This window comes from Kitasatospora sp. NEAU-69, from assembly GCF_057158765.1.
In genome coordinates, this window is the sequence record NZ_JBWXUE010000004.1 from 285,308 (window position 1) to 340,135 (window position 54,828).

Genomic DNA, 54,828 nt, shown 5'->3' on the forward strand with positions numbered 1-54,828 from the left:
GCGCCCATGACAAGCGGGAGGGGACCAGCCCAGTGGAGGCGGTTCAGGCGGCGGAGGCCGCGAGAGGCAACAGGACAACCCGGACGGTCGCCCGCCGGGGCGCCGCCGCGCTGCTGGCGGGTGGTCTGTTGATGTTCGCCACCGCGTGCGGGCCGGACGACACCGCGAAGGCCGGCGGCTCGGCCGCGAGTGGCGCGGCGAGTGGCGCGGCGAGCGGCGCGGCCGCCAACGGTGGCGCGCCCGCCGCCGCCGCCTCGCCGAAGCTCTCGGCGGCGGTGCTGAGCGTCGACCCCAAGGACGGTGCGCAGGACGTCGCGCCCAGCGGCGGCGTCAAGGTCTCGGTGGCGAGCGGCAAGCTGACCCAGGTGGCGGTGGCCGACAAGGACGGCAACGCGGTGCAGGGGACCATAGCGGCCGACGGGTCGTCCTGGACGCCCTCGGGCACGCTGGCCGTCGGCATGCTCTACAAGGTCAACGCCCAGGCGGTGGACGCGGCCGGCCTGCAGGCCGCGCTGGACAGCAGCTTCACCACGCTGACGCCGGGCAAGACGGTCTCGTCGAACGACAACGTCTCGACCGGCTCGACGTACGGCGTCGGCATGATCGTCTCGGTGAACTTCAACAAGGACGTCACGAACAAGGACGCTGTCGTCAAGGGCATCACCTTCGAGGCCTCGGACGGCACCCAGGTCAAGGGTCACTGGTTCGGCAGCCGCCGGCTGGACTTCCGTCCGCAGCAGTACTGGAAGTCCGGCACCACGGTGAAGATCCACTACAAGCTGAAGAGCGTCGAGGTCTCGCCCGGCGTCTACGGCGGCTCGGACCGCGACGAGTCGTTCACCATCGGCCGTTCGCAGATCTCCACCGCCGACGCCAAGTCCGACAAGATGACCGTGGTGCGCGACGGCCAGACGCTGGAGACGCTCCCGATCACCACCGGCAACGACGACAACCCGTCGTGGAACGGCACCATGACGATCGAGGGCAAGGAGAAGGTCACCCGGATGAACTCGGCGACCGTCTCCAACGTCGTCGGCTCCGAGTACGACGTGCCGGACGTGCCGCACGCGATGCGGCTGACCGACTCGGGCACCTACGTGCACGGCAACTACTGGGGCAACGCGTTCGGCCAGTCCAACGCCAGCCACGGCTGCGTCAGCATGCAGGACGCCAAGGGCGGCGACGACAACTCGACGGCCGGCAAGTTCTACGCCTCCTCGCTGATCGGCGACGTGGTGATCATCAAGAACTCCATCGGCAAGACGGTCAGCCCGAGCAACGGCCTGAGTGGCTGGACCCTGGGCTGGAGCAACTGGTAGTCCGCCCGGTTGTACGCCTGGTAGTTCACCTGGGGGTTTGCCGGTTGCTGACAACTCTCTGAAAATTCGCCGGATCCTGCAACGGACGGCCCACCCCGACGCGTTTCCTGGGGTGGGCCGTTCGGCGCATGCGGGGAGCGGCGCCGGACCGGAGGGGGCGCGGGCCGGGACCGACTCGTTGATCGTGAACGATCCGATGCGAGAATCGGCCGATTGTCGCACCGGATGGAACCGATCGCCCGGCCCGGGCGTGTAGGGATTACGGGACTGAGCAGGGGAGTAGAGGAATGCGCTCGATACGCGTGGGAGCGGCACTCGCAATAGGTGGCGCGCTGCTGCTGACGACCGCGTGCGGCGGTAGCGGGGCGACCAAGACGGCCGCCGGTGCCGCGCCGGCCGGCCATGGGGGCAGCAGTGCCGGGGCGTCCGGCGCATCCGGTGCGTCCGGTTCGCCCGCGACCTCCGCACCGGCCACGCCGGCCTCGACGGCGGTGGTCGACATCGAGCCGAAGAGCGGCACCCAGGACGCGGCGCCGGACGCGCTCAAGGTCGCCGTCAGCAGCGGCAAGCTGACCCAGGTCGCGGTGACCGACAAGGGCGGCGCCCAGGTGCAGGGCACCATCGCGCCGGACGGGCTGAGCTGGATACCGGCGAACCCGCTGGCGGTCGCCTCCAGCTACCAGGTGAACGCCCAGGCCACCGACGCCAACGGCGTCGCGACGACGGCCACCAGCAGCTTCTCCACGCTGACCCCGAGCAAGACCTCACGCAGTCAGGACAATGTGACGACCGGCGCGACCTACGGGGTCGGCATGATCGTCTCGATCAATTTCGGCATGCCGATCCAGAACAAGGACGCGGTGCAGAAGGCGATCACCTTCGAGGCCTCGGACGGCACCCAGGTCAAGGGTCACTGGATGGGCAGCAACCGGCTGGATATCCGTCCGCAGAATTTCTGGAATCCCGGCACCACGGTGAAGATCCACTACCGGCTGAAGAACGTCGAGACCTCGCCGGGCGTCTACGGTGGTTCGGACCGCGACGAGTCGTTCACCATCGGCCGTTCGCAGATCAGCACGGTGGACGACGCCGCGCACACCATGACGGTGGTCAACGCCCAGGGCACCCAGGTGATCCCGATCAGCTCGGGCTCCGCGGAGCACCCGACGTACAACGGCGTCATGACGATCGAGGACAAGGAGGGCACCACCCGGATGACCTCCGCCTCCGTCCCGGGCCTCAAGCCGGGCGAGTATGACCTGCAGGTCCCGCACGCGATGCGGCTGACCGACTCCGGCACCTACGTGCACGGCAACAACTGGTCCTCGCACGACACCTTCGGCTCCGAGAACGTCAGCCACGGCTGCGTCGGCCTCGAGGACTCGGCCGGCGACGGCGGCGCGAACACCCCCGCGGGTAAGTTCTACGCCGCCTCGATGGTTGGAGATGTCGTGAAGGTCGTCAACTCGAAGGGCGCCCAGGTTACGCCCGACAACGGCCTGAGCGGCTGGAACATGACCTGGGCCACCTGGTAGAGGGACAAGCGGTTCCGCTGTCATATGCCAACTGAATAGTGATCGTTTCGTCATTGTCCGTACATGGCTGCTCGCCAAGCGCAATGATGGTCCGCATGGCGGGATGGGGCGAAGTCGATCAGTCATCAGATCTGGGCCAGGGCCTGGCCGCTGACGATCCCTCGGGCATCGTCGGGCGGTCGGCCCTGGCGGCGTTGGAACGGCTGTCCCCCTGGGAGCTGGAACGGGTGGTGCTGCCCCGGCTCAGCGATCCGGCCTCCGAAGAGGAGGCCAGGCTCCCGTCCCGCCCCGAGTCGGGGCCGGTCGCCCGCCGGCTCATCCTCAAGGTGCTGCAGTCCTGGGGACTGCCCCAGCTCCTGGAGGCCGGCGAGTTACTCACCTCCGAGCTGGTCGCCAACGCCCTGCACCACGCCGGCGGCCGCACCATCGGCCTCAGCCTGGCCCGCCGCCCCGGCTGGCTGCGCGTCGAGGTCCGCGACTCCTCCCGCTCGCTGCCCTGCCTGATCATGGCCGAGCCCGGCGGCGAGCACGGCTACGGCCTGCGCCTGGTCGAGAACCTCTCCGACCGCTGGGGCGCCGACCTGCTGCCGCGGGGCAAGGGCGTCTGGTTCGAGCTGAAGGTGCGCGAGCGGGGGGTCTGAGGCGGCTACCCGGTCAGCACTCGATGACGTTGACCGCGAGTCCTCCGCGGGAGGTCTCCTTGTATTTCACCTTCATATCCGCGCCGGTCTCCTTCATCGTCTTGATCGCCTTGTCCAGCGAGACGTGGTGCCGGCCGTCGCCGCGCAGGGCCATCCGGGCGGCCGTGACGGCCTTGACGGAGGCCATGCCGTTGCGCTCGATGCACGGGATCTGGACCAGGCCGCCGACCGGGTCGCAGGTGAGGCCGAGGTTGTGCTCGATGCCGATCTCGGCCGCGTTCTCGACCTGCTCGGGGGTGCCGCCGAGGACCTCGGCGAGGCCGCCGGCGGCCATCGAGCAGGCGGAGCCGACCTCGCCCTGGCAGCCGACCTCGGCGCCGGAGATCGAGGCGTTCTCCTTGAAGAGCATGCCGATCGCGCCGGCGGCGAGCAGGAAGCGGACGATGCCGTCGTCGTCGGCGCCCGGGATGAAGTTCTGGAAGTAGTGCAGCACGGCGGGGATGATGCCGGCCGCGCCGTTGGTGGGGGCGGTGACGACGCGCTGGCCGGAGGCGTTCTCCTCGTTGACGGCCATCGCGTAGAGGGTGACCCACTCCATCGCGTTGGCCGGGCCGATGCCCTCGGCGCGCAGCGCGCGGGCGCCGGAGGCGGCACGGCGGCGGACCTTCAGGCCGCCGGGCAGGATGCCCTCGCGGGACATGCCGGCGCTGACGCACTCCTTCATCACGCCCCAGATCTCCAGCAGACCGGTGCGGATCTCCTCCTCGGTGCGCCAGGCCTTCTCGTTCTCCAGCATCAGGCCGGAGATCGAGAGGCCGGTCTCGCGGGTGAGGCGCAGCAGCTCCTCGCCGGTGCGGAAGGGGTAGCGCAGCGCGGTGTCATCGGGCACCACGCGGTCCGCGCCGATCGCGTCCTCGTCGACCACGAAGCCGCCGCCGACCGAGTAGTACGTCTTCTCCAGCAGCACCTCGCCGGCGGCGTCGTGCGCGGCCAGGGTCATGCCGTTCGCGTGGTACGGCAGCGAGCGGCGGCGGTGCAGGATCAGCTGGAGGTCGGGGTCGAAGTCGATCTCGTGGGTGCCGAGCAGCGCTATCCGCTTGGACTGCTTGATCTGCTCGACCGAGAGGTCGGCCTTCGTGACGTCCACCGTGCGCGGCGAGTCGCCCTGGAGGCCGAGCAGGACGGCCTTCGGGGTGCCGTGGCCGTGGCCGGTGGCGCCGAGCGAGCCGAACAGCTCGGCCTTGACGGAGACGACGCGGTCCAGCAGCCCCTCCGAGCGCAGCCGGCGGGCGAACATCCGGGCCGCGCGCATCGGGCCGACCGTGTGGGAGCTGGAGGGGCCGATGCCGATGGAGAAGAGGTCGAAGACGCTGATGGCCACGGGGGTGACGTCCTTGTCTGGTCTCGTGGAGAGAACGGGCGGTGCGGGGCGGTGCGGGGTGACGCAGTGCGGTGCGGGCGGTGCATGGGCAGGGGCACCGGCTCACGTTCCAGTGTGCGCGGTGCCCCCGGTGAAGGCTCGGGTCGGCAGGGGTGACGCCGACCACGGCCCTACAGCAGAAATGCGGATTACAGCTCCGGGTAGAGCGGGTACTTCTCGGCGAGCGCGGTGACCCGGGCCTTGAGCGCGGTGGCCTTGCCCTCGTCGAAGCCCGGCTTCAGGGCCTCGGCGATGACGTCGGCGACCTCGCGGAAGTCCTCGGCCTGGAAGCCGCGGGTGGCCAGCGCGGGGGTGCCGATCCGCAGGCCGGAGGTGACCATCGGCGGGCGCGGGTCGTTCGGGATCGCGTTGCGGTTGACCGTGATGCCGACCTCGTGCAGGCGGTCCTCGGCCTGCTGGCCGTCCAGCTCGCTGTTGCGCAGGTCGACCAGGACCAGGTGCACGTCGGTGCCGCCGGACAGCACCGAGACGCCGGCCGCGGTCGCGTCGTCCTGCAGCAGGCGGGCTGCCAGGATCTTGGCGCCCTCCAGCGTGCGCTCCTGGCGCTCCTTGAACTCCGGCGAGGCGGCGACCTTGAAGGAGACGGCCTTGGCGGCGATCACGTGCTCCAGCGGACCACCCTGCTGGCCGGGGAAGACCGCGGAGTTGATCTTCTTGGCCCACTCGGCCTTGGAGAGGATGACGCCGCCGCGCGGGCCGCCCAGGGTCTTGTGCGTGGTGGTGGTGACCACGTCCGCGTACGGGACCGGGGACGGGTGCAGGCCCGCGGCCACCAGGCCGGCGAAGTGGGCCATGTCGACCATCAGCAGCGCGCCGACCTCGTCGGCGATCCGGCGGAACTCGGCGAAGTCGAGCTGGCGCGGGTAGGCGGACCAGCCGGCGATGATCAGCTTGGGCTGGTGCTCCTTGGCGAGGCGCTCGACCTCCTCCATGTCGACCAGGCTGGTCTGCTCGTCCACGTGGTACGCGACCACGTTGTAGAGCTTGCCGGAGAAGTTGATCTTCATGCCGTGGGTCAGGTGGCCGCCGTGGGCCAGGTTCAGACCCAGGATCGTGTCGCCCGGCTTGATCAGAGCGAACATCGCGGCGGCGTTCGCCTGCGCACCGGAGTGCGGCTGGACGTTCGCGTGCTCGGCGCCGAACAGCTCCTTGATCCGGTCGATCGCGATCTGCTCGACCACGTCGACGTGCTCGCACCCGCCGTAGTAGCGCTTGCCGGGGTAGCCCTCGGCGTACTTGTTGGTCAGCACCGAACCCTGGGCCTCCATGACCGCCACCGGGGCGAAGTTCTCGGAGGCGATCATTTCGAGGGTGGACTGCTGACGGTGCAGCTCGGCGTCGACCGCGGCGGCGATCTCGGGGTCGAGAGCGTGCAGGGACTGGTTGAGGACAGTCATGGTGGCGTCTTCCCAATCAGGGCAGTCGCGCGAAGCGCGCCGGTGGAGGGTGGTGGCGGGCGACGGGCGGGCAGGGCGGGTGGGACCGGCGGGGGCGGCCGCCGCGCTGGGGCCGCCCCGTCGAGCAGTGGTCAGCCGGCGGTGAAAGCGGTGTACTCGTCGGCGCTGAGCAGGTCCGCGGGGGCGTCGGAGATGCGCAGCTTGAACAGCCAGCCACCCTCGAAAGCGGCCGAGTTGACCAGCGCCGGGTCGGCGACGACCTCGTCGTTGATCTCGACGACCTCGCCGGTGGCGGGGGAGTACAGGTCGCTGACCGACTTGGTGGACTCCAGCTCGCCGCAGGTCTCGCCGGCGGTGACGGTGTCGCCGACGGCGGGCAGGTCCACGTAGACGATGTCGCCGAGGGCGGTGGCGGCGTGCTCGGTGATGCCGACTATCGAGACGCCGTCAGCGTCGGCGGTGGTCAGCCACTCGTGCTCCTTGCTGTACTGCAGGTGCTGCGGGTTGCTCATGGTGTTCATTCTCCAGGATGGGAAGCGGGAAGGGCGAAGCGGTCCGCGGTGCGGACTGCTTCGTGGGACGAGAGGGAGAGGGGTGGCTCGGCGGCCGGGCTTCAGCGGGCGCGCTTGTAGAACGGCAGCGCGACGACCGCGACCGGCTCGTGCTTGCCGCGCACGTCCACCGCGACCTCGCCGCCGGCAGCGGCGAAGGCCGCGTCCACGTAGGCGATCGCGATCGGCTTGCCGAGCGTGGGGGAGGGCGCGCCGGAGGTGATCCGGCCGATCACGGCGCCGTCGGCGGCGACCACCGCGTACTCGGCGCGCGGCACCCGGCGGCCCTCGGAGACCAGGCCGACCAGCACCCGCGGCGGGTTGGACTCGGCCTTGGCGGCCGCCTCCTCCAGCGCCTTGCGGCCGACGAAGTCGCCGCCGTTGGTGGTCTTGTCGAAGCGCACCACGCGGCCCAGGCCCGCGTCGAACGGGGTCAGCGAGGTGTCCAGCTCGTGCCCGTACAGCGGCATGCCGGCCTCCAGGCGCAGCGTGTCGCGGCAGGACAGGCCGCACGGGATCAGGCCGGCGGCGGAGCCGGCCTCGGTCAGCGCCTGCCACAGGTGCTCGGCGTCGCCGGGGGCGCAGAAGATCTCGAAGCCGTCCTCGCCGGTGTAACCGGTGCGGGCCAGCCAGACGTCCTTGCCGGCCACCGTGGTGGGCAGCAGTGCGTAGTACTTCAGGCCGGGCAGGTCGGCCTCGGTGAGCGAGGCGAGGATGCCGTTCGCCTCCGGGCCCTGGACGGCGAGCAGCGCGTAGGCGTCGCGGTCGTCGCGCACCGTCGCGTCGAAGCCGGCCGCGCGCTCGGTCAGCGCGTCCAGCACCACCTGGGCGTTGGAGGCGTTCGCGACGACCATGTACTCCTGCTCGCCGGTCCGGTAGACGATCAGGTCGTCCAGGATGCCGCCGTCCTCGCGGCAGATCATCGTGTACCGGGCGCGCAGCACGCCGAGGGCCGAGATGAAGCCGACCAGCGCGTGGTCGAGCAGCTCGCCGGCCTGCGGTCCCGAGACGGTGATCTCGCCCATGTGCGAGAGGTCGAAGAGGCCGGCCTTGGTACGGACGGCGAGGTGCTCCTCGCGCTCGCTGCCGTAGCGCAGCGGCATGTCCCAGCCGGCGAAGTCGGTCATGGTCGCGCCGAGGGAACGGTGCAGGGCGTCGAGCGCGGTCAGGCGGGGGGACATGGTGGGACTCCCGTGGCTGGTTGCGGACATGCGGGGGTGGAGTCTCCCCGTCTGTCGTCGCAACCTGAGAGCTTCACCGCACACCACCAAGGATGACGCGGCTTGCACCGTGGGTGGGCGCACGGCACGGCCGTGTTCCACTTTCCAGATTCGCCTCGCCCGTGCGGTAAGGGTGCCTGAGAGATTCCGGGGAGGACTTGCTCCTTCGGCGCCGGTCCGTGCCGTGGGCACCTCCGGACTCTCCCGCGCGGGTTCGAGCGGCCAGTATGAAGTTGGTCGGTCCGGTGGTCCGGTACAGCCGTTCGGTTGTCGGACACGGGGACAACGGGCACATCATGGCATGCCGGTGCGCCCGAGCGGGAGGGGAGGGCTCGGTACGCTTGCACTATGAGAACAGAGGGGTGGGCCGAGCCCGGGCAGGCACCGGCCGGCGGCGGCTGGCCGGCCAACGAGCTGGAGCAGGTGCTCACCGCCGCGCTCGGCGAGCCGGCGGCGACCGCCCGGGTGATCGAGGTGCTCGCGCGCAGCCAGGTGTGGATCCCGTTGCCGTCCGGCGCCGATCCGCAGGGCCACGCGCTGGACCTGCCGACCATCGAGCTGGCGGGCGGGCCGTACGTCCCGGTCTTCTCCTCCGAGGAGCAGTTCCTGCGGCACGCCCCCGGTCTGTCCTGCGCGGTCGCGCCGGCCTGGGAGTTCGCCCGCGGCCTGCCGCTGGGCATCGGCATCGCGGTCAACCCGGAGGCGCCGGTGGGGATCCCGGTGCCGCCGCAGGGCGTCGCCGAGCTGCGCCGGGGGCCGCAGGGGGATCGCTGGGGCGCTGAGCCGGGCGCGCAGCCGCCGCAGGGCGCCCGGGTCGCGCTGCGCGAGCCGGAGCCGGCCGAGGAGCCGGTGGCCTTCCTGACGGCGGTCCGCGCCGAGCTGGCCGCGCTGCCCGGGGTGCTGACGGCCCGGCGGGCGCTGGCCTCGGTGGAGGGCGAGCCGACGGTGCTGTTCGTGGGCGTCCAGCTCGATCCGGCCGCGCCCGCCGACCCGGCCGAGGCTAATGCCGCGCTCGGCCGCGCGCTCGGCCTGGCGCCGCTGCCCGGCGGTGTGCACATCGTGCTGCTCGACTTGGCGGCCGACCCGGTGGTGGACTGGATGCTGCACCAGGTCCGGCCGTTCTACGAGCGGTTCTGAGCCGTCCTGCGACACCAGGCCCGACCGGCATGACGCATGTCGGCCGGGCCCCGTATCGTGCTGCCCACAGCGCGGCCGCCAACCGGCCCCGCTGCCGGACCGGAGCACCGGCCGGACGCGGGACGGGTCGGGCCAGGACGGGCCGGGCCAGCAGGTCGGGCCAGGACAGGCCGGCCGGGCCGGGGGTGGGTCGGCTCGGGCCGGACCAGGACAGGGAAGAGGGCGCACCGTGACGACGGGAGCGGCAGGTGGCGGGCCGGGCCCCTGGGGTCAGGCCCCCGGCGCGGACCCGGGCGCCCTGGAGCGCGCGCTGCGCGAGGTCGCACCGGAGCGCTGGGACGCGTACGAGCGGCTGCTGCACGCCCTCGCCGAGGGCCGGGTCTGGATGCTGCTCTGGCAGGGCAGCGCGGGCAGTCCGGACGCACAGTACGGGAACATGGACCTCGCCGGCCACGGCTACGCGCCGGCCGCCACCTCGCCCGGCCAACTCGCCGCCAGCGGCTGGACCCGCGGCCACGAGGTGATCTCCGGACGGGAGATCGCCGCCGCGCTGTACCGCACCCGCTGGGGCCTGTGGCTCGATCCGCACGCGCCGGGCGGCGGCGTCGGCATCCCGTGGGCCGATCTGCGCCGGGTCGCGGCGGGTCTGGACCGGCTGCCGGCCGGGCCGCTGAAGCTCTCCGAGCCGCAGGTGCCGGCCGAGCAGTTCTACGCGCTGCTGGAGCGCCAGGCGCCGTCGGTCCGTCCGGTCCGCGCGCTGCGCCGGGCCTGGGTGCAACCGGTCGTCGGCGAAGCGTACTTGGCGATCGGGCTGGAGCTGTACGACACCTCGCCGCCGGCCGTCGAGGCGGTCCGGGCGCTGATGCAGCGGGCGATCGCGCAGGCGCCGCCCGGCCTCGCGGTCTCGACCGTGGCGATGAGCGACGAGTACGACCCGGTGGCGCTCTGGATGCACGCCCACGCCCGGCCGTTCTACCACCGCGAGGCCACCGCGTCGCCGTACCCCGCCGCGCCGGTCGTGCAGGCTGTGCCGGCTGTGCCGTATCCGCCGGGGGTGGCGCCGGGGCAGGCGCCGCACCAGGGTTCGTACGGCTATCCGGCCCCGGGTTCGCAGCCGCCGCCGGGCACCGGCCACGGGTGGCCGCAGCAGCCCTGGCCGCCCCGCCCCGCGCGCTGAGACGCCCCGCGCGTCGCGCGCTGAAACGACCCCGCATCCGGCTGGTACAGACCGGCGTGCGCGGGCCTTCCGTTCACTCTCCGTCAACTGATCGGGCAGCACCTCTTCCCTTTCGGGCATGACTGACGATCCGTCAGTCATGCTTCGGCATGCCCGCTGACCAGGCCGCATGTGTCCGGCGGGTGGCCGATATGCGACCCCGGGGTTTAGTGATCTTGAATCCCAATAGATCACAGTTGGGCATCCTTCGAGGGGGAGGGCTGGCGCAAGCCTGTTCGCAGCATGGAGAGTTCTGCGCACCGCACCAGCCGAGCAGCCAGGGGTGCATAGACCGCGGGTCCTGACCTGGACCTGACATGGTCGCGCCTGCCCCCTGACTGCCCATGGGCCGACAACCGTCGGCGAGGGGACCCGAACTGCCCATGACCACACCCACCGACACCACCGCCCCCGCACCGGGCGATCCCGCGGCCGAACCGGCCCAGGAAGCCAAGCGGATCGAGGGCCGCTCGCCCGGCAAGATCGCGTGGGCCCGCCTGAAGCAGGACAAGGTCGCGCTCACCGGCGGCGTCGTGGTGATCCTGCTGATCCTCGCCGCGATCTTCGCGCCGGTGCTGAGCTCGCTCCTCGGCCACCCGCCGGACCAGCCGCACCCGGACCAGATCGACCCCAACCTCGGGCTCCCCAAGGGCTCGTTCGGCGGCATCAACGGCCAGTTCCTGCTGGGCGTCGACCCGACCTTCGGCCGGGACGTCTTCAGCCGGATCCTCTACGGAGCGCAGATCTCGCTGCTGGTGGCCTTCCTGTCCGCCGCGGTCTCGGTGATCATCGGAGTCCTGCTCGGCATCGCCGCGGGCTACTTCGGCGGCTGGGTGGACGCCGTGATCAGCCGCGTGATGGACGTCCTGCTCGCCTTCCCCCAGCTGCTGTTCAGCATCGCGCTGGTCTCGGTGATGCCGGACTCGCTGCTCGGCCTCTCCGGCAGCGGCGTGCGGATGCTGATCCTGATCCTGGTCATCGGCTTCTTCGGCTGGCCGTACATCGGCCGCATCGTGCGAGGCCAGGCCCTCTCGCTGCGCGAGCGCGAGTTCGTGGACGCGGCCCGCAGCCTGGGCGCCGGCGGTGTGCACATTCTGCTGCGCGAGCTGCTGCCGAACCTGGTGGCGCCGATCCTCGTCTACACGACGCTGATCATCCCCACCAACATCCTGAGTGAGGCCGCGCTCAGCTTCCTCGGCGCCGGCGTGAAGCCGCCGACCCCGTCCTGGGGACAGATGCTCTCGGACGCCACGAAGATCTACCAGGTCGACCCGACCTACATGGTGGTCCCCGGCATGGCGATCTTCATCACCGTGCTCTCGTTCAACCTCTTCGGTGACGGTCTGCGCGACGCGCTCGACCCCAAGGGCAACTGACCCTTCCCGTACCGCGGTTCACCACTGGCCCAAGGCCCGGCTCCCCTCTGGGGACTCCCTGCCCGCGGCGGCCCACGCCGGCGCGCACTTCATCAGGAGGATCCACACCCATGACGCGCAACAGGACGCTCGCTGCCGCCGCCCTGGTGGCCACGCTGGCCCTCACCACCGCTGCCTGCGGCGGCTCCAAGGGCGGCGGTGGCGGCCCCAGCGCCAGCGGCTCGTCGGCGAGCGGCTTCAACGCCGCCGCCACCAGCGTGGTGAACGCCTCGGACAAGAAGGGCGGCACCATCAACATGTGGACGAGCACGGATGCCGACTCCTGGGATCCGGGCCGCGCCTACTACGCCTCGGTCTGGAACTTCGAGCGCTACTACGCCCGCACGCTGCTGGCCTACGACTCCAAGCCCGGTGCGGCCGGCCTGAAGCTGGTGCCGGACCTGGCCACCGAGCAGCCGACCGTCTCCGCGGACGGCAAGACCTACACCTTCAAGCTGAAGAGCGGTCTGAAGTTCGAGGACGGCACCCCGATCACGTCCAAGGACATCAAGTACGGCATCGAGCGCCCGTTCGCGCAGGACGTGATCAGCGGCGGCCCGACCTACCTGATCAACGACCTGGACGAGGGCCAGAACTACAAGGGCCCCTACACCGACACCGACCCCAACAAGCTGGGTCTGAAGTCGGTGCAGACGCCGGACGACAACACCATCATCTTCAGCCTGGCCAAGCCCGACTCGAACTTCCCGTACCTGCTCGCGATGGGCAGCGCCTCGCCCGTCCCGGCCAAGTCGGACACCGGCGCCAACTACGGCAGCCACCCGATCTCCTCGGGCCCGTACAAGTTCAAGTCGATCGACCCGGGCAAGTCGGTCTCGCTGGTCCGCAACGACCAGTGGGACCAGTCCACCGACACGATCCGCAAGGCACTCCCGGACGCGGTCAACCTGACCATCACGACCAACGCGGACGACATGGACTCCCGGCTGCTGGCCGGCACCGCCGACATCGACTTCAGCCAGACCGGCCTCTCCCAGGCCGCCCAGGTCAAGGTGCTCACCGACCCGTCGCAAAAGGCCAACACGGACGACCCGTACAGCGGCTTCATCCGCTACATCTCGCTGGTCCCCAAGGTCGCGCCGTTCGACAACATCCACTGCCGTAACGCGGTGATCTACGCGGCCGACACGACCGCGCTGCAGACCGCGCGCGGCGGCCCGGTGTCCGGTTCGACCTACGGCAACATGCTGCCGCCGAACATCCTCGGCTCGGACAACTACGACCCGTACGGCCTGACCCAGGGCAAGCCGAACATCGAGAAGGCGAAGTCGGAGCTGGCCGCCTGCGGCAAGCCGAGCGGCTTCACCACCACGATCGCCGTCCGCGGTAACAAGGACAAGGAGGTCAACACCGCCGTCGCGCTGCAGACCTCGCTCAAGGCGATCGGCGTCACCGCGAACATCGACCAGTACGACGGCAAGCTGATCTCCTCGGTGATCGGCGCGCCGGACGTCGTGCACAGCAAGGGCTACGGCCTGATCGTGATGGGCTGGGGCGCCGACTACCCGAACGGCTCCGGCTTCCTGCAGCCGCTGGTGGACGGCCGCTTCATCACCAGCAACGGCAACAACAACTACTCCGAGCTCAACGACCCGCAGATCAACTCGATGTTCGACCAGGCGAGCGCGGAGACCGACCCGGAGAAGGCCGCCCAGATCTACCAGCAGATCAACCACAAGGTCATCGACGGCGGCTACTACCTGCCGGTCGTCGCGGACAAGGCGCTGAACTACCGCAACCCGCGGCTGACCAACGTCTATGTCTCGCAGGCCTTCGGCGAGGTGGACTTCCAGGCCCTCGGCACCTCCGACGGCAAGTAACCCGCCAGTCCACCTCCGTAGTTCGCACAGCTAGACCGAAGGGCAGGTGAAGGCTCCGCCGTGGTCGGCCGGGGATCCCTACAGGGGAACCCGGCCGGCCCGGGGCGGTGCCGGCCGCAGTGCTGGTGTATTTCATCCGACGGCTCGTCAACGTGGTCGTCATGCTGCTGGTGGTCTCCGCGGTGACCTTCGGCATCTTCTTCATGGTGCCGAAACTCACGGGTAGCGACCCCGCACTGCTGTACGTCGGCAAGATCGCCGACAAGGTGGCGCTGGAAGGCATCCGGCACAAGATGGGCCTGGACAAGCCGATCATCGAGCAGTACGGCCTGTTCCTGAAGGGCCTGGTGGTCGGCCGCGACTACAACGCCGGGACCGACATCACCCACTGCGCCGCGCCGTGCTTCGGGTACTCGTTCAAGACCGAACAGGCCGTCTGGCCGCTGCTGCTGAACCGGCTCGGGGTCACCGCCTCGCTCGCCGCCGGCGCCTCGGTGCTCTGGCTCGGCTTCGGCACCGCGACCGGCGTGGTCTCGGCGCTGCGCCGCCGGACCCTGATGGACCGCTTCTCGATGACGGTCGCCCTGGCCGGTGTCTCGCTGCCGATCTACTTCACCGGCATGCTGGCCAGCGCGATCTTCGTCTACCAGCTCGGCTGGTTCCCGCACGACTACGTGGAGCTCACCCAGGACCCGATCGCCTGGGCGCAGAACCTGGCACTGCCGTGGATCACCCTCGCGTTCCTGTACGCGGCGACGTACGCCCGGCTCACCCGGGCCACGCTGCTGGACGTGCTCGGCGAGGACTACATCCGCACCGCGCGGGCCAAGGGCCTGAACGAGCGGACCGTCATCGGCAAGCACGCGATGCGCTCCACGCTGACCCCGATCCTGACCATCTTCGGCATGGACCTGGGCGGCCTGATCGGTGGCGCGGTGCTCACCGAGACCACCTTCAACCTGCGTGGTCTCGGCTACGAGGCGGTCAGTTCGATCGCCTCCAGCGACCTTCCGGTGATCATGGGTGTCACGCTCTTCGCCGGGTTCTTCATCATCATCGCCAACCTGCTGGTCGATGTGCTGTACGCCGTTGTCGATCCCCGGGTGAGGCTGGCATGAGCAAGACCGACAAGACCGCCGCCCAGACGCAGGTGGACAGCGCCGTCGGGGCGCCGGACAGCTTCCTGGCCGTGCGCGACCTGAAGGTGCACTTCCCGACCGACGACGGTCTGGTGAAGTCGGTGGACGGCCTGAGCTTCACGCTGGAGAAGGGCAAGACGCTCGGCATCGTCGGCGAGTCGGGGTCGGGCAAGTCCGTCACCTCGCTCTCGATCATGGGCCTGCATCGGATGGGCACCAAGCGTGGCGCCCCGCAGATCAGCGGCGAGATCTGGCTGAACGGCCAGGAGCTGGTCGGCGCCGAGCCGGAGCGGGTGCGCAAGCTGCGCGGCCGCGAGATGGCGATGATCTTCCAGGACCCGCTGACCGCGATGCACCCGTACTACACGGTGGGCGCGCAGATCATCGAGGCGTACCGGGCGCACAACCCGTCGGCCACCAAGAAGGAGGCCCGCACCCGGGCGATCGAGATGCTCGACCGGGTGGGCATCCCGCAGCCGGACCGGCGGGTGGACGACCACCCGCACCAGTTCTCCGGCGGCATGCGCCAGCGCGCGATGATCGCGATGGCGCTGGTCAACGACCCCTCGCTGCTGATCGCCGACGAGCCGACCACCGCGCTGGACGTCACCGTCCAGGCGCAGATCCTGGACCTGATCCGGGACCTGCAGAAGGAGTTCGGCTCGGCGGTCATCATCATCACCCACGACCTCGGCGTGGTGGCCGAGCTGGCCGACGACATCCTGGTGATGTACGGCGGCCGGTGCGTCGAGCGCGGGCCCGCCACCACGCTCTTCGACGCCCCGGAACACCCGTACACCTGGGGCCTGTTGGGCTCGATGCCGCGACTGGACCGGGACCTCCAGGAGCGCCTGATCCCGGTGAAGGGCACCCCGCCGAGCCTGATCAACGTGCCGAGCGGCTGCGCCTTCCACCCGCGCTGCCCGTACGCCGAACTGACCGGCGGCCGCTCGACGACGGAGCGGCCGGTGCTGGCCGAGGCCGGGCCCGCGCACTTCGCCGCGTGCCATCTGCCGGCCGCCGAGCGCCATCGGATCTTCGCCGACGAGATCGCGCCCCGACTGTGAACGGCCCGGCTGTGAACACCATGGAGATCTGAGCATCATGACGGACACACAGGCCAAGGCCGCACCCGCACCCGCACCCGCCGCCGACCGTGAACCGCTGCTGCGCGTCACCGACCTGGAGCGGCACTTCCCGATCACCAAGGGCCTGCTGCGACGCCAGTCGGGCGCCGTCCGGGCGGTGGACGGCCTCTCCTTCTCGGTGCGCCCGGGTGAGACGCTCGGCGTGGTGGGGGAGTCCGGCTGCGGCAAGTCCACGATGGGCCGGCTGATCACCCGGCTCGACGAACCGACCGGCGGCAAGGTCGAGTTCAACGGCACCGACATCACCCACCTGGGCACCGGGGCGATGCGGCCGCTGCGCAAGGACCTGCAGATCATCTTCCAGGACCCGTACTCCTCGCTGAACCCGCGGCACACGGTCGGCACGATCGTCGGTGCGCCGTTCCGGCTGCAGAAGGTGGCCACCGAGGGCGGCATCAAGAAGACGGTCCAGGAGCTGCTGGAGCTGTGCGGGCTCAGCCCCGAGCACTACAACCGCTACCCGCACGAGTTCTCCGGCGGTCAGCGCCAGCGGATCGGGATCGCCCGGGCGCTCGCGCTGCGGCCGAAGATGATCGTGGCGGACGAGCCGGTCTCCGCGCTCGACGTCTCGATCCAGGCCCAGGTCGTCAACCTGCTCGACGACCTGCAGAAGGAGCTCGGCCTGACCTACCTGATCATCGCGCACGACCTCTCGGTGGTCCGGCACGTCTCGGACCGGGTCGCGGTGATGTACCTGGGCAAGATCGTCGAGATCGCCGACCGGGACTCGCTCTACGCCCGGCCGGCGCACCCGTACACGACCGCGCTGATGTCGGCCGTGCCGGTGCCCGACCCGCGTCGCAAGGAGCGCCGGGAGCGGATCCTGCTGACCGGCGACGTGCCCTCGCCGATCAACCCGCCGAGCGGTTGCCGGTTCCGGACCCGCTGCTGGAAGGCGCAGGACATCTGCGCGGCGCAGGAGCCGCCGCTGCTGGAGCTGCGACCGGGGCACCAGGCGGCGTGCCACTTCCCCGAGGGCGACGGCGACGGCGCCGGTACGCCGGAGGGCCAGGTGCCCGCGCAGACCAAGCGGTCCTAGGCCAAGCGGTCCTAGGTCAAGCGGTCCTAGGTCAAGCGGCCCTAGGACTGCGGGACGGCTGCCGGCCTAGGTCGTTCGCCCGATCCGGGCCGACTGTCCCCTCGTTACGGTGAAGATCGACTGGTCGCATGATCAGTCGATCGCCCGACGAGGGGACAGTGCCATGCCCGCCAATGCCCAGGCCCACCTGCGGATCGCCCGTCCCAGCGCCGACCTCGCCGCCATCGAGCGGTTCTGGGTCGAGGGCCTGGGCCTCGACGTGCTCTGGCGCCACAGCGGCACCGGCGCGGTCGGCGACCACTCGCTCGTGATGGCCGGCTGGCCGGACGCCGCCTGGCACCTGGAGCTGGTGGACGACCCCGAGCAGGCCGCCGTCTCGCGGCCCGGCCCGGAGGACCTGGTGGTGGTCTACCTCGGCGAGCCGGTGCCGGCCGAGCTGGTCGCCCGGATCGAGCGGCACGGCGGCGAGCGGGTGGCGGCGCACAACCCGTACTGGGACGAGTGGGGCGTCACGCTGCGCGACCCGGACGGCTACCGGCTGGTGCTCTCCTCGCGCAGCTGGGGGAAATAGCACAGGCAACCCGGTGCGCGGGTGAGACGTGAGGCGGGGTGGCCTCGGTCGAAGGGCACACTAGTTCGGTGACCTCGCAGATTTTCTCGCCCGATGTACAGCAGACCCTCGACCTGGTCGGCATCTTCGTCTTCGCCGTCTCCGGTGGACTGCTCGCCGTCCGCAAGAACATGGACATCTTCGGCATCTGCGTCCTGGCCGAGGCCACCGCGCTCGGCGGCGGCATCGTGCGCGACCTGCTGATCGGGGCCACCCCGCCGGTCGCGTTCACCAACCTCGGGTACTTCCTGACGCCGCTGGTGGCCGGCATCGTGGTGTTCTTCCTGCACCCCGAGGTGGAGCGGATCAACCGCAGCATGCAGACGCTGGACGCGCTCGGGCTCGGGCTCTTCTGCGTGACCGGCACCGCGAAGGCGCACGACTACGGGCTCGGCTCGGTCGCCTCGGTCGCGCTCGGCATGCTGACCGCGGCCGGCGGTGGCGTGATCCGCGACGTGCTCGCGATGGAGACGCCCTCGCTGCTGCGCTGGGACCGCGAGATCTACGCCGTGCCGGCCCTGGTCGGCGCCACGCTGGTGGCCGTGCTGATCGCCATCGGCCACCTGACCACGATCACCGCGAGCAGCGCCGCGATGATCGCGTTCGCGCTGCGGATGCTGGCGCTCAAGTATGGCTGGCGCGCACCGCGTGCTTGGCACCGCAACGGTTCTCGCACCAGCGAGGAGTAGGCGAGCCGCCGTAGGCCAGCGAGATCGCCTCCACCGTGCAGAGCAGCTCCGGCAGCAGCCGGCTCAGCTCGCCCACCGCGGCCGTGGCGACCGGGGCGGAGATCGCGCAGGCGGCGATAGCCTTGCCCTCGCTGTCCTTGATCGGCGCGGCCAGGCAGTTCACCGCCTCCTCGTACTCGGCCTGGTCCAGCGCCCAGCCCTGCCGGCTCACCGCGGTCAGCTCGCCGCGCAGTTCGCCGGCCGAGCGCAGGCTGCGCGGCGTGCGGGCCGGGAACTCCATGTCGTCCAGCGCCGCGGTCAGCTGATCCTCGCTCAGGTCGGCCAGCAGCACCCGCCCGGTCGCGGTCGCCGCGGCGGGCGCCCGCCGGCCGATCCCGGAGGCCGGGCCGAGCCAGCAGCGCGAGTCGGTCGGATAGCGGGCCTCGACCTTGTCCACGTAGAGCACCTCGGGGCCCTCCAGCACCGCGAGGTGCACGGTGTGGCCGTAGCGCTCGTTGAGCGAGGCCAGGTAGGGCGCGGAGACCTGGCGGACGTCGATGCCCTCCAGCGCGGAGTGGGCGAGCGAGAGCAGCCGGCCGCCGAGCCGGTAGCGGTGGTCGGACTGGCGGTGCACGAAGCCGTGCTCCTCCAGCGTGCGCAGCAGCCGCAGGGCGGTGGACTTGTGGACGCCGATCCTCTTCGCGGCCTGCTCCAGCGAGGCCGGGCCGTCGCCCAGCGAGGCCAGGATCGTCAGCGCCCGGTCAACGGTCTGCGACATAGCCCGTACCTCCCCGATAGGTGAGACCGACCGGCAGATGGTGGGCGGCGTCGCGGCGCCCGTGCTGTCGGTCGGTCCAGTCGCCAGAGCGGCGAGGCTAGCTGTGCGTTGCACACCGTGCAATGGCCAAATCGTGACTATCGCCGGGCCGTAGCCGGGCCTGGGGCCGAAGCCGGTGATCGGGACGCCTACACTTAACAGCGCCATGCCATACCTCGACCATGCGGCCACCACCCCGATGCTCCCCGAGGCGATCGCCGCGATGACGGCGCACCTGGGTGCCACCGGCAACGCCTCCTCCCTGCACGCCGCCGGCCGCCGGGCCCGCCGCGTGATAGAGGAGTCCCGCGAGTCGCTCGCCGCCTCGCTGGGTGCCCGGCCGAGCGAGATCGTCTTCACCGCCGGCGGTACCGAGTCGGACAACCTCGCCGTCAAGGGCCTGTACTGGGCCCGGCGGGACGCCGATCCGGCGCGGGTGCGGGTGCTGTGCAGCCCGGTCGAGCACCATGCGGTGCTGGACGCGGTGCACTGGCTCGCCGAGCACGAGGGCGCCGCCGTCGAGTACCTGCCGGTGGACGGCTACGGCCGGGTGCACCCGCAGGCGCTGCGCGCGGCGATCGAGAGCGATCCGGCCTCGGTCGCGCTGATCACCGTGATGTGGGCCAACAACGAGATCGGCACGCTCCAGCCGATCACCGAACTGTCGGCCATCGCGCGCGAGTTCGGGATCCCGATGCACGCCGACGCGGTGCAGGCGCTGGGTCAGGTGCCGGTCTCCTTCGCGGACTCCGGGCTGGACGCGCTGACCGTCACCGGGCACAAGATCGGCGGCCCGTACGGCGTCGGCGCGCTGCTGCTCTCCCGCGGGGTCGCGCCGGTCCCCCTGCTGCACGGCGGCGGCCAGGAGCGCGACGTGCGCTCCGGGACGCTGGACGTGCCGGCCGCCGCCGGGTTCGCCGTCGCCGCCGAGCTCGCGGTGGCCCGCCGCGAGGAGCACGCCGTCGCGCTGAGCGCGCTGCGTGACGACCTGATCGCCCGGGTGCTGGCCGCCGTTCCGGACGCCGTGCTGAACGGCGACCCGAACGATCTCGGCCGACTCCCGGCCAACGCGCACTTCTCGTTCCCCGGCTGCGAGGGCGACGCGCTGCTGATGCTGCTCGACGCGGCCGGCATCGAGGTCTCCACCGGGTCGGCCTGCTCGGCGGGGGTGCCGCAGCCGAGCCACGTGCTGCTGGCGATCGGCGCGACGCCGCGCCTCGCCCGTTCCTCGCTGCGCTTCTCGCTCGGCCACCCGTCCAGCAAGGCGGACGTGGACGCGCTCGCGGAGGCGATCGGGCCGGTGGTGGACCGGGCCCGCAACGCCGGGCAGCGCTGATCCGACGCCGGGCAGCGCCGGCTCCACGGCCGGGCAGCGCTGACTCCGCGCGCGCCCGCGTACGCTGGGGGGACTATGACTGACTTCCCTGGTGCCCCGACCGGCCGGTCCACCGGCTCCCGTCTGCGCGTCCTCGCCGCGATGTCCGGCGGCGTCGACTCCGCCGTCGCCGCTGCCCGCGCGGCCGAAGCCGGGCACGAAGTCACCGGCGTGCACCTGGCGCTCTCGTCCAACCCGCAGTCGTTCCGCACCGGCGCCCGCGGCTGCTGCACGATCGAGGACTCCCGCGACGCCCGGCGCGCCGCCGACGTGATCGGCATCCCGTTCTACGTCTGGGACCTCGCCGAGCGGTTCCGCGAGGACGTGATCGACGACTTCGTCGCCGAGTACGCGGCCGGCCGCACGCCGAACCCGTGCCTGCGCTGCAACGAGAAGATCAAGTTCGCCGCGCTGCTGGACAAGGCGATCGCGCTGGGCTTCGACGCGGTGTGCACCGGGCACTATGCGCGGATCGTCGAACTGCCCGGCGGTGGCCGCGAGTTGCACCGGGCGGTGGATGCCGCCAAGGACCAGTCGTACGTACTCGGGGTGCTGGACGCCGAGCAGCTCGCGCACTCGCTCTTCCCGCTCGGCGACACCACGAAGGACGCGATCCGCGTCGAGGCCGAGCAGCGCGGCCTGGCGGTCGCGAAGAAGCCGGACAGCCACGACATCTGCTTCATCGCCGACGGCGACACCCAGGGCTTCCTGGCCAGGCACCTGGGCACCGCGACCGGCGACATCGTGGACACCGAGGGCGTCAAGGTCGGCGAGCACGACGGTGCGTACGGCTTCACCATCGGCCAGCGCAAGGGCCTGCGGATCGGCCGCCCGGCGGCGGACGGCAAGCCGCGCTACGTGCTGGACATCTCGCCGGTGAACAACACCGTGACGGTCGGCCCGGTGGAGGGGCTGGACGTGCTCGGGCTCACCGCGATCCGGCCGCGCTGGTGCGGCGCGGTGCCGGCGGCGGACGGGCGCTACACCGCGCAGCTGCGCGCGCACGGCGAGGAGATCCCGGTCAGCGCGTCGGTCGTGGACGGCGAGCTGCGGGTGCAGCTCGACCAGCCGGCGCGCGGCATTGCGCCGGGGCAGGCGGTGGTGCTGTACGACGGCACGCGCGTGGTCGGCTCGGCGACGATCGCGTCGACCGAGCGTCGGGCCGTCACCGAGGTCTGATTAGTCTCTTCAACTATGAACATCACGGTCTTCTGCTCCGCCTACTCGCTCGACGAGCGCTACACCGCCCCGGCCGCCGAGTTCGCCCGCCTGCTCGGCGCCGGCGGCCACACCCTGGTCTGGGGCGGCTCCAACGCCGGCCTGATGGGCCTGCTCGCCGACGAGGTCAAGGCGGCCGGCGGCAAGCTCGTCGGGATCCTGGTCGAGCTGCTCGCGCACAAGGGCTACCCGGGTGCCGACGAGCTGGTGATGACCCGCGACCTGGCCGAGCGCAAGGCCCAGCTGCTGGCCCGCGCGGACGCGGTCGTCGTGCTGGTCGGCGGCCTCGGCACGCTGGACGAGGTCACCGAGGTGCTGGAGCTCAAGAAGCACAACCTGCACGGCAAGCCGGTCGTCTTCCTGGACACCGAGGGCTTCTACGACGGGCTGCGCACCCAGCTCGCCCGGATGGACGCCGAGGGCTTCCTGCCGCGCCCGCTCGCCGAGCTGATCAGCTTCGCCGACACCCCCGCCGAGGTCTTCACCCACCTCGCCGCTGCCGCCCCCTCCTCGGCCTCCTCGGCCTCCTCCGCTTCCTCCTGACGGGACGTTCATCGATGGCTACCCACCTCCTCACCGGCGCCGGCTCCGGCATCGGCGCCGTCGTCGCCGAGCAGCTCGCGGCCCGTGGCGACGAGCTCTGGCTGCTGGCCCGCGACGCCCGGCGCGCCGCCCAGCTCCGTGAGCGCTTCCCGACCGCGCAGACCCTGATCGGCGACCTGGCCGAGCCGGCCAAGCTCTCCTGGGCCCTGGGCCACCAGAGCCCGCCGCTGCAGCTCGACTCGCTGCTGCACGTCGCCGGCATGGTCGAGCTCGGCCCGGTCGGCGAGACGCCGGTCAAGGTCTGGAACGAGACGCTGGCGGTCAACCTGGTCGCGCCCGCCGAGCTGACCCGCCTGATGCTGCCGCAGCTGCGGATGGCCCGCGGTCACGTGGTCTTCGTCAACTCCGGTGCGGGCCTGGCCGCGCACGCCGAGTGGGGCTCGTACGCCGCCAGCAAGTTCGGCCTGCGCGCGCTCGCCGACTCGCTGCGCCACGAGGAGCACGCGGCCGGCGTCCGGGTGACCACGGTCTACCCGGGCCGCACGGCGACCCCGATGCAGGAGAAGGTGCACCAGCAGGAGGGCAAGGCGTACGAGAACGAGCGCTGGATCGCGCCGTCCTCGGTCGCCACGGCGGTGCTGACCGCGCTGGATCTGCCGCGCGATGCGGAGATTACCGAGATCACGGTGCGCCCCGGACGCTAGGGTGATTCTGCGGCGGACCCGGTCCGCCGCAGAGTCGTTCGCAGTGTCGCTTGGGGGAGGGACATGTCCGTCGAGGCCAACGTCGAGTTCGAGCGGGTCAGGCCGGAGGGGCTGCGCGCCGTGCCGGTGGTCGCCCAGGCGCTGGACAACCAGTGGCTGGCCACCCGCGAGGTGCGCGGCATCTGGGACGGCAGCACCTCGCGCGGGGCCGCGCTGCGCAGCCAGGCGGGCCGGATCCGGGCGGAGTACATCCGGGCGCTGATCAACGCCGAGCAGGTCGTGGTCAACCGGGCCTACCTGTACAACAATTCGGCAGTCTCCACGGACTACCGGAGGAAGTCGCCCGGCCGCGACGCCTTCAAGAAGTTGCTCGCGGACGGCGTGCTGGTCCCTTTCCTGTGGAACGAGTCCTCGCCGGTCCAGGAGCCGGAGTTCGGGCGGCACGAGGCCGAACAGGTCTGGCCGGACTGGGTGCAGGTCGCCCAGGAGGTCCGGATGACCTGCCTGCGCCTCGACTGGGACGAGCAGGCGAACGCCACCGAGGCGCGGGCGCTGGGCGTCGAGTTCTCCCGCTACGCGCACAACCTGGGCCTGATCGACGTCCCCGCGCTCTCCCGGGCGCTGGACATCCCGGCATCCGGCGGCGAGGCACTGCGCGAACGGCTGCTCGACGTAGCGGACTTCTGCCAGGCCGAGATCCGGCGCAGCGGCCTGGTGCTGCGCGACGCGCTCTACCGGGAGTTCGTCGTGGCGGCCGGGACCAACCCCGCCGACCGCAGCTACGACCGGCAGCGGGCCTTCGGGGCTGAGATCAAGCAGGTCATCGACCTCGCCTACAACGTCAACCTGGCCGACCGGCTCGGCGCCTACGCGCTCACCCCGCAGGGCGCGGCGCCGCGCACCGCGCTGCAGGAGTGGCACCTGAAGCGGCAGGCGCCGGGCGCCGAGCTGTCGCCCGAGCAGCTGGTCGAGATCGTCCGGCGCACCGCGTTCGACGTCGTCCAGGAGGGCCTCTTCCTCGACTCCTTCGCCGAGTTGGAGCTGGCCGACGTGCTGGCGCTGCGCGACACCGAGCAGTGGCGGCGCTACCTGAGCACGCTCCAGGGCCTGTTGGCCGACCCCGAACTCGCCGACCCGCTGCACTTCGCCGACCCGGAACGCGGCGCACCGGCGGTGGTCGCCAGCTATGTCGCGATGCTCAGCGAGGCGAGTGCACGGGCGGCCCGGCGCAAGGTCGCCGCGAAGCTGGCCCGGTGGACGCCGAAGGTCGAGCTCTTCATCGACGTGGCCACCGCCTCGGTGCGCGTGCTGCTCGGCCCCAACCCGGTCTTCACGATCCTCGGTGACGTCGGCAGCTCGTTCGCCACCAAGGCCGCGCCGGTCGTGCTGCGCATGGTGATCAACCGTCAGGTCGGCCGCGCGGAACAGGCCCGCCTCGGCGCCGGCCTGCGCCTGCTCGAAGGCCGCTTCCCGGGCAACGGGCAGCGCCAGTGGGAGAAGCTGATCGCCGAACTCCGGTCGGCCGGTTGCCAGGAGCAGCCCGAACTCGCCCGCGCAGCCCGTACCGCCGAACTGACCGAGCCCGGCCGGCCCGCCTGATGGGCCCGGACCGCTACGCGCAACTGCGTCTCCACCGGCCCGAGTTGTTTCGTGGCGACCCGGACGGCATCGAGATCCTCACCGACCCCGCCGAGATCGCGGCCGCCGTGCGCGCCGTGCCGCCCGCGCCGGTGGCGGCGGCCCAACTCGGCGTCGTCTACGCCGATCCGTACGTCACCCTGGTCCGCGACCCGGTCCGCTTCCCCGGCGGCGGCCTCGGCCTGCACCTGCGGATCCTGCCGACAGCGGGAGTCCCGGGTGCTGTCGTACTGCCGATCCTCGCCGACGGCGACGTGATCCTCCTCGACCACTACCGCCACCCCACCCGCTCCTGGCACCTGGAGGCCCCCCGGGGCGGCGGCGAGGCCGACTGCTCCGACGAGCAGAACGCCCGCCGCGAGCTCGCCGAGGAACTCGACGCCGAGGCGGACGAGTTGATCCCGCTCGGCACCCTGTACCCCGACACCGGCCTGTCCGGCGGCAGCGTCCGGCTCTACGCGGCCCGAGTCTCCGGCTTCGGCGAGGTCGAGCGGGCCGAGGGCATCCGCCGCGCCGTCCGCCTCCCGTTCGCCGAGGCGGAACGCCGCGTCGCGGACGGCCGGATCACCTGCGGCTTCACCCTGGCCGTCCTCTACCGCGCCCGCCTGGCCGGGCTCTTTCAGAGCCAGGCGTGGAACGTCACCCCGGGTACGCCGTCCAGGTAGGACCTGATCGTGCTGTCCACCGTGGGCACCAGCTCCGCCGGGAGCGCACGGGCGGGCACCCACGCGACCTCGGCATGCTTCTCGGGCTCCCGGTTGACCAGTTCCCCCGACCATGCGTCGGCGGCGAAGACGACGGTCAGAAACCCGTTCGGCGCCTCGACCCCACGCGCCCCATGGATCACCTGAGCGAGCCGCAGCGCCTCGGGCGCCACGATCAACCCGGTCTCCTCCTCCAGCTCCCGGACAGCCGTCACGGTGATCGGCTCACCCGGCTCACTCTTCCCGACCGGCAGGTCCCACAGCCCCTGCCCGAACTTCGCCTTCGGCCCGCGTTGGATGAGCACCACGCGGTCGGTCTCCCGGTCGTGCACGATGACTGCGGCAACGAGGAGAGTCATCGGCTCCGTTGCTGACATCAAGATGTGCTGTCCTTCCTTCGGGCCCATAACTCTTCGGCCTTCACGAGGCGGGCGGCAGCGCGAGCCAGTCCTGCCAGCTGATGTCGCGGCCCAGGTAACGGGGCTGCCGGAACGGCCAGTCGGCGCTGATCCACTGCGGCACGAACACGTCGAGCGCGCGCTCCACCTCGCCGCCGGCGAGCTCGTCCACCACCCACCAGGAGATCTCCCCGTCGGCCCCGGCGCGCTCGGGCGGGTCGATGTAGACGCAGCCGAGGATCGCCGTCTCCTGCTCGTCCAGCAGCGCGTAGTTGAACGACTGGTGCGCGGCGATCTCCTTCTCGTGCCGCAGCAGGTCGATGCGGTCCGCCTCGTAGGTCATCGTCTCCGCGGGCCAGCCCCAGGCCGGGCCGAAGATCTCCCACAGGCGCTCCCGGGAGCCCATCACGGCCGGGTAGTCGATCGGGGTGTCCGCCTCCCGGATCGGCCGCAGGTGAAGCGCGGTGTCCGGTACGGGCACGTGGACGGGGTGGACGAAGTCGTCCGGCAGCCAACTCATAAGCGCCGAGGCTACAACTCTCCGGCCGCCCCGCCCACCGAAATTCGGCGCGCGCAGGCCGACTTCCCAGTCAGACCGTACGGCCGGCAGCCAACAGCCGCGCCCGTTCCTCCAGCTCCCGGACGTGCGGATTCCCAGCGTGCGGGCGGATCGCCGAGAGCATCGCCCGAAACCGGTCGTCGGCCCGCCCGGACTGCACATGCGGATAGTCGTCGAGCATCAACTGCCAGCTCTGACAGGCCTCTTCCAGTCGTCCGGCGGCCAGCTTCCATTCGCCGAGCATCGCCCGATGCCGCACTCGTGGGCATGGGCTGTCTGCTCGGTGGCTCAGACGGTGTACTTGTCGTGCGGGACGCCACGCTCCCAAACGGCGTCGAACGCCGATTCACAGAGCCGCACTGCGGCGGGGTCCTCGGTGAACGCGTGCCCGGCCCAGTCGCCATCGCCGGTGAAGAAGTGGAACAGCACCAGCCGGCTGTCGACGAGCCAGAAGTCGTTGCCGGGCAGCGCGATATCGGAGGCCTGCGAGCGGGGAAGCCAGCGGACCAGCTCCCCGGCCGCCACGTTCACGGCGGTTCCGGCGTGCTCGAATCGGATGTAGTCGGTCACCGGCTCGGAGACGATGCGGGCCCGGCGCATGACCACACCACGGGCAACGGTCTTCCGGACCAGCGGCACCCAGCCGCCCCAGTCGGCCGATACGGGATCCGCGTCGGGGTGGATGCCGGTCCGCTTGAACGTCTCGAAGTCCTCGGCCTCGTCGCCGACACCGTAGGAGTCACGCATCTCCAGATGCACCGCTGTGCGTTGGGCACCGTTCAGCAACTCATTGAAGTCCGGCACGTTCTGCGTCATCGCACGCCTTCCTCAAGATCGGCACCATCCGTGCCGGGATTCGGATCACGGTCTCGTGCTCGGGGATCCCCCGGTCGTGGCCGGCGACCCAGTCCGTGCCGTCGATTGTCGAGTCGGTTGCGCGTTCTTGCGTCACCGTTTCGCACGTGGCGGACCGTCAACGGCGCACGGGAGCGTTGCGGCGGAGCGTCGGGCTCCTGTCCGCCCCAGCGGCAGGCGGTAGGCAGTCCGGGGTGTTCACCCAGTCCCCGTGCGGTGCAGCCGCGCTTGCTCCACCCCAACTCGGCGCTGCGGAAAGATGGATGGATGGGCAACTGGCAGTTCGTCGGGGCAAGGGCAAGGGCAAGGGCTACACGATCACCCCGGAACAGCGCGCCGCCTACACCGCCGCACTCGACGAGACCGCCGCGTCCCTGACCGGGCAGCGGGTCAGCGAGCACCTGGGTGACTTCCTGCTGGTCAAGTGCTTCTTCTTCCTCGCCCTCATGCGGCCCACCGACCCCGCACGGCATGACAAACAGATCAAGTGGCAGTACCGGCGCGCCCTTTTCGCGATGGGACTCGATCAGTGCGAGTCGGGCAACACGATCGACACCGGTGCCTTCCCCACCCTGGAGCGGTTCACTGCTGAACAGCGGTAGGCCGGCCGGAGGCCCGCCACGAATTCCGTAGCGGGCCTCCGTGATCAACCAAGTCGAGCAGACCGCTACTCGCTCCGCAGGACCTCCGCGATCGTGAGGCGGGCTGCCGAGCGGGCCGGGAGCAGGGCGCCGAGGACCGCGATCGCGACGCCCGCCAGGGCCATCAGGGCCAGCAGCAGCGGGTGCCATACGTCCATCACGCTCGCCGGGAGCGCGTAGCCCACCGCGTCCGTCATCTGCGGGACGATCACCCGGTGCGCCGCCATCCCGAGCGGGACGCCGAGCAGTCCGCCGACCACGCCCAGGGCGGCCATCGAGGTCACCACCATCACCGTCACCTGGCGCGGCGTCATGCCGATCGACTTCAGCATGCCGAGGTCGCGGCGGCGCTCGCGGGCGTTGAGGACGGCCGTGTTGAAGACGCCGAGCGCCGCGACCGTGCCGAGCAGCAGGGTGAGGATGGTGGAGGTGCCGGCGATGGTCATGGTGATGCTGTTCGGGCTGGCCGAGTTCAAGGCCTGCGGCTCGAGTCCGTGGTCGGCGGCGACGACGGCGTCGTCATAGGCGTTGACGTCGGTGCCGTGCTTCAGCCGCACGTAGTACTGGTTCACGTCGTGACTGGCCGCGCCGTCCGGCGCGAGCGCGCTGAAGGTCCCCCAGCCGGCCTGCACCTGGTCCGAGTTGGCGGACAGGGTCTCGCCGACGATGGTCACCGTCGTCTGGTGGCCGTTCAGTTGCAGCGTGAGCCGGTCGCCGACCTGCACGCCGTGCTTGCGGACGAACGGCGCGCCGACCACGGCCTCGCCGGAGTCCTGGCACCAGCGGCCCTTGACCAGCGCGTCGCCGGAGAGTGTGGGATCGCCGCGCACGAACCAGCCGCGGATGTACTCCGGGTCCCCGACCAGGCTGAGCCGCATCGGTGCGATGGCGGAGACCTCGTCGGCGCCGGGGATGGCGCGCAGCTTCGCGTCGATCTGCGGGTCGGTCAGCTTCGGTGCGGTCATGCCGGGCAGGCCGTCCTCGCCCTCGTAGACGATGGTGCGCGGTCGGTGGTCGTCCGGCTTCCCGAAGGTCATCAGCGAGTTCACCGTGCTGGACAGCCCGGTCGCGAGCGTGACGGTGGTGACGCCGAGCACGATCGCGGCCAGCGTCATCGCGGTCCGGCCGGGGCGGGTGAACGGCTGGCCGAGCCCGAGGCTGACGGCGCGCGGCAGCCGGGTGCCGCCCAGGAAGCGCTGGACCCGCAGACCACGGCCGGCTGCCGGCGCGCTGCCGGCGCTGATCGCGCGGGCCGCCGAGAGCCGGTGGGCGCGCAGGGCCGGTGCGAGCGCGGCGAGCAGCACGATCGCGGGCATGCCGAGCAGCGTCAGCACGTCCACCCAGGGGCTGAGCGTGGCGGTGAAGTAGCCGTAGTCGAAGCCGCTGAACACCATGTGCAGCAGCGGGTGCGCCGCGAGGTCGCCGAGCACGGTGCCGAGCACCGCGCCGATGGTGCCGGGGGTCAGCACCATCACCAGGTAGACCGCGACCACCTGGTTCGGCGTGAAGCCGATGGCCTTGAGCACGCCGATGTGCCGGAAGCCGGAGATGACCGCGCCGCTGACCACGTTCGCCACGATCAGCACCGCGACGATCAGCCCGAGGATGCCGAAGCCCATCAGGAACGGGACGTAGGCGCTGGCCGTGCTCGTCATGTCCTGCTTGACGGTGAGGTAGGAGAGCGAGCCGAGCAGCGCGCCCGACGGCAGCCCGGCCGTCGCCGAGGAGAGGCCGGCCTGCACCTGGGCCGCCGAGCCGGCGTGCTGGAACCGGTAGAGCATCTGGGTGGTGGTCGGGTGCAGCGCGGATATCTGGTCGGGGGAGACCCAGGCGTTCGCGCTCTTGCTGATGCTGGAGGCGATGCCGACCACGGTGAGCGGCGGAGCACCGGGGACGTCGATGTGGTAGCCGAGCAGGAAGCCCGGTCCGGTGAGCGCGCCCGGCGGCTCCATCACGACGATCTCGCCCGGCCCGCGCACCCAGCGCCCGGCCCAGAGGTCGACGCGGTCGGCGGGCCCGCCCGGATCGGCCCGGCCGATCACGGTGAGCGAGCCGGAGAGGAAGCTCTGCGTGTGGTCGGTCCTGCTGGGCGGGACGGTGAGCACGGCCTGCTGGAACGGCCCGGCCGCGTCCGTGACGCCCGGCCGGTGGGCGGTCTGCGCGAGCTGCGCGTCGTCGACCTTGGCCGGATCGAAGGCGGCGACCACGTGGGCGCCGCGCTGCTGGTCGAAGGTGTTGTCGAACGGAGAGGACGCGGCGTCCAGCAGGCCGAGCGCCACCACCAGGGCGACCGTGGAGGTCAGCACGACCAGGCCGATCATGAACGTCTGCAACCGCCGTCGCTTCACCGCCGCGCGGGACGCCCGCCACACCGCGCCGGACAGCCCCGCGCCGCTCATCCGCCTGCGTCCTGATCTCTCGTCACTGGTCATGCTCGTCAAGGTAGGGGGAGCGCCGGGGCCGGGGCGTCAGACCGGGGAGGTAAGCCCGCGCGCAGGTCATCCTCGCGATGTACGGGCCGGCCGCGTACGCGCCGGTGCCCGCGTACGCTGCCCCTGTGACCAGCGACGTGACCAGCGAACACCGTTTCCCCGACCTGCTCGGCGCCGCCACCGGCGTCGGCTCGATGCCCGGCACCGACGCGCGGGAGGCCGCCAAGACCGCCGTCGGCGCGCTCGAACAGCTGCCGCACCTGCCCGAACTGCCCACCCGCGGTCCGGGGGCGGACATGATCGGGCGCTCGCTCGGGCTGCTGGTCGAGCTCTTCGCACAGGTCGAGCCGAGCGGCTGGCGGTTCGCCGACCGGCCCGGGCGGGACACCAAGCGGGCGCACTCCTGGCTGGGCGAGGACCTGGACGCGCTGGAGGAGTTCACCCAGGGGTACACCGGCGCGCTGAAGCTCCAGGCCGTCGGGCCGTGGACGCTCGCCGCCGCCGTCGAACTGCGGCACGGCGAGAAGGCGCTGGCCGACCCGGGCGCCTGCCGGGACGTCGCCGGATCGCTCACCGAGGGCCTGCGCCGGCACCTCGCGGAGGTCCGCCGGCGGGTGCCGGGGGCGCAGCTCGTCCTCCAGCTGGACGAGCCCTCGCTGCCCGCCGTGCTGGCCGGCGAGGTGAAGACCGCGAGCGGCTTCCAGCGGCTGCGGGTGGTGGACCGGCAGCGGGCCGAGCAGGCGCTGCGCGATCTGATCACCGAGCTGGACGTGCCGGTGGTCGTGCACTGCTGCGCACCGAACGTGCCAATCCCCTTGCTGCGCCGGGCCGGTGCGGTCGGAGTCTCGCTCGACTTCTCCTTGCTGACGGAGCGTGATGATGATGTGCTCGGCGAGGCGATCGAGGCAGGCACCGTCCTGCTCGCCGGAGTGGTGCCTTCCACGGACCAAGGATTGTCAGACCCGGCCGGTAATGTCACCGGTGTCAGGACGTTGTGGCGCAGGCTCGGACTCGATCCGGAACTGCTGGGCCGCCGCGTGCTGGTGACGCCGACCTGCGGGCTGGCGGGCGCGAGCCCGGCCTATGCGCGCAAGGCGCTGTCACTCAGCGTGAGGGGAGCCCAGAGCCTGGTCGACAACCCGGAGTAGCGGTGAGAGGGAGGCGTACGGTGGCGGCTGTCGAGGGCTGGGCGGAAGTCCCGGCGGAGGTGCGCAGGCGCCACACCGAGCTGGCGGCCGAGATCGAGGACCACCGCACCCGGTACTACGAGCAGGACGCGCCGGTCGTCAGCGACGCCGAGTTCGACCGGCTGATGCGCGAGCTGGAGGTGATCGAGGCCGAGCACCCGGTGCTGGTCACGCCGGACTCGCCGACCCAGAAGGTCGGCGGCGCGCCGACCGAGCTGTTCGCCAAGGTCGAGCACCGCGAGCGGCTGCTCAGCCTGGACAACGCGATGGACGACGGCGAGCTCGCCGAGTGGGCCGAGCGGGTCGCCCGCGAGCTGGACGGGCTGGAGTACCACTACCTCTGCGAGCTCAAGGTGGACGGCCTGGCCGTCAACCTCACGTACGAGCACGGCCGCCTGGTGCTCGCCGCCACCCGCGGCACCGGCCGGGTCGGTGAGGACATCACCGCCAACGTGCGCACCATCAAGGAGATCCCGCACCAGCTCAAGGGCGAGAACATCCCCGCCCTGGTGGAGATCCGCGGCGAGGTCTACCTGCCGAGCGAGGCCTTCGAGCAGCTGAACGCCTCGCTCGCGGCGGAGAACGAGCGCCGCAAGCAGGAGAACGAGCTGCGCGCCCAGGACGGCAAGCGCCCCCAGGCGCTGCTCAGGCTGTTCGCCAACCCGCGCAACGCGGCGGCCGGTTCGCTGCGCCAGAAGGACTCGCTGGTCACCGCGTCGCGCCCGCTGCACATGGTGGTGCACGGCATCGGCGCCCGCGAGGGCTTCGAGATCGACTGCCAGTCGCACGCGTACCAGCTGCTGCACGACTGGGGGCTGCCGACCGCCCGGCACAACAAGGTGGTCGGCACGCTCGACGAGGTGCGCGCGTTCATCAAGCGCTTCGGCGAGCAGCGCCACTCGGTCGAGCACGAGATCGACGGCGTGGTCGTCAAGGTGGACGAGATCGCCCTGCAGGGCCGGCTCGGCGCCACCTCCAAGTCGCCGCGCTGGGCGATCGCCTGGAAGTACCCGCCGGAGGAGGTCACCGCGAAGCTGGAGCGGATCCAGGTCGGCATCGGGCGCACCGGCCGGGCCACCCCGTTCGCGGTGCTCGCCGAGCCGGTCAAGGTGGCCGGTTCGATGGTCCAGTACGCGACGCTGCACAACCAGCAGGTGGTCAAGGCGAAGGGCGTGCTGCTCGGCGACACCGTCGTTCTGCGCAAGGCCGGTGACGTGATCCCCGAGATCCTCGGCCCGGTCGAGGACCTGCGGGACGGCACCGAGCGGGAGTTCGTGATGCCCGCGAACTGCCACGAGTGCGGTACCGAACTGCGCCCGATGTCCGAGGGGGACATCGATCTGCGCTGCCCGAACGCGCGGTTCTGCCCGGCCCAGGTCCGCGAGCGGGTCGCCTACCTGGGCGGACGCGAGTCGCTGGACATCGACGGCCTCGGCTACGTGGCGGCGACCGCGCTGACCCAGCCGCTGGAGCCCGCGGAGCCTCCCGTCAAGAACGAGGGGGACATCTTCGGCCTGACTCTGGAGCAGCTGCTGCCGATCAAGGTGCTGGTCCGTGACCAGAAGACCGGCATGCCCAAACTCGACGACCGGACGGGGAAGGAGAAGCAGGTCTCGTTCTTCGCCAATCTCAAGGGCGAGCCGAAGAAGACCGCCGGCCTGCTGCTGGAGAACCTGGCGGCGGCCAGGGAGCAGCCGCTCTGGCGCTACCTGAACGGTCTGTCGATCCGGCACGTCGGCCCGGTGGCGGCCCAGGCGCTGGCCCGGGAGTTCCGCGACCTGGACGCGATCTTCGCGGCGAGCGAGGAGGAGCTGGCCGCCACCGAGGGCGTCGGCTCGATCATCGCCCGCTCGATCATCGAGTGGCACCAGGAGGACTGGCACCGCGAGATCCTGGAGAAGTGGCGGGCCGCCGGCGTGCGCTTCGTCGAGGAGGCGCCCGAGGAGGAGAGCGAGCGCCCGCTGGAGGGGCTGGCGGTCGTCGTCACCGGCACGCTGGCCGGGCACACCCGGGACGGCGCGAAGGAGGCGCTGGTCAGCCGTGGTGCGAAGGTGACCGGATCGGTGTCGAAGAAGACCGCTTTCGTGGTGGTCGGCGACAACCCGGGGTCGAAGTACGACAAGGCGGTACAGCTCGGACTCGCCGTGCTCGACGACGAGGGCTTCGCGGTGCTGCTGGAGCAGGGCCCGGCCGCGGCCCGCGCCCACCTCGGCCTGCCCGAACCCGAGGCCGAGGCCGCGAAAGAGGCCGAATCCGCACCTGCCGAGGCGCCCGCCGAGGCGCTCTCTGAGACGCCCGCCGAGCAGCCCGGAACCGAACCCGCCGAGTAGGTAATCCCCGAGGGCGCCGACCGGAGCTGACGTGTCCCTCTTGTTACCGTGCTGATGTCCCGTCAGCGGGGTGCGGGGCGCGCAAACAGGGCATCGTGTCACTGTAAGGCGCCGGACCCCTGCTGCCGTGCTTCCGGATGACCGAAAGTCCGCCCCGCGTTTCCGGGCGGACTTACCCTGGAGCGCAACAGTGTGTCAGCAGGAGTGGGGGCACCGGCCAGTGGGATCCGCGGGGGGCCGGCGCCGACTGGGGCGCTTCCCGGCTGAGACCGACTGGCACTGATCAGTGCCAGGGCCGACCGTTCTTCGGGTCGGTTCCAGCCGCGACGCGGCCTGGCGGGGGCGGGCCTGACGGAGGACAGGGCGTATGGATCGTACGACCGGCGGTGCGCCGACGCGCCCGCCGCAGGGGGTGGCGGGCGCCGTCCTGCTGCTCGGTGTGCTGCTGGCCGGGGCCGCACCGCTGATCCCGCTGGCCGTCCTGGTCAGTCGGCACGAACCCGAACTGCTGCCGCTCTTCGCGGTCCCGCTGGCCGTCCTGGTGGCGGCCTGGCGGATCGCCCGGGACCGGGCCAGGGATCAGCTCACCGATCCGCTGACCGGTCTGCCCAACCGCCAGGCACTGCTGCTGGCGGTCCAGGAGGCGATCACCGAGCACCAGGACGACGAGAACTACAGCGTTGGTCTGATCCTGCTCGACCTCGACCGGTTCCGTTCGCTCAACGACACGCTCGGGCACGCCGCCGGCGACCGCTTACTCGTGCACATCGGGCGCCGGCTGCACCGGGTGCTGCGCGGCAGCCACCCCGAGGTGCCCGGCGGCCGGGCGGCGGGAGAGCCCGGTGCAGGCCACCGGACCACAGCCCACACCGCCACAGCCCACACCGCCGCAGTCCACACCGCCGCAGCCCACAGCGCCGCAGCCCACAGCGCCGCTGCCCACAGCGCCGCTGCCCGGCCGGGCGGCGACTCCGGCGCCGCCGACCGCCGCCGCGAGACCGAGGAGCTGCTGGCCGGCCTGCCGCCCGCCGCCGAGCTCGGCCGCCGCGCGGTGGTCGCCCGGCTCGGCGGTGACGAGTTCGCCGTCCTGCTCCCCGGCGTCGGCTGCGCCGACACGCTGGAGCGGCTCGCCAAGGCGCTGATCGCCGAGCTGGCCGCGCCGATCCGGCTGGACGGACTGCTGCTCGTGCTGGAGGCCACCGCCGGCGTCTGTGTCTACCCGCAGCACGCCGGAGACGCAGAATCGTTGCTGCGCCGCGCCGACGTCGCGATGGGTCACGCGCAGCGCGGCCGTACCGGGGTCGAGCAGTACGACCACTCGCAGGACGCCGACACGCCGTACCGGATCGGCCTGCTGGGCGACCTGCGGCGGGCCCTGGAGACCGGCGAGGTGCAGCTGCACTACCAGCCCAAGGTGGCCTTCGACGGCCGCGTGGTGGGCCTGGAGGCGTTGCTGCGCTGGGAGCGGCCCGGCCGCGGCAAGGTCTCGCCGGACGAGTTCGTCGGCCTCGCGGAGTCCAGCGGCCTGATGCCCCGGCTCACCGACTACGTCCTGGAGGCCGCGATCGGCCAGCTCGCCACCTGGCGGGCGCAGGGCCTCCAGGTGCAGGTCGCGGTCAACGTCTCGCCCCGCGACGTGCTCAACCCGGGCTTCGCGCAGCGGGTCGCCGAGCACCTGCTGCGCCACCAGGTCCCCGCTCACGCACTCCAGTTGGAGATCACCGAGCGGCTGCTGCTGGACGACTCGCAGCGCGCCGCGGACACCCTGGCCGAGCTGCGCGGGCACGGCGTCGGGATGTCCCTGGACGACTTCGGCACCGGCCACTCCTCGCTGGTGCGGCTGCGCAGCCTGCCGGTCGGCGAGCTGAAGATCGACCGCTCGTTCGTCTCCCGGATGGTCGCCGACGACCACGACGCGGCGGTGGTCCGCTGCTCGGTCGAGCTGGCCCACTCGCTCGGTCTGACCGTGGTCGCCGAGGGCGTCGAGGACGACGAGACCTGGGAGCGCCTGCACGGCCTGGGCGTGGACGCGGTCCAGGGCTGGCTGGTCTCCGCCGCGCTGCCCGCCGACCAGGCCACCGCCTGGCTCCAGGTGCACCGCACCGGCCCGCCCTCCGCCGAGCGGCTGATGACGCTGGAGCGCTGGACCGGGCAGGCCGAGCTGCCCCTGCCGAGCCTGCCCCGGCAGCCGCTCAGCCCGCCCACCGAGGCACCCACGACCCCTCAGTAACGCTGGTGACCTGTCGGGCCCCCTAGGATGGGCGGTAATGACAAGAGGACGGACGACCTGCGCGGCCCTGCCGCCGGTCCCCGTCCGGGCCGCTCGCCGTCGCGTGATCGGCCTCACCAGAACTCACCTTGAGGATCGCTGCATGCCTGGCATCACGCGCGAGGAGGTCGCCCACCTCGCCCGGCTGTCGCGTCTGGAGTTGCAGGCGGAGGAGCTGGACCACTTCGCCGAGCAGCTGGACGTGATCATCGGCGCGGTCGCCCGCGTTTCCGAGGTCGCCGGACAGGACGTCCCGCCGACCTCCCACCCGCTGCCGCTGACCAACGTCATGCGCGCGGACGAGGTGCGGCCCTCGCTCACCCCGGAGCAGGCACTGGCCGGTGCACCGGCCGCCGAGGAGCAGCGTTTCCGGGTCCCGCAGATCCTCGGGGAGGACTGACCACCGATGACCGACCTCATCAAGTACACCGCTGCCGAGACCGCAGCCGCCATCGCGGCCGGCACGGTCAGCGCCGTCGAGGTGGCCCAGGCACACCTGGACCGGATCGACGCCATCGACAAGAAGGTCAACGCCTTCCTGCACGTGGACACCGAGGGCGCGCTGGCCGCGGCCAAGGCGGTCGACGCCAAGCGCGCCAAGGGCGAGGAGCTCGGCCCGCTGGCCGGCGTCCCGCTCGCGCTCAAGGACGTCTTCACCACCAAGGGCGTGCCGACCACCTGCGGCTCCAAGATCCTCGAAGGCTGGATCCCGCCGTACGACGCCACCCTGACGTCGCGTCTGAAGGACGCGGGCGTGGTGATCCTCGGCAAGACCAACATGGACGAGTTCGCGATGGGCTCCTCCACCGAGAACTCCGCCTACGGTCCGACCGGCAACCCGTGGGACCTGTCGAGGATCCCCGGCGGCTCCGGCGGCGGCTCGGCGGCCGCGCTGGCCGCCTTCGAGGCGCCGCTGGCGATCGGCACCGACACCGGCGGCTCGATCCGCCAGCCCGGCGCGGTCACCGGCACGGTCGGCGTCAAGCCGACCTACGGCTCGGTCTCCCGCTACGGCCTGGTCGCGTTCTCCTCCTCGCTGGACCAGGGCGGCCCCTGCGCCCGCACCGTGCTGGACGCGGCGCTGCTGCACGAGGCGATCGCCGGCCACGACCCGCTCGACTCCACCTCGATCGACGCGCCGGTGCCGGCCGTCGTCGCGGCCGCCAAGCTGCGCGACGTGCGCGGCATGCGGATCGGCGTGGTCAAGGAGTTCGCCGGCGAGGGCTACCAGGCCGGCGTGATGCAGCGCTTCAACGAGTCGGTGGAGCTGTTGCGCGAGCTCGGTGCCGAGGTCGTCGAGGTCTCCTGCCCGTCCTTCACGCTGGCGCTGCCCGCGTACTACCTGATCGCGCCGAGCGAGGCCTCCTCCAACCTGGCCCGCTTCGACGCGATGCGCTACGGCCTGCGGGTCGGCGACGACGGCATCGCCTCGGCTGAGCAGGTCACCGCGCTGACCCGCGAGGCCGGTTTCGGCCCCGAGGTGAAGCGCCGGATCATCCTGGGCACGTACGCGCTCTCCTCGGGCTACTACGACGCGTACTACGGCTCGGCGCAGAAGGTCCGCACGCTGATCTCGCGCTCCTTCGATGAGGCTTTCGCCGCGGTTGATGTCCTGGTCTCGCCGACCACGCCGACCACCGCGTTCCCGATCGGCGAGCGCGCCGACGACCCGATGGCGATGTACCTGGCCGACCTGTGCACCATCCCGTCCAACCTGGCGGGCAACGCGGCCATGTCGCTGCCGGTCGGCCTGGCTCCGGAGGACAATCTCCCGGTCGGCCTGCAGATCATCGCACCCGCGATGGCGGACGACCGCCTGTACCGCGTGGGCGGCGCCGTCGAGGCCGCACTCAACGACAAGTGGGGGCACACCCTGCTGGAGGAGGCACCGGCACTGTGAGCAAGATCGAGAAGGCCAAGGGCTTCAAGCACACCAAGCCCGGGCTCTGGCTGTCCATCGGTACCACCGCGTTCGGCGCGCTGAGCATCGTCAAGGACGTCAGGAAGGCCCGCAGCGAGAGCGACAACCTGCTGCTCGCCAACGCCGTGGTCGGCGCTGCCGCGCTGGTCACCGGCACGCTGCTGCTGGTGCGCGAGCTGCGGCAGCTGGGCAGCGACGACGTCCTCGCGGGCTGACGCTCCCTCGGGTCCGGTCCCGGGCAACCGCCCCGGGGCCGGACCGGTACCTCCAAGACTTTTAGTGAAGGGGACGCTGTGAGCGTCATGAACCTGGTCTCCTACGAGGACGCTCTCGCGTCGTACGACCCGGTGATGGGCCTTGAGGTCCATGTCGAGCTGGGCACCAAGACGAAGATGTTCTGCGGCTGCTCCACCGAGCTGGGCGCCGAGCCGAACAGCCAGACCTGCCCGACCTGCCTGGGCCTGCCCGGCTCGCTGCCGGTGGTGAACGCGATCGGCGTCGAGTCGGCGATCAAGATCGGCCTCGCGCTGAACTGCGAGATCGCCGAGTGGTGCCGGTTCGCGCGGAAGAACTACTTCTACCCGGACATGCCGAAGAACTTCCAGACCTCGCAGTACGACGAGCCGATCGCCTTCAACGGCTACCTCGACGTGCGCCTGGAGGACGGCGAGACGTTCCGGGTCGAGATCGAGCGCGCGCACATGGAGGAGGACACCGGCAAGTCCAGCCACGTGGGTGGCGCGACCGGCCGGATCCACGGCGCGACGCACTCGCTGCTGGACTACAACCGGGCCGGCATCCCGCTGATCGAGATCGTCACCAAGCCGATCGAGGGCGCCGGCGAGCGCGCGCCCGAGGTGGCCAAGGCGTACGTCGCCGAGCTGCGCGAGCTGATCAAGGCGCTCGGCGTCTCCGAGGCCCGGATGGACAAGGGCCAGATGCGCTGCGACGTCAACCTGTCGCTGCGCCCGAACGGCACCGAGAAGTTCGGCACCCGCTCGGAGACCAAGAACGTCAACTCGCTGCGCAGCGTCGAGCGGGCCGCCCGGTTCGAGATCATGCGGCACGCCACCGTGCTGACCGACGGCGGCACGATCATCCAGGAGACCCGGCACTTCCACGAGGAGGACGGCAGCACCACCGCCGGCCGGATCAAGGACAACGCCGAGGACTACCGGTACTTCCCGGAGCCCGACCTGGTCCCGATCGCGCCGTCCCGCGAGTGGGTCGAGGAGCTGCGGGCCGGGCTGCCCGAGCTGCCGCGGGTCCGCCGGGCCCGGCTGCAGGGCGAGTGGGGCCTGTCCGACAAGGACATGCAGTCGGTGCTCAACGCGGGCGCGGTGGAGCCGATCCTGGAGACCATCGCGGCCGGTGCGCCGGCCGACCAGGCCCGCAAGTGGTGGCTGGGCGAGCTGGCCCGCCGCTCCAACGAGACCGGCACCGAGCTCTCCGAGCAGCCGATCACCCCGGTCCAGGTGGCCCGGGTCTGCGCGCTGGTCGCCGAGGGCAAGCTGAACGACAAGCTGGCCCGCCAGGTGATCGAGGGCGTGCTGGCCGGCGAGGGCGAGCCGGACGAGGTCGTCGCGCAGCGCGGCCTGGCCGTCGTCTCCGACGACTCCGCGCTCGGCGCGGCGGTCGACCAGGCCATCGCGGAGAACGCCGCCATCGCGGACAAGATCCGCGACGGCAAGGTGCAGGCGGTCGGCGCGCTGGTCGGCGCGGTGATGAAGGCGACCCGCGGCCAGGCCGACGCGGCCCGGGTCAAGGACCTGATCCTGGAGCGCCTGGGCGCCTGAGGACAGGCCCTAGGCCTAAGGACCCTCGAACGCCGGTGGCCACCCCTCCTTAGGGGTGGCCACCGGCGTTTTCGCGCCCTTTCTAAGGCGCCGGCGGCTCACCGGATGCGGCATGGTCCCGATGCCCGCCACCCCCCTGGGCGAGCATTATTTAGGAGTCGGGAAGAGCGAACGAGACAGCAGGACGAGACTCCAAGGGGACCGAAGATCATGATCGAGTACGAGCTCAGCCGAAGCCGCGTCACCGAGATGCTGCAGACCGCCGCCCACGACCGCCTGGTGGCGGAGGCCCGCCGGGGCCGCCGGGCCGGCCGCCCGAGCCCACTGACCCGGTTCGCCGCCGGCCTGCGCCGCCCGGCCAAGGTGGCGTCCGGCACCTGCGAACTCGCCGAGTGCTGACGGAACATCAGGAGCCCGGTGCCATGAGGGGAGCACCGGACTCCGAGCAGCAGCGGAAGGGGAGGGACGCCGACGGCGTCCCTCCCCTTCGAGGTTCCACCCGCTCAGCGGTACACCCGGGAGTTCGCCTGATGCTGCATCAGATGGGATAACCGCTCGAACGCCGTCCGACCGCTGTGGGATGCTCCTCGCCGTGGAGCAGATCTCGGTCAGTCCCGTCTTCGTCGGCCGCGGCAGCGAGAGCGCCGCGCTCGGCACCGCGCTGCGCCGGGTCTCGGCCGGGCAGCCGTGCGCGCTGCTGATCGGTGGCGAGGCGGGCGTCGGCAAGACGCGGCTACTGGAGGAGTTCCTCTGCGCCGCCGAGCGGACCGGCGACGGCACCGTCACGATGCTCGGCGGCTGCCTGGAGGTCGGCGCCGAGGGGCTGCCGTACGCGCCGCTGGTGACCGCGCTGCGCCGGCTGCACCGCCGGCTCGGCCCCGAGCTGGCTCGCGCCGCCGAGGGCATGGAGGGTCACCTCTCGCGGCTGCTGCCCGAGTTCGGCGAGGCCGACGGCGAACCCAACGACGAGTACAGCCGGGTCCGGCTCTTCGAGCACCTGGCCAGGCTCTTCGAACGGCTCAGCGCCGAGCGCACCGTGGTGCTCGCGATCGAGGACCTGCACTGGTCCGACCGCTCCACCCGCGAGCTGCTCGGCTACCTGATCAACACCCTGCACCGCTCCCGGGTGCTGATCGTGGCCACCTACCGCAGCGACGACCTGCACCGCCGCCACCCGCTGCGCCCGTTCCTGGCCGAACTGGAGCGCCAGCGCACCGTGCGGCGCCTGGAGCTGGCCCGCTTCGGCCGGCGTGAGGTGGCCGCGCAGCTGGCCGGCATCCTGGGCACCGCGGTGCCCGACCGGCAGCTCGTCGAGCGGATCCACCGCCGCTCCGAGGGCAACCCGTTCTTCGTCGAGGAGCTCGCCCGGTCGTTCCAGGAGGGCTGTTCGGTCGGCCTGAGCGACTCGCTGCGCGACATCCTGCTGGTCCGGGTCGAGGCGCTGCCCGAGTCGGTCCAGCGGGCGCTGCGGATCGCCGCCGAGGGCGGCTCCCGGGTCGAGCACGGGCTGCTCGCCGCCGTGCTGGACGGCCCGGAGGACGAGCAGCTGGACGCGTTGCGCACCGCCGTCGGCGCGAACATCCTGCAGCCCGACAAGGACGGCGAGGGCTACCGGTTCCGGCACGCGCTGGTCCGCGAGGCCGTCTCGGACGACCTGCTGCCCGGTGAGCGGCACCGGATCAACCGCCGCTACGCCGCCGCGCTGGAGGCCGATCCCGGCCTGGTCCCGAGCCAGGAGCAGGCGGTCCGGCTGGCCAACTACTGGTACCACGCGCACGATCCGGCCCGCGCGCTGCCCACCGCGCTGGACGCGGCCCGGGCGGCCCGGCGCCGCAACGCCTTCGCCGAGCAGCTCAGCCTGCTGGAGCGGGCGGTCGAGCTGTGGGACGAGGTCAGCGAGGAGAGCCAGCTGGCCACGCTGCGCCCGTACGACTGGGCCGAGACCTACCCGCCGTGCGACTGCGACCTGGTGGCGGAGGACGCCGGCTGCGAGCGGCTCCAGCTGGTCGATGTGCTCGCCGAGGCGGTGGTCGCGGCCCGCCGGGCCGGCGACCGGGACCGCGGGCTGAGCCTGGCCAAGCGCGGCATCAGGCTGGTGGACGAGACCAGGAACCCGATGCGGGCCGCCTGGTTCCGGATGAACCGGGCCCGGATGCTCGGTCACCTGGCCAGGAGCGGTGGCGAGGAGGAGCTCGCGCACGCCCGCCGGCTGGTCGAGGGTCGTCCGCCGTCCGCCGTGCAGGCCGACGTCTTCGCGCTCGCCGCCGGCCACGCGATGCTGCACCGGGCCGGCCCGCAGGACGTCGAACTGGCCGAGCGGGCGGTGGCGATCGCGCAGCAGGTCGGCGCGACCAGCGTCGAGCTGCACGCCCGGATGACGCTCGGTTCGCTCTACCTCGACTCCAGCGACCCGGACCGCGGCGTGGCCGAACTGCGCGCGGCGATCGACGGCGCCCGCCGGCTCGACGTCCCCGACCTGCTGACCCGCGGCCTGAACAACCTCTCCAGCGTGCTCGGCCACCTCGGCCGCACCGCGGAGGCGGCGGAGCTGGCCCGCGAGGGCCTGGCGGTGGCCGAGCGGCTCGGCCTGCTGCGCAACACCGGCACGATCCTGGCCGGCAACCTGGCCGAGGCGCTGCTGCTGGCCGGCCGCACCGCCGAGGCGTCCGACCTGCTCGCCGGCTGGGAGCGCGAGGGCAGGTTCGAGCTCTACGCCCCGTACCTGCAGCGGCTGCGCGGCGAGCTCGCGTTGATCGCCGACGATCCGGAGACGGCCGCCGAGTTCCTGCGGCTCGCCCAGGTCGGCGCCGACCGCGACCAGCCGCAGCACACGCTGCCGAACGCGCAGCTGGAGATCGAGCTGGCCGGCCGCGCCGGGCAGCCGCTGCGGGCCCGGGCGGCGCTGTTCCGAGTGCTGGACGACCAGAGCACCGTGCCGGACACGCGGCTGCTGCCGCTGCTGGCCCGCGCAGCCGGCGTGGAGGCCGACTCCCGCGGCCTGCCGGCGGCCGAGCCGGACCGCCCGGCGATCCTGCGCCGGATCGCCGAGGCGCTGGCCGGCCAGCGCCCGGTGGTGCCGGTGCAGCAGGGCTGGTGGCGGCTGACCGAGGCGGAACTGGCGCGGGCGGCGGGCACCGACACGCCTGCGCACTGGGCCGCCGCGCTGGAGCCGTTGCGCGGCGCCGAACTGCCGTATCCGCTGCTGCTGGCGCTGCTCGGCGCGGCCGGTGCGGCGGCCGCGGCCGGTCGTCGCGAGGAGGCCGGGCGACTGCTGCGCGAGGCGGCGGAGCTGGCCGAGCGGCGCGGTGACGGCCGGCTCCGGCGCGAGGTCGCACTGCTGGCCGAACGGGCGGGCGTGACCCGGGCGCTGGCGACGGAGCCGGCGAACGACCCGGCGTTGCAGGAGGATCCGGCGGCGGCCGTGGCCGGTCCGGCCGCCTTCCACCTGACCCCGCGGGAGACCGACGTGCTGCGGCTGCTCACGCTGGGCCGGACGAACCGTCAGATCGCCGAAGAGCTTTTCATATCGCCGAAGACCGCGAGCGTTCACGTCTCGAACATCCTGGCCAAGCTGGAGGTCTCCGGGCGCGGCGAGGCGGCGGCACTGGCGCACCGGCTGCGGTTCTTCCCCGCCGGGCGCTGATCCGACGCGGCTGGTCCGCCGCGACGTTGGCGAGACACACCCCGCTTCCCACCCGGGGCGGCGCGTAGTCCGGCGCATGGACGCACACGCCCCGGCGCGCGTGCTGCGTCATGTGCGCTACGGCCAACCGGGCCGATCTGGTGGAAGCGGGTGCATATCCCTACTCTCGGACCATTACTCTAAGTTGAGTGCGCGTGTCATTGAGTGACCGAAGTGGTGTAGGGTCCCGGCTGGGCTGCCTTGCGGCGTGCCCCGGGCCGGTGCAGCGGACCGCCGCCGGGGGCCGGGAGGCCCTGGCGCCCGCCCGGCCGGCCGGTCCGGGGGTGGTCGAGCGGACCGCCGCCGGGTGCGCCGTGGACCAGGCCCACGCAGGTCGCTCGACCAGGGCGGCCGACCGCGGCCGCCGGGGCCCGGACGGCTCCCCTCCCTGCCCCCCCCCCCTGGGGGGGGGCCAAAGTCCGGGGGCGGCCGTGCCCCGGACCGGAGGGGGAGATGCCGGGTGAGCGCCACCGAGACCAGCCTGCCGAGCGGTCCCGCGAACGGAGCCGGCGCGCCGCCGCCGGTCGATCCGCCGCCGCCCGCCGCCGCGCCGCCGGGCGCTGACGCCCCCGCCCCGGCCGCTACCCCCACCCCTGCCGGCCCCGGCGCGCGCCCCGGCACCGCCCGGCTGCCCGGCCTGCTGATCGCGCTGCTCTGCCTGATGTACGCACTGGGTTCCACCATCGGCTGGGGCTCGCACGGACTCGCGCTCTTCATGGGCGACTTCGGCCTGGCCGGCGCCGCACTCGCGGCCGCGCTCTCCTGCCTGGTGCACGGCTGCACGGTGCCGGGCCCGACCCGCCCGGCCTGGCTGCTCTTCGGCCTCTCCTCGGCCTCGGTCGCGCTCGGCAACGGCACCTGGGGCTGGTACGAGGTGGTACTGCGGACCGACCTGCCGGCCGCCTCGCTGGCCGACTACGCCTACCTGCCCTTCGCGCCGCTGGCGCTGATGGGCCTGCTGCTGCTGGCCCAGCGCCCGCGCGGCGCGGCCGGCTGGCTCTGCCTGCTGCTGGACGGCTGGATGGTGGCCGGCTCGCTCTTCACGCTGAGCTGGAGCCTGGCGCTCGGGCGCGCCGCCGAGGGCGAGAGCAGTGACCCGCTGCGGCTCGCGCTCTCGCTGGCCTATCCGGTGCTGGACATCCTGATGGTCTCCGTCGTGGTCGGCCTGCGGTTCCGCAACCGGGACGGCAACCGGGCCGCGGTGCACACCGCGATGATGGGCCTGGCCATCACGGTGGTCTGCGACGCGCTCTTCACCTCGCCGGTGCTGCGCGACAGCTACCACTCCGGCGGGCCGCTGGACGCCGGCTGGTTCGCCGGCAGCCTGCTGCTCGCCTCGGCGCCGTGGTCGGCCGGCTGGCGGCGCGGCCGTCCCAGCCGCGAGCACCCGTCGGCCGGCGGCACGCCGCGGCGCCGGGTGGCCTCCACGTTCAGCGCGCTGACGCCGTACGGCGCGGCCTCGGTGTGCACGGCCGGCATTCTCTACAACGCTCTCGGGGGGCACCCGATGGACCGCGTGGTGATCGTGGTCGCCTGCACCGTGGGGCTCGCGCTGATCGTCCGGCAGGGCATCATGCTGCTCGACAACCTGTCGCTGGCACAGGAGTTGGCGCAGAAGGAGGCGCACTTCCGGTCGCTGGTGCAGGGTTCGAGCGACGTCATCATGATCACCGGCGCGAACGGCGTGCTCTCCTACGTCTCCCCGGCCGCGCTCGGCGTCTACAAACGGGACCCGGAGCAGCTGGTCGGCGGCCGGCTGCTGGACCTGGTGCACCCGGAGGACGCCGACCGGGTGGTCGGCGAGGTCCGTCGGTTCCTGGCCCGCGGCCGGCGGCTGGCCCGCCAGCTGAACCGCGCGCCGGCCCGCACCGGCGAGCCGAGCGCCCGGGTGGAGTGCCGGATCAGGGCCGGCGGCGGCGAGTGGCTGCACGTCGAGTCCACCGTCAACCGGTACCGCGACGGGCTGATCCTCAACAGCCGGGACGTCACGGAGCGGGTCCGGCTCCAGGCGCAGCTCCAGCACAACGCGTTCCACGACCCGCTCACCGACCTGCCGAACCGGGCGCTCTTCGCCGAGCGTCTGCGGGCCGCGCTGGGCAGCAGGGGTGCCGAGCCGGCCGGCCGCGGCGCCGACGGACCGCGCGAGCACGCGTACGCCGAGAGCGGCACGGTCGCGGTGCTCTTCCTCGATCTGGACGGCTTCAAGGCGGTCAACGACAGCGCCGGTCACCAGGTCGGCGACGAGCTGCTGGTGCAGGCCGCCCGCCGGCTCCAGGGCACGGTGCGCTCCGGCGACACGGTGGCCCGGTTCGGCGGCGACGAGTTCGCCGTGCTGGTCTGCGGACCGCTCGGCCGGCTGCCGGTGCAGGAGCTCGCCGAGCGGCTGCGCCACGCGCTCTCCGAGCCGTACTGGATCGGCGGCGCCGAGCTCGGCGTGGCCGCCAGCATCGGCATCGCGTTCGGCCCGCGCGCCGGGGACTCCTACCGCGCGGGCCCGGAGGACCCGGCCGTGCTGGCCGACGAGCTGATGCGCGACGCCGACCTCGCGATGTACCGGGCGAAGTCCCAGGGCAAGGGCCGGGTGGTGCTCTACAGCCCCGCCATGCGGGCCGACCTGGACCACCGCCGGGAGGTGGACGACCGGCTGCGGCTCGCGGTCCGCGAGGGCGGCTTCACGCTGCTCCACCAGCCCGTGGTGGACCTGCGCAGCGGCGCGGTCACCGGCGTCGAGGCGCTGGCCCGCTGGCGCTCGGCGCACGGCCTGCTGCTCACCCCGGCCGAGTTCCTGCGCAGCGCCGAGCAGAACGACGCGGCCGGCCGGTTCGTCCGCTGGCTGCTGCAACAGGCGATCGGCGAGGCGGCGCAGCGCGGCGCGGCCGGCCGTCCGTCCGGTTCGTCCGGCTCGCGCGCCGGTGGAGTGCCGGTCTCGGTCCGGCTGACCGCCGAGCGGCTCTGCGCGCCCGGCGTCTACGAGACGATCGCCGCCGGGCTGCGCGACACCGGGCTGCGGCCGGACCGGCTGGTCATCGAGCTGGCCAGAACAGGGCCGGACGCGCTCGCGGACGAGCTGGGCCGCCGGCTGGCCGCGCTGCGCCGGCTCGGCGTCGGCACCGCGGTGGCCGGCTTCGGCTCCGGCGGCGGCTCGCTGCGCGCGCTCTCCCGGCTGCCGTTCGACATGCTCAAGCTGGACCGCTCGCTGGTCCAGGAGGTGGCCGAGTCGCCGCGCAGCCGGGCGCTGGCCGGGCACGCGCTGCGGCTGGCCCGGGACCTCGGGCTGACCACGGCGGCCGAGGGGGTGGACCAGGCGCGCCAGGTGACCGTGCTCCAGGAGCTGGGCTGCCGGCACGGCCAGGGGCTGGCCTTCGCGCAGCCGCTGGACGAGTTCCGGCTGCGCCGGGCGCTGGCCCGTCGGCTCTACCCGCTGCCGCGGGCGGTCGGGGCGGTCTCCGCCCGGCGGGCCTACCTCGCGGCGGCGCCGGACGGCATGCCCGGGGCGCAGCCGGGTCTGCACCCGGGCGGGCATCCCGCGGCCCATCCCGGGGGCTATGCCGGCGGCCACCAAGCAGGCCACACTGGTGGGCAGATTGGTGGACTTGCCGGCGGACACACCGGCGGACACACCGGCGGTCACCCGGGCGCCCATCCGGGTGGCCGGGTCGAGCCGGGGCCCGGGCGGCTCGCGCACCAGCACGGATCGTTCGAAGGGCCGGAACGGCGGGCCGTGACCGGCCCGGGCGTGGGAACCGGCGCCGGACCAGGTCAGGGTCCGCATGGCGAGACCGGCATCCCACCTGCTTGACATCCGGCAGCGCACAGGAGGAAGGTCGGAGCCATGCGCACCCGGATTCTCGTACTTGGCGGGCGCGTCGGCTGAGCGGGCAGAACGCCCCACTCGAAACAGCCCGACGCGCCACCCCTCGCATGCCCTTGGCACGAGGGGTTTTTTGTTGCACTGGCACTGCTGGAACACCGCTGGAACACCGATGTACCGCCCGCACGGTTCCTCCCACACCTCTTCCACAATGGGAAGAAAATGGAACGAAGCGGACAGCCGATCCTGAGAAGAGACAGGCAGATGACTGAGCACACGGCATCCCCCCGCCGCGGGGACCACTCGGCCGCCCCGTCCCAAGGCACCCCCGCGGTTGTCGAGACGATGACCGGAGCGCAGTCGCTCATCCGTTCCCTTGAGGCGGTGGGTGCGGACACCATCTTCGGCATCCCCGGTGGCGCGATCCTGCCGGCGTACGACCCGCTGATGGACTCGGTCAAGGTCCGCCACATCCTGGTGCGGCACGAGCAGGGCGCGGGCCATGCGGCCACCGGCTACGCGCAGGCGACCGGCAAGGTCGGCGTCTGCATGGCGACGTCCGGTCCGGGTGCCACCAACCTGGTGACGCCGATCGCGGACGCGTACATGGACTCGGTGCCGATGGTCGCCATCACCGGTCAGGTCGCCTCCAAGGCGATCGGGACGGACGCCTTCCAGGAGGCGGACATCTGCGGCATCACGATGCCGATCACCAAGCACAACTTCCTGGTCACCGACCCGGCGGAGATCCCGCGGGTGATCGCCGAGGCGTTCCACATCGCGGCCACCGGCCGCCCGGGCCCGGTCCTGGTGGACATCGCGAAGGACGCCCTGCAGGCCACCACCACGTTCCGCTGGCCGGTCGAGACCTCGCTGCCCGGCTACCGCCCGGTCACCAAGCCGCACGCCAAGCAGATCCGCGAGGCCGCGAAGCTGCTGGTCAACGCGAAGAAGCCGGTGCTCTACGTCGGCGGCGGCGTGCTCAAGGCGAACGCGACCACGGAGCTGCGGATCCTGGCCGAGCTGACCGGCGCGCCGGTGGTCACCACGCTGATGGCGCTCGGCGCGTTCCCGGACAGCCACCCGCAGCACCTGGGCATGCCCGGCATGCACGGCAGCGTCCCCGCGGTGACCGCGCTGCAGAAGTCCGACCTGCTCTTCACCCTCGGCGCCCGGTTCGACGACCGGGTCACCGGCCGCCTGGACAGCTTCGCGCCGTTCGCCAAGGTCGTGCACGCGGACATCGACCCGGCCGAGATCGGCAAGAACCGCCCGGCCGACGTGCCGATCGTGGGCGACGCCCGCGAGGTGCTGGCGGACCTGATCGTCGCGGTCCAGGCCGAGCACGAGGCCGGCCGCAAGGGCGACTACGCCGACTGGTGGGTCAAGCTCAACGAGTGGAAGAAGACCTACCCGCTGGGCTACGAGCCCGCGCCGGCCGGTGAGTTGTCGCCGCAGCAGGTGATCGAGCGGATCGGTCAGCTGGTCGGCCCGGACGCGATCTACGCGGCGGGCGTCGGCCAGCACCAGATGTGGGCCTCGCAGTTCATCAACTACGAGAAGCCGGCCACCTGGCTGAACTCCGGCGGCGCGGGCACCATGGGCTACGCGGTCCCGGCCGCGATGGGCGCCAAGGCCGGCCGGCCGGAGAGCGCGGTCTGGGCGATCGACGGCGACGGCTGCTTCCAGATGACCAATCAGGAACTCGTCACCTGCGCGCTGAACAACATCCCGATCAAGGTCGCCGTCATCAACAACGGCTCGCTCGGCATGGTCCGCCAGTGGCAGACGCTCTTCTACAACCAGCGCTACTCCAACACCGTGCTGCACGCGGGCCCCGAGCACGACGGCGTGGCGCCGCCGCCGCAGGGCACCCGGATCCCCGACTTCGTGCTGCTCTCCGAGGCGATGGGCTGCGTCGGCCTGCGCTGCGAGCGCCCGGAGGACCTGGACGCGGTGATCAAGCAGGCGATGGAGATCAACGACCGCCCGGTGGTCATCGACTTCATCGTCCACCAGGACGCGATGGTCTGGCCGATGGTCGCGGCCGGCACCAGCAACGACGAGATCCTCTTCGCCCGGGACATCCGCCCCGACTTCGGCGACGACCTCGACTGACAGCCCCTCAGGAACTGGGAAACAGAGACATGTCCAAGCACACCCTGTCCGTCCTGGTCGAGAACAAGCCCGGCGTGCTCGCCCGCATCGCCGCGCTCTTCTCCCGTCGGGGCTTCAACATCGACTCCCTCGCCGTCGGCCCGACCGAGCACCCGGACATCTCCCGGATGACCATCGTGGTCAACGTCGAGGACCTGCCGCTCGAGCAGGTCACCAAGCAGCTCAACAAGCTCGTCAACGTGATAAAGATCGTCGAGCTCGACCAGTCCGCTGCGATCCAGCGGGAACTGGTCCTGGTCAAGGTCCGGGCCGACAACGAGACCCGGTCCCAGATCGTCGAGATCGTGCAGCTCTTCCGCGCCAAGACCGTGGACGTGTCGCCGGACGCCGTGACCATCGAGGCGACCGGCAGCTCCGACAAGCTGGAGGCGATGCTGCGGATGCTGGAGCCCTACGGCATCAAGGAACTGGTGCAGTCGGGCCTGGTGGCGATCGGCCGCGGAGCGCGGTCGATCACCGACCGCTCGCTGCGGGCGCTCGACCGCTCAGCCTGAGTCCCATCGCCGTACCCGGCGTCTCACTCCCTGGGCGCATCGCACCCACCCCCTACCCCGTCCGCGTACGGTAGCCAGAGCACCGACGCGAAATCACGCAAGGAGAAGTCCCACCGTGGCCGAGCTGTTCTACGAAGACGATGCCGACCTGTCCATCATCCAGGGCCGCAAGGTCGCGGTGATCGGCTACGGCAGCCAGGGCCACGCCCACGCGCTGTCGCTGCGTGACTCGGGCGTGGACGTCCGAGTCGGCCTGAAGGAGGGCTCGAAGTCCCGCGCCGCGGCCGAGGAGGCCGGCCTGCGCGTGGTCACGGCCGCCGAGGCCGCCGCCGAGGCCGACGTCATCATGATCCTGGTCCCGGACCCGATCCAGGCCGACGTGTACGAGGCGGACATCGCGCCGCACCTGAAGGCGGGCGACGCGCTCTTCTTCGGCCACGGCCTGAACATCCGCTTCGGCTTCATCAAGCCCCCGCAGGACGTCGACGTCTGCATGGTCGCCCCGAAGGGCCCGGGCCACCTGGTCCGCCGCCAGTACGAGGAGGGCCGCGGCGTCCCGTGCATCGTGGCGGTCGAGCAGGACGCCACCGGCAAGGGCTTCGACCTGGCGCTCTCGTACGCCAAGGGCATCGGCGGCACCAAGGCCGGCGTCATCAAGACCACCTTCACCGAGGAGACCGAGACCGACCTGTTCGGTGAGCAGGCCGTGCTCTGCGGTGGCACCGCGGCGCTGGTCAAGGCCGGTTTCGAGACCCTGGTCGAGGCCGGCTACCAGCCGGAGATCGCCTACTTCGAGTGCCTGCACGAGCTGAAGCTGATCGTCGACCTGATGTACGAGGGCGGCCTGGAGAAGATGCGCTGGTCGGTCTCCGAGACCGCCGAGTGGGGCGACTACATCACCGGCCCGCGGATCATCACCGCCGACACCAAGGCCGAGATGAAGAAGGTCCTGGCCGAGATCCAGGACGGCACCTTCGCCAACACCTGGATCGCCGAGTACAAGGCCGGTCTGCCGAAGTACAACGAGTACAAGACCGCGGACTCCGAGCACCTGCTCGAGACCACCGGCAAGGAGCTGCGCAAGCTGATGAGCTGGGTCAAGGACGCCTGAGTCGGTAGATCGCAGTCCGGTTGATCGCAGCCAGTGCGGTGTGGGGGCGGGTCCCGACCAGGGCCCGCCCCCGCGCTGTACACACCGTCTGGTCCCGTGCGGGTGATTTCGCCGCGCGGGCACAGGCAAACCCCCTGCACGTCGATACACTTCCGAGTGCGCGTCAGGCCCACAGCGTCGTGCGTCTACCTACGCGGCATGCCACCATCCCCCCACGCCCGCCGGTGAATTAGAGACCGGCCACGCCACCCACGTGTCGGTGGAGCGGGGGAGTCCCGGACAGTAAGGACAAACTGTCGTGAGCACTGTGACATCCAAGGCTGTGGCCTCCAAGAGCGCTGTGGTACTGATCGCCGAGGAGCTGTCGCCGGCCACCGTCGACGCCCTGGGCCCCGACTTCGAGATCCGCCACTGCGACGGCGGTGACCGCGACCAGCTGCTGACCGCGATCGCCGACGTGGACGCGATCCTGATCCGGTCGGCCACCAAGGTGGACGCCGAGGCGCTGGCCGTGGCCAAGCGGCTCAAGGTGGTCGCCCGCGCCGGCGTCGGCCTGGACAACGTGGACGTCGCCGCCGCCACCAAGGCCGGCGTGATGGTCGTCAACGCCCCCACCTCCAACATCGTCACCGCCGCCGAGCTGGCCTGCGGCCTGCTGATCTCGGTCGCCCGCAACATCGCGCCCGCCAACTCCGCGCTCAAGCAGGGCGAGTGGAAGCGCAACAAGTACACCGGCGTGGAGCTCTCCGAGAAGACGCTCGGCGTGGTGGGCCTGGGCCGGATCGGCGTGCTGGTCGCCCAGCGGATGTCCGCCTTCGGCATGAAGATCGTGGCCTACGACCCCTACATCCAGGCCGCCCGCGCGGCCCAGATGGGCGTCAAGCTGCTCTCGCTGGACGAGCTGCTGGAGGTCTCCGACTTCATCACCGTCCACCTGCCCAAGACCCCCGAGACGATCGGCCTGATCGGCGACGAGGCGCTGCACAAGGTGAAGCCGAGCGTGCGGATCGTCAACGCGGCCCGCGGCGGCATCGTGGACGAGGCGGCGCTGGCGAGCGCGCTCAAGGAGGGCCGGGTGGCCGGCGCCGGCCTGGACGTGTACGCGAAGGAGCCGTGCACCGACTCGCCGCTCTTCACCTTCGACAACGTGGTCGCCACCCCGCACCTGGGCGCCTCCACCGACGAGGCGCAGGAGAAGGCCGGCATCGCGGTGGCCAGGTCGGTGCGCCTGGCGCTGGCCGGCGAGCTGGTACCGGACGCGGTCAACGTGCAGGGCGGCGTGATCGCCGAGGACGTCCGGCCGGGTCTGCCGCTGGCCGAGAAGCTCGGCCGGATCTTCACCGCGCTGGCCGGCGAGGTCGCGGTGCGACTCGACGTCGAGGTCCGTGGCGAGATCACCCAGCACGACGTCAAGGTGCTCGAACTCTCCGCGCTCAAGGGCGTGTTCGAGGACGTGGTGGCCGAGACGGTGTCCTACGTCAACGCCCCGCTGTTCGCGCAGGAGCGCGGCGTCGAGGTCCGGCTGACCACCAGCAGCGAGAGCCCCGAGCACCGCAACGTGATCACCGTGCGCGGCACGCTGGCGGCCGGCTCGGAGATCGCCATCTCCGGCACGCTCTCCGGTCCGAAGCAGCAGCAGAAGATCGTCGGCGTGGACGCCTTCGACGTGGACGTCGCGCTCACCGACCACATGGCGTTCTTCAAGTACCAGGACCGCCCCGGCGTGGTCGGCACGCTCGGCCGGATCCTCGGCGACGCCGGCATCAACATCGCCGGCATGCAGGTCGCCCGGGACGGTGAGACGAACGACGCGCTCGCCTCGATCACCGTGGACTCGGAGATCCCGCAGGAGGTGCTGGCCGAGATCGCGGTCGAGATCGGCGCGAAGTTCGCCCGTTCGGTGGACCTCGGCTGACCCCTGGTCAGCTAACGCAGTAGAGCGCTGGTCAGCCCGCTGACCAGCGACGGAAGCCCGGGCCGCGGTGGGCCCGGGCTTTTGTCGTTGCGCGGTTCGAGTGAGGCTCGTCTCAGATACTAGGAAATCCAACTACTTGTGCAGACAGCCGACCGGCCCGGGCGTACCGTGAAAGTGCCACACGATCAGCCAGGCGCCAGCGGCCCCCACATCCGGCCCAGCGCTCGGCCCGTGCGTGCCGTACGCACCGTGGCGGGCGACCCCCGCCAGGCGTACCCCCTCCTCCCTCAGCCTCCTTCGACGTGCGCCGACGCGCCGTCTTCCTGGATCAAAGGAGCCCGGTATGCCCCCCACCGCAGACCTGCTCGCCCACCCGTCCCACGCCCCCGCCGCCGGTGCCCAGCCCGCCCGCCGCCGGCGCCGCCGCACCGAGTCGCACGTCCCGCTCGCCGCCGCCGCACTCCAGCGCGCGCTGGACCGGCGCGACAACGGCGGCGAGACCGGTCACTGACATCTCGTCGGACCAGTCGTACGTGTCTGACGAATCGAATAATTAAGCCATCCGCCTGACGTGGCACCGGTTTTCGGGGCGGGGGCCCGGCGGAGCCGTGATTCTGGGGTAGTGCGTACCCGACTGCTCCGCCCCCGCCCCGACCGTCACCCGACCGGCCTGGCTCGCCCCGCCCCGGCCGGTCCCGGCCTCACCCGTGTCGGCCTCACCCGGCTGGGCCTGGCCATAGCGCTGCTGGCCGGCCCGGTCTCGCTGGTCGCCCTGCCCACCCCCGGCCGGGCCCTGGAGCCCGGACCGGCCACCGCCCGCCGTTCGGTGCTGCTCGAACTGGACACCGAGGCCGCGGCGCCCGCCTGGCGGCGCGCCGCGGACGGTGCCCGGCGTGAGCTGCGCTCGGCGGCGGACGTCCGCCGGGCCGCCGCGCAAGCCGGTCGCGCCCAGCGCGACCGGGCCGGCGCGGCGCTGGACCGGCTGGCCGGTGCGCTCGGCCCCGGCGTCCGGCAGCTCTACCGCACCCAGGCGCTCTTCACCGGCCTGGCCGTCAGCGCCCCCGCCGACCGGCTGCCGGCGCTGGCCGCGCTCCCCGGCGTGCGCGCGGTGCACCCGATCTCGCTCAAGCAGCGCGCCAACGCGCACTCCGTCCCGCTCACCGGCGCGCCCGAGCTCTGGTCCGCGCCGACCGGCGACACCGGCGCGGGCGTCACCATCGGCATCATCGACAGCGGCATCGACTACACCCACGCCGACTTCGGCGGCCCGGGCACCGAGGCGGCCTACCGGGCCATCGACCCGGCCAAGCCGGCGCCGCCGGGGCTCTTCCCGAACCCGAAGGTGGTCGGCGGCCGGGACCTGGTCGGCGACGACTACGACGCCGACCCGACCGCGCCCGACTACCAGCCCGTCCCGCACCCCGACCCGAACCCGCTGGACTGCGCGCGCAACGGCCACGGCACGCACGTGGCCGGCACCGCGGCCGGCTACGGCGTCGCCGCCGACGGCAGCACCTACCGCGGCCCGTACCGCGCGGGCCTCGCGCCGGCCGGCTTCCGGATCGGCCCGGGCGCCGCGCCCGGCGCGAAGCTGTACGCGATCAAGATCTTCGGCTGCCAGGGCTCCACCGACCAGCTCGCGCACGCCCTCGACCTGGCCGCCGACCCGAACCAGGACGGCGACCTCTCCCACCACCTCGACGTGGTCAACCTCTCGCTCGGCAGCGGGTTCGGCGACCCGCAGGACGCCGACGCGCTCGCCGTCGACCGGCTCGCCGAGGCCGGCACCGTGGTGGTCGCCTCGGCCGGCAACGACGGCGACGTCTACGGCATCGGCGGCAGCCCCGGCATCGCGGCCCGGGCACTCGCGGTGGGCGCCCCCGTCGGCTGCCCCCCCCACGAAGACGGCTCGCGTGTTCTCGCTCCTCCCCCT

General features: G+C 71.9%; 45 protein-coding genes and 1 riboswitch. Of the genes, 35 read left to right on the plus strand and 10 right to left on the minus strand.

Translation table 11 applies throughout. The features are described from left to right. The first annotated feature begins 32 nt into the window (after positions 1-32). The 3 genes from AC060L_RS07180 (at position 33) to AC060L_RS07190 (ending at position 3,495) form a co-directional block, all read left to right on the plus strand. Positions 33-1,319: a L,D-transpeptidase gene (locus tag AC060L_RS07180; RefSeq protein ID WP_483797687.1), complete on the plus strand. Its 1,287-nt coding sequence runs from the start codon at positions 33-35 to the stop codon at positions 1,317-1,319. 287 nt (positions 1,320-1,606) lie between these two features. After that, positions 1,607-2,854, plus strand: coding sequence for a L,D-transpeptidase (locus tag AC060L_RS07185; RefSeq protein WP_483797688.1), 1,248 nt, complete (start codon positions 1,607-1,609; stop codon positions 2,852-2,854). A gap of 95 nt (positions 2,855-2,949) precedes the next feature. Then, a complete protein-coding gene (locus AC060L_RS07190; protein ID WP_483797689.1) occupies positions 2,950-3,495 on the plus strand; it encodes an ATP-binding protein in 546 nt (181 codons plus the stop codon). 13 nt (positions 3,496-3,508) lie between these two features. On the opposite strand, the gene AC060L_RS07195 is transcribed toward AC060L_RS07190, so the two are convergent. From AC060L_RS07195 to gcvT, 4 genes are all read right to left on the minus strand, one after another. Beyond that, complete coding sequence (locus AC060L_RS07195) at positions 3,509-4,876, minus strand: L-serine ammonia-lyase (RefSeq protein WP_483797690.1); 1,368 nt, start codon at positions 4,874-4,876, stop codon at positions 3,509-3,511. A gap of 188 nt (positions 4,877-5,064) precedes the next feature. After that, positions 5,065-6,333 (minus strand): serine hydroxymethyltransferase, encoded by a 1,269-nt coding sequence (locus AC060L_RS07200; RefSeq protein WP_483797691.1) that lies wholly within the window; start codon positions 6,331-6,333, stop codon positions 5,065-5,067. Between the two features lie 131 nt (positions 6,334-6,464). Next, positions 6,465-6,845 (minus strand): glycine cleavage system protein GcvH, encoded by a 381-nt coding sequence (gene gcvH, locus AC060L_RS07205; protein WP_483797692.1) that lies wholly within the window; start codon positions 6,843-6,845, stop codon positions 6,465-6,467. A gap of 101 nt (positions 6,846-6,946) precedes the next feature. After that, complete coding sequence (gene gcvT / locus AC060L_RS07210; RefSeq protein WP_483797693.1) at positions 6,947-8,065, minus strand: glycine cleavage system aminomethyltransferase GcvT; 1,119 nt, start codon at positions 8,063-8,065, stop codon at positions 6,947-6,949. Between the two features lie 154 nt (positions 8,066-8,219). After that, positions 8,220-8,321, minus strand: a riboswitch (glycine riboswitch). Positions 8,322-8,452: 131 nt separating this feature from the next. Between gcvT and AC060L_RS07215 the strand changes: the two genes are divergently transcribed. From AC060L_RS07215 to AC060L_RS07255, 9 genes are all read left to right on the plus strand, one after another. Next, complete coding sequence (locus AC060L_RS07215) at positions 8,453-9,241, plus strand: enhanced serine sensitivity protein SseB (protein ID WP_483797694.1); 789 nt, start codon at positions 8,453-8,455, stop codon at positions 9,239-9,241. 229 nt (positions 9,242-9,470) lie between these two features. After that, on the plus strand, positions 9,471-10,418 hold the full coding sequence (locus tag AC060L_RS07220; protein ID WP_483797695.1) for an enhanced serine sensitivity protein SseB C-terminal domain-containing protein: 948 nt from the start codon (positions 9,471-9,473) through the stop codon (positions 10,416-10,418). A gap of 422 nt (positions 10,419-10,840) precedes the next feature. After that, on the plus strand, positions 10,841-11,833 hold the full coding sequence (locus tag AC060L_RS07225) for an ABC transporter permease (protein WP_483797696.1): 993 nt from the start codon (positions 10,841-10,843) through the stop codon (positions 11,831-11,833). A 110-nt stretch (positions 11,834-11,943) separates the two neighbouring features. Next, positions 11,944-13,713, plus strand: coding sequence for an ABC transporter substrate-binding protein (locus tag AC060L_RS07230; protein ID WP_483797697.1), 1,770 nt, complete (start codon positions 11,944-11,946; stop codon positions 13,711-13,713). A 119-nt stretch (positions 13,714-13,832) separates the two neighbouring features. Continuing rightward, complete coding sequence (locus AC060L_RS07235) at positions 13,833-14,831, plus strand: ABC transporter permease (RefSeq protein WP_483797698.1); 999 nt, start codon at positions 13,833-13,835, stop codon at positions 14,829-14,831. Continuing rightward, positions 14,828-15,919: an ABC transporter ATP-binding protein gene (locus tag AC060L_RS07240; protein WP_483797699.1), complete on the plus strand. Its 1,092-nt coding sequence runs from the start codon at positions 14,828-14,830 to the stop codon at positions 15,917-15,919. Before AC060L_RS07235 ends, AC060L_RS07240 begins: the two co-directional genes overlap by 4 nt. Positions 15,920-15,956: 37 nt before the next feature. Further along, a complete protein-coding gene (locus AC060L_RS07245; protein WP_483797700.1) occupies positions 15,957-17,039 on the plus strand; it encodes an ABC transporter ATP-binding protein in 1,083 nt (360 codons plus the stop codon). Between the two features lie 163 nt (positions 17,040-17,202). Further along, complete coding sequence (locus AC060L_RS07250) at positions 17,203-17,610, plus strand: VOC family protein (RefSeq protein ID WP_483797701.1); 408 nt, start codon at positions 17,203-17,205, stop codon at positions 17,608-17,610. Between the two features lie 68 nt (positions 17,611-17,678). Further along, positions 17,679-18,338, plus strand: coding sequence for a trimeric intracellular cation channel family protein (locus AC060L_RS07255; protein ID WP_483797702.1), 660 nt, complete (start codon positions 17,679-17,681; stop codon positions 18,336-18,338). Here the strand turns inward: AC060L_RS07255 and AC060L_RS07260 are convergent. Beyond that, on the minus strand, positions 18,274-19,095 hold the full coding sequence (locus AC060L_RS07260) for an IclR family transcriptional regulator (protein WP_483797703.1): 822 nt from the start codon (positions 19,093-19,095) through the stop codon (positions 18,274-18,276). The genes AC060L_RS07255 and AC060L_RS07260 overlap by 65 nt on opposite strands. 205 nt (positions 19,096-19,300) lie before the next feature. Between AC060L_RS07260 and AC060L_RS07265 the strand changes: the two genes are divergently transcribed. From AC060L_RS07265 to AC060L_RS07290, 6 genes are all read left to right on the plus strand, one after another. Further along, positions 19,301-20,470: a cysteine desulfurase family protein gene (locus tag AC060L_RS07265; protein ID WP_483797704.1), complete on the plus strand. Its 1,170-nt coding sequence runs from the start codon at positions 19,301-19,303 to the stop codon at positions 20,468-20,470. A 75-nt stretch (positions 20,471-20,545) separates the two neighbouring features. Further along, positions 20,546-21,688 (plus strand): tRNA 2-thiouridine(34) synthase MnmA, encoded by a 1,143-nt coding sequence (gene mnmA, locus AC060L_RS07270; protein ID WP_483797705.1) that lies wholly within the window; start codon positions 20,546-20,548, stop codon positions 21,686-21,688. Positions 21,689-21,703: 15 nt separating this feature from the next. Continuing rightward, a complete protein-coding gene (locus AC060L_RS07275) occupies positions 21,704-22,270 on the plus strand; it encodes an LOG family protein (protein WP_483797706.1) in 567 nt (188 codons plus the stop codon). Between the two features lie 14 nt (positions 22,271-22,284). After that, the gene (locus AC060L_RS07280; RefSeq protein WP_483797707.1) at positions 22,285-22,974 is read left to right on the plus strand and encodes an SDR family oxidoreductase; all 690 of its coding nucleotides are present in this window, start codon (positions 22,285-22,287) and stop codon (positions 22,972-22,974) included. 63 nt (positions 22,975-23,037) lie between these two features. Then, a complete protein-coding gene (locus tag AC060L_RS07285) occupies positions 23,038-24,573 on the plus strand; it encodes a hypothetical protein (RefSeq protein ID WP_483797708.1) in 1,536 nt (511 codons plus the stop codon). After that, a complete protein-coding gene (locus AC060L_RS07290) occupies positions 24,573-25,277 on the plus strand; it encodes an NUDIX domain-containing protein (protein WP_483797709.1) in 705 nt (234 codons plus the stop codon). The genes AC060L_RS07285 and AC060L_RS07290 overlap by 1 nt, the downstream gene beginning before the upstream one ends. Here AC060L_RS07290 and AC060L_RS07295 read toward each other — a convergent pair. The 4 genes from AC060L_RS07295 to AC060L_RS07310 form a co-directional block, all read right to left on the minus strand. Beyond that, positions 25,232-25,723, minus strand: a complete 492-nt coding sequence (locus AC060L_RS07295) for an NUDIX domain-containing protein (protein ID WP_483797710.1) — start codon at positions 25,721-25,723, stop codon at positions 25,232-25,234. The two genes, AC060L_RS07290 and AC060L_RS07295, sit on opposite strands and share 46 nt — an antisense overlap. Before the next feature lie 13 nt (positions 25,724-25,736). Further along, positions 25,737-26,234, minus strand: coding sequence for a GNAT family N-acetyltransferase (locus tag AC060L_RS07300; protein WP_483797711.1), 498 nt, complete (start codon positions 26,232-26,234; stop codon positions 25,737-25,739). Positions 26,235-26,304: 70 nt separating this feature from the next. Beyond that, positions 26,305-26,517: a hypothetical protein gene (locus AC060L_RS07305; RefSeq protein ID WP_483797712.1), complete on the minus strand. Its 213-nt coding sequence runs from the start codon at positions 26,515-26,517 to the stop codon at positions 26,305-26,307. A 44-nt stretch (positions 26,518-26,561) separates the two neighbouring features. Next, a complete protein-coding gene (locus tag AC060L_RS07310; RefSeq protein ID WP_483797713.1) occupies positions 26,562-27,089 on the minus strand; it encodes a DUF6879 family protein in 528 nt (175 codons plus the stop codon). Positions 27,090-27,391: 302 nt separating this feature from the next. On the opposite strand from AC060L_RS07310, the gene AC060L_RS07315 reads away from it, so the two are divergent. Then, complete coding sequence (locus tag AC060L_RS07315) at positions 27,392-27,730, plus strand: hypothetical protein (RefSeq protein WP_483797714.1); 339 nt, start codon at positions 27,392-27,394, stop codon at positions 27,728-27,730. Between the two features lie 65 nt (positions 27,731-27,795). On the opposite strand, the gene AC060L_RS07320 is transcribed toward AC060L_RS07315, so the two are convergent. Further along, positions 27,796-30,201 (minus strand): ABC transporter permease, encoded by a 2,406-nt coding sequence (locus tag AC060L_RS07320; RefSeq protein ID WP_483797715.1) that lies wholly within the window; start codon positions 30,199-30,201, stop codon positions 27,796-27,798. Between the two features lie 194 nt (positions 30,202-30,395). Here AC060L_RS07320 and AC060L_RS07325 point away from each other — a divergent pair, with 194 nt between their 5' ends. From AC060L_RS07325 to AC060L_RS07400, 16 genes are all read left to right on the plus strand, one after another. After that, complete coding sequence (locus AC060L_RS07325; RefSeq protein ID WP_483797760.1) at positions 30,396-31,349, plus strand: methionine synthase; 954 nt, start codon at positions 30,396-30,398, stop codon at positions 31,347-31,349. A gap of 20 nt (positions 31,350-31,369) precedes the next feature. After that, positions 31,370-33,718, plus strand: a complete 2,349-nt coding sequence (gene ligA / locus AC060L_RS07330; RefSeq protein ID WP_483797716.1) for an NAD-dependent DNA ligase LigA — start codon at positions 31,370-31,372, stop codon at positions 33,716-33,718. A 367-nt stretch (positions 33,719-34,085) separates the two neighbouring features. Beyond that, positions 34,086-35,948: a putative bifunctional diguanylate cyclase/phosphodiesterase gene (locus tag AC060L_RS07335; RefSeq protein WP_483797717.1), complete on the plus strand. Its 1,863-nt coding sequence runs from the start codon at positions 34,086-34,088 to the stop codon at positions 35,946-35,948. Between the two features lie 142 nt (positions 35,949-36,090). After that, positions 36,091-36,387, plus strand: coding sequence for an Asp-tRNA(Asn)/Glu-tRNA(Gln) amidotransferase subunit GatC (gene gatC, locus AC060L_RS07340; protein WP_035845952.1), 297 nt, complete (start codon positions 36,091-36,093; stop codon positions 36,385-36,387). Positions 36,388-36,393: 6 nt separating this feature from the next. After that, on the plus strand, positions 36,394-37,887 hold the full coding sequence (gatA, locus tag AC060L_RS07345) for an Asp-tRNA(Asn)/Glu-tRNA(Gln) amidotransferase subunit GatA (RefSeq protein WP_483797718.1): 1,494 nt from the start codon (positions 36,394-36,396) through the stop codon (positions 37,885-37,887). Continuing rightward, positions 37,884-38,123 carry a hypothetical protein gene (locus AC060L_RS07350; protein ID WP_483797719.1) on the plus strand — a complete coding sequence of 80 codons (240 nt, stop codon included), beginning with the start codon at positions 37,884-37,886 and terminating at the stop codon, positions 38,121-38,123. Before gatA ends, AC060L_RS07350 begins: the two co-directional genes overlap by 4 nt. Positions 38,124-38,201: 78 nt before the next feature. Beyond that, complete coding sequence (gatB, locus tag AC060L_RS07355) at positions 38,202-39,704, plus strand: Asp-tRNA(Asn)/Glu-tRNA(Gln) amidotransferase subunit GatB (RefSeq protein ID WP_483797720.1); 1,503 nt, start codon at positions 38,202-38,204, stop codon at positions 39,702-39,704. 210 nt (positions 39,705-39,914) lie between these two features. Further along, positions 39,915-40,103 (plus strand): hypothetical protein, encoded by a 189-nt coding sequence (locus tag AC060L_RS07360; protein WP_483797721.1) that lies wholly within the window; start codon positions 39,915-39,917, stop codon positions 40,101-40,103. Positions 40,104-40,284: 181 nt separating this feature from the next. Further along, the gene (locus AC060L_RS07365; protein ID WP_483797722.1) at positions 40,285-43,347 is read left to right on the plus strand and encodes a helix-turn-helix transcriptional regulator; all 3,063 of its coding nucleotides are present in this window, start codon (positions 40,285-40,287) and stop codon (positions 43,345-43,347) included. Between the two features lie 499 nt (positions 43,348-43,846). Then, on the plus strand, positions 43,847-47,185 hold the full coding sequence (locus AC060L_RS07370; RefSeq protein ID WP_483797723.1) for a putative bifunctional diguanylate cyclase/phosphodiesterase: 3,339 nt from the start codon (positions 43,847-43,849) through the stop codon (positions 47,183-47,185). A gap of 276 nt (positions 47,186-47,461) precedes the next feature. After that, positions 47,462-49,315 (plus strand): acetolactate synthase large subunit, encoded by a 1,854-nt coding sequence (locus tag AC060L_RS07375; RefSeq protein WP_483797724.1) that lies wholly within the window; start codon positions 47,462-47,464, stop codon positions 49,313-49,315. A 29-nt stretch (positions 49,316-49,344) separates the two neighbouring features. Beyond that, complete coding sequence (ilvN, locus tag AC060L_RS07380; protein ID WP_344442053.1) at positions 49,345-49,869, plus strand: acetolactate synthase small subunit; 525 nt, start codon at positions 49,345-49,347, stop codon at positions 49,867-49,869. A 115-nt stretch (positions 49,870-49,984) separates the two neighbouring features. Further along, positions 49,985-50,980, plus strand: coding sequence for a ketol-acid reductoisomerase (gene ilvC, locus AC060L_RS07385; RefSeq protein WP_483797725.1), 996 nt, complete (start codon positions 49,985-49,987; stop codon positions 50,978-50,980). Between the two features lie 322 nt (positions 50,981-51,302). Next, positions 51,303-52,895 (plus strand): phosphoglycerate dehydrogenase, encoded by a 1,593-nt coding sequence (gene serA, locus AC060L_RS07390; RefSeq protein ID WP_483797761.1) that lies wholly within the window; start codon positions 51,303-51,305, stop codon positions 52,893-52,895. Positions 52,896-53,238: 343 nt separating this feature from the next. Beyond that, positions 53,239-53,406, plus strand: coding sequence for a hypothetical protein (locus tag AC060L_RS07395; protein WP_483797726.1), 168 nt, complete (start codon positions 53,239-53,241; stop codon positions 53,404-53,406). Positions 53,407-53,517: 111 nt separating this feature from the next. Continuing rightward, positions 53,518-54,828, plus strand: a 1,311-nt coding sequence (locus AC060L_RS07400; protein ID WP_483797727.1) for a S8 family peptidase, incomplete at its 3' end; no start/stop codon positions are given.

Excerpts from the sequence above, each read along its gene's own strand:
- AC060L_RS07245 (WP_483797700.1), top strand. The coding sequence starts at position 15,957 with ATGACGGACACACAGGCCAAGGCCGCACCCGCACCCGCACCCGCCGCC.
- gatC (WP_035845952.1), top strand. The coding sequence starts at position 36,091 with ATGCCTGGCATCACGCGCGAGGAGGTCGCCCACCTCGCCCGGCTGTCG.
- AC060L_RS07290 (WP_483797709.1), top strand. The coding sequence starts at position 24,573 with ATGGGCCCGGACCGCTACGCGCAACTGCGTCTCCACCGGCCCGAGTTG.
- AC060L_RS07265 (WP_483797704.1), top strand. The coding sequence starts at position 19,301 with ATGCCATACCTCGACCATGCGGCCACCACCCCGATGCTCCCCGAGGCG.
- AC060L_RS07240 (WP_483797699.1), top strand. The coding sequence starts at position 14,828 with ATGAGCAAGACCGACAAGACCGCCGCCCAGACGCAGGTGGACAGCGCC.
- AC060L_RS07335 (WP_483797717.1), top strand. The coding sequence starts at position 34,086 with ATGGATCGTACGACCGGCGGTGCGCCGACGCGCCCGCCGCAGGGGGTG.
- AC060L_RS07365 (WP_483797722.1), top strand. The coding sequence starts at position 40,285 with ATGCTCCTCGCCGTGGAGCAGATCTCGGTCAGTCCCGTCTTCGTCGGC.
- AC060L_RS07280 (WP_483797707.1), top strand. The coding sequence starts at position 22,285 with ATGGCTACCCACCTCCTCACCGGCGCCGGCTCCGGCATCGGCGCCGTC.
- AC060L_RS07360 (WP_483797721.1), top strand. The coding sequence starts at position 39,915 with ATGATCGAGTACGAGCTCAGCCGAAGCCGCGTCACCGAGATGCTGCAG.
- AC060L_RS07305 (WP_483797712.1), bottom strand. The coding sequence starts at position 26,517 with ATGCTCGGCGAATGGAAGCTGGCCGCCGGACGACTGGAAGAGGCCTGT.
- AC060L_RS07225 (WP_483797696.1), top strand. The coding sequence starts at position 10,841 with ATGACCACACCCACCGACACCACCGCCCCCGCACCGGGCGATCCCGCG.
- AC060L_RS07310 (WP_483797713.1), bottom strand. The coding sequence starts at position 27,089 with ATGACGCAGAACGTGCCGGACTTCAATGAGTTGCTGAACGGTGCCCAA.
- AC060L_RS07275 (WP_483797706.1), top strand. The coding sequence starts at position 21,704 with ATGAACATCACGGTCTTCTGCTCCGCCTACTCGCTCGACGAGCGCTAC.
- gatA (WP_483797718.1), top strand. The coding sequence starts at position 36,394 with ATGACCGACCTCATCAAGTACACCGCTGCCGAGACCGCAGCCGCCATC.
- gcvH (WP_483797692.1), bottom strand. The coding sequence starts at position 6,845 with ATGAGCAACCCGCAGCACCTGCAGTACAGCAAGGAGCACGAGTGGCTG.
- AC060L_RS07395 (WP_483797726.1), top strand. The coding sequence starts at position 53,239 with ATGCCCCCCACCGCAGACCTGCTCGCCCACCCGTCCCACGCCCCCGCC.
- AC060L_RS07295 (WP_483797710.1), bottom strand. The coding sequence starts at position 25,723 with ATGGGCCCGAAGGAAGGACAGCACATCTTGATGTCAGCAACGGAGCCG.
- AC060L_RS07375 (WP_483797724.1), top strand. The coding sequence starts at position 47,462 with ATGACTGAGCACACGGCATCCCCCCGCCGCGGGGACCACTCGGCCGCC.
- AC060L_RS07190 (WP_483797689.1), top strand. The coding sequence starts at position 2,950 with ATGGCGGGATGGGGCGAAGTCGATCAGTCATCAGATCTGGGCCAGGGC.
- mnmA (WP_483797705.1), top strand. The coding sequence starts at position 20,546 with ATGACTGACTTCCCTGGTGCCCCGACCGGCCGGTCCACCGGCTCCCGT.
- ilvN (WP_344442053.1), top strand. The coding sequence starts at position 49,345 with ATGTCCAAGCACACCCTGTCCGTCCTGGTCGAGAACAAGCCCGGCGTG.
- AC060L_RS07260 (WP_483797703.1), bottom strand. The coding sequence starts at position 19,095 with ATGTCGCAGACCGTTGACCGGGCGCTGACGATCCTGGCCTCGCTGGGC.
- AC060L_RS07285 (WP_483797708.1), top strand. The coding sequence starts at position 23,038 with ATGTCCGTCGAGGCCAACGTCGAGTTCGAGCGGGTCAGGCCGGAGGGG.
- AC060L_RS07250 (WP_483797701.1), top strand. The coding sequence starts at position 17,203 with ATGCCCGCCAATGCCCAGGCCCACCTGCGGATCGCCCGTCCCAGCGCC.
- AC060L_RS07215 (WP_483797694.1), top strand. The coding sequence starts at position 8,453 with ATGAGAACAGAGGGGTGGGCCGAGCCCGGGCAGGCACCGGCCGGCGGC.
- AC060L_RS07320 (WP_483797715.1), bottom strand. The coding sequence starts at position 30,201 with ATGACCAGTGACGAGAGATCAGGACGCAGGCGGATGAGCGGCGCGGGG.
- AC060L_RS07300 (WP_483797711.1), bottom strand. The coding sequence starts at position 26,234 with ATGAGTTGGCTGCCGGACGACTTCGTCCACCCCGTCCACGTGCCCGTA.
- AC060L_RS07185 (WP_483797688.1), top strand. The coding sequence starts at position 1,607 with ATGCGCTCGATACGCGTGGGAGCGGCACTCGCAATAGGTGGCGCGCTG.
- AC060L_RS07325 (WP_483797760.1), top strand. The coding sequence starts at position 30,396 with ATGCCCGGCACCGACGCGCGGGAGGCCGCCAAGACCGCCGTCGGCGCG.
- AC060L_RS07230 (WP_483797697.1), top strand. The coding sequence starts at position 11,944 with ATGACGCGCAACAGGACGCTCGCTGCCGCCGCCCTGGTGGCCACGCTG.
- gcvT (WP_483797693.1), bottom strand. The coding sequence starts at position 8,065 with ATGTCCCCCCGCCTGACCGCGCTCGACGCCCTGCACCGTTCCCTCGGC.
- AC060L_RS07315 (WP_483797714.1), top strand. The coding sequence starts at position 27,392 with ATGGATGGGCAACTGGCAGTTCGTCGGGGCAAGGGCAAGGGCAAGGGC.
- AC060L_RS07200 (WP_483797691.1), bottom strand. The coding sequence starts at position 6,333 with ATGACTGTCCTCAACCAGTCCCTGCACGCTCTCGACCCCGAGATCGCC.